General features: G+C 46.3%; 64 protein-coding genes (2 of these 64 only partly in view). 22 read left to right on the top strand and 42 right to left on the bottom strand.

Annotation, left to right across the window (positions count from 1 at the left end):
* A protein-coding gene (locus tag QXR92_00920; GenBank protein ID MEM0318575.1) for a GNAT family N-acetyltransferase crosses the window boundary here: on the top strand, positions 1–165 show its final stretch. It extends 183 nt beyond the left edge of the window; the window shows 165 of its 348 coding nt (coding positions 184–348); its start codon lies off the left edge, out of view; its stop codon occupies positions 163–165.
* Positions 166–261: 96 nt separating this feature from the next.
* Complete coding sequence (gene arcC / locus QXR92_00915) at positions 262–1,236, top strand: carbamate kinase (protein ID MEM0318574.1); 975 nt, start codon at positions 262–264, stop codon at positions 1,234–1,236.
* Positions 1,237–1,334: 98 nt separating this feature from the next.
* Here the strand turns inward: arcC and QXR92_00910 are convergent, their stop codons facing one another.
* The 5 genes from QXR92_00910 to QXR92_00890 are packed head-to-tail and all read right to left on the bottom strand — an operon-like array spanning position 1,335 to position 6,039.
* Entirely contained in the window at positions 1,335–2,051 is a 717-nt protein-coding gene (locus tag QXR92_00910) for an ABC transporter ATP-binding protein (GenBank protein ID MEM0318573.1), read from the bottom strand.
* Positions 2,052–2,062: 11 nt separating this feature from the next.
* On the bottom strand, positions 2,063–2,794 hold the full coding sequence (locus tag QXR92_00905) for an ABC transporter ATP-binding protein (GenBank protein ID MEM0318572.1): 732 nt from the start codon (positions 2,792–2,794) through the stop codon (positions 2,063–2,065).
* Complete coding sequence (locus QXR92_00900) at positions 2,775–3,767, bottom strand: branched-chain amino acid ABC transporter permease (protein MEM0318571.1); 993 nt, start codon at positions 3,765–3,767, stop codon at positions 2,775–2,777. The genes QXR92_00905 and QXR92_00900 overlap by 20 nt, the downstream gene beginning before the upstream one ends.
* 5 nt (positions 3,768–3,772) lie before the next feature.
* The gene (locus QXR92_00895; GenBank protein MEM0318570.1) at positions 3,773–4,642 is read right to left on the bottom strand and encodes a branched-chain amino acid ABC transporter permease; all 870 of its coding nucleotides are present in this window, start codon (positions 4,640–4,642) and stop codon (positions 3,773–3,775) included.
* A gap of 35 nt (positions 4,643–4,677) precedes the next feature.
* Complete coding sequence (locus QXR92_00890; protein MEM0318569.1) at positions 4,678–6,039, bottom strand: ABC transporter substrate-binding protein; 1,362 nt, start codon at positions 6,037–6,039, stop codon at positions 4,678–4,680.
* A gap of 152 nt (positions 6,040–6,191) precedes the next feature.
* Here QXR92_00890 and QXR92_00885 point away from each other — a divergent pair, with 152 nt between their 5' ends.
* The gene (locus QXR92_00885) at positions 6,192–7,373 is read left to right on the top strand and encodes an FprA family A-type flavoprotein (GenBank protein MEM0318568.1); all 1,182 of its coding nucleotides are present in this window, start codon (positions 6,192–6,194) and stop codon (positions 7,371–7,373) included.
* Between the two features lie 2 nt (positions 7,374–7,375).
* Here the strand turns inward: QXR92_00885 and QXR92_00880 are convergent, their stop codons facing one another.
* The 10 genes from QXR92_00880 to QXR92_00835 all read right to left on the bottom strand — a co-directional run bounded on the left by QXR92_00880 (position 7,376) and on the right by QXR92_00835 (position 18,171).
* Positions 7,376–8,647 (bottom strand): amidohydrolase family protein, encoded by a 1,272-nt coding sequence (locus QXR92_00880; GenBank protein MEM0318567.1) that lies wholly within the window; start codon positions 8,645–8,647, stop codon positions 7,376–7,378.
* A 16-nt stretch (positions 8,648–8,663) separates the two neighbouring features.
* Positions 8,664–9,620: an ABC transporter ATP-binding protein gene (locus QXR92_00875; protein MEM0318566.1), complete on the bottom strand. Its 957-nt coding sequence runs from the start codon at positions 9,618–9,620 to the stop codon at positions 8,664–8,666.
* Positions 9,604–10,593 carry an ABC transporter ATP-binding protein gene (locus QXR92_00870; protein ID MEM0318565.1) on the bottom strand — a complete coding sequence of 330 codons (990 nt, stop codon included), beginning with the start codon at positions 10,591–10,593 and terminating at the stop codon, positions 9,604–9,606. The genes QXR92_00875 and QXR92_00870 overlap by 17 nt, the downstream gene beginning before the upstream one ends.
* On the bottom strand, positions 10,590–11,468 hold the full coding sequence (locus QXR92_00865) for an ABC transporter permease (GenBank protein ID MEM0318564.1): 879 nt from the start codon (positions 11,466–11,468) through the stop codon (positions 10,590–10,592). Before QXR92_00865 ends, QXR92_00870 begins: the two co-directional genes overlap by 4 nt.
* Positions 11,468–12,403, bottom strand: coding sequence for an ABC transporter permease (locus QXR92_00860; protein ID MEM0318563.1), 936 nt, complete (start codon positions 12,401–12,403; stop codon positions 11,468–11,470). The genes QXR92_00865 and QXR92_00860 overlap by 1 nt, the downstream gene beginning before the upstream one ends.
* A 9-nt stretch (positions 12,404–12,412) precedes the next feature.
* Positions 12,413–14,131, bottom strand: a complete 1,719-nt coding sequence (locus QXR92_00855; GenBank protein MEM0318562.1) for an ABC transporter substrate-binding protein — start codon at positions 14,129–14,131, stop codon at positions 12,413–12,415.
* A gap of 99 nt (positions 14,132–14,230) precedes the next feature.
* Positions 14,231–14,353, bottom strand: a complete 123-nt coding sequence (locus QXR92_00850) for a hypothetical protein (protein ID MEM0318561.1) — start codon at positions 14,351–14,353, stop codon at positions 14,231–14,233.
* 118 nt (positions 14,354–14,471) lie between these two features.
* The gene (gene guaA, locus QXR92_00845) at positions 14,472–16,025 is read right to left on the bottom strand and encodes a glutamine-hydrolyzing GMP synthase (protein ID MEM0318560.1); all 1,554 of its coding nucleotides are present in this window, start codon (positions 16,023–16,025) and stop codon (positions 14,472–14,474) included.
* Complete coding sequence (locus tag QXR92_00840; GenBank protein MEM0318559.1) at positions 16,022–17,119, bottom strand: hypothetical protein; 1,098 nt, start codon at positions 17,117–17,119, stop codon at positions 16,022–16,024. The genes guaA and QXR92_00840 overlap by 4 nt, the downstream gene beginning before the upstream one ends.
* A complete protein-coding gene (locus QXR92_00835) occupies positions 17,101–18,171 on the bottom strand; it encodes an IMP dehydrogenase (protein ID MEM0318558.1) in 1,071 nt (356 codons plus the stop codon). The genes QXR92_00840 and QXR92_00835 overlap by 19 nt, the downstream gene beginning before the upstream one ends.
* Before the next feature lie 311 nt (positions 18,172–18,482).
* Between QXR92_00835 and QXR92_00830 the strand changes: the two genes are divergently transcribed.
* The gene (locus QXR92_00830; protein ID MEM0318557.1) at positions 18,483–19,805 is read left to right on the top strand and encodes a hypothetical protein; all 1,323 of its coding nucleotides are present in this window, start codon (positions 18,483–18,485) and stop codon (positions 19,803–19,805) included.
* On the opposite strand, the gene QXR92_00825 is transcribed toward QXR92_00830, so the two are convergent.
* The 4 genes from QXR92_00825 to QXR92_00810 form a co-directional block, all read right to left on the bottom strand.
* Positions 19,802–20,227, bottom strand: a complete 426-nt coding sequence (locus QXR92_00825) for a hypothetical protein (GenBank protein MEM0318556.1) — start codon at positions 20,225–20,227, stop codon at positions 19,802–19,804. The genes QXR92_00830 and QXR92_00825 overlap by 4 nt on opposite strands.
* Positions 20,224–20,601 carry a hypothetical protein gene (locus QXR92_00820; GenBank protein ID MEM0318555.1) on the bottom strand — a complete coding sequence of 126 codons (378 nt, stop codon included), beginning with the start codon at positions 20,599–20,601 and terminating at the stop codon, positions 20,224–20,226. Before QXR92_00820 ends, QXR92_00825 begins: the two co-directional genes overlap by 4 nt.
* Before the next feature lie 14 nt (positions 20,602–20,615).
* The gene (locus QXR92_00815) at positions 20,616–20,891 is read right to left on the bottom strand and encodes a hypothetical protein (GenBank protein ID MEM0318554.1); all 276 of its coding nucleotides are present in this window, start codon (positions 20,889–20,891) and stop codon (positions 20,616–20,618) included.
* A gap of 164 nt (positions 20,892–21,055) precedes the next feature.
* Positions 21,056–22,507 (bottom strand): APC family permease, encoded by a 1,452-nt coding sequence (locus tag QXR92_00810; GenBank protein MEM0318553.1) that lies wholly within the window; start codon positions 22,505–22,507, stop codon positions 21,056–21,058.
* Between the two features lie 166 nt (positions 22,508–22,673).
* Between QXR92_00810 and QXR92_00805 the strand changes: the two genes are divergently transcribed.
* A complete protein-coding gene (locus tag QXR92_00805; GenBank protein ID MEM0318552.1) occupies positions 22,674–23,711 on the top strand; it encodes a dipeptidase in 1,038 nt (345 codons plus the stop codon).
* A gap of 75 nt (positions 23,712–23,786) precedes the next feature.
* Positions 23,787–24,320 carry a dCTP deaminase gene (gene dcd, locus QXR92_00800; GenBank protein ID MEM0318551.1) on the top strand — a complete coding sequence of 178 codons (534 nt, stop codon included), beginning with the start codon at positions 23,787–23,789 and terminating at the stop codon, positions 24,318–24,320.
* 36 nt (positions 24,321–24,356) lie between these two features.
* Here the strand turns inward: dcd and QXR92_00795 are convergent, their stop codons facing one another.
* Complete coding sequence (locus QXR92_00795) at positions 24,357–24,611, bottom strand: hypothetical protein (protein MEM0318550.1); 255 nt, start codon at positions 24,609–24,611, stop codon at positions 24,357–24,359.
* 29 nt (positions 24,612–24,640) lie between these two features.
* Between QXR92_00795 and QXR92_00790 the strand changes: the two genes are divergently transcribed.
* Positions 24,641–25,759, top strand: a complete 1,119-nt coding sequence (locus tag QXR92_00790; GenBank protein MEM0318549.1) for a tryptophan--tRNA ligase — start codon at positions 24,641–24,643, stop codon at positions 25,757–25,759.
* Here the strand turns inward: QXR92_00790 and QXR92_00785 are convergent.
* Positions 25,756–25,899, bottom strand: coding sequence for a hypothetical protein (locus QXR92_00785; protein ID MEM0318548.1), 144 nt, complete (start codon positions 25,897–25,899; stop codon positions 25,756–25,758). The two genes, QXR92_00790 and QXR92_00785, sit on opposite strands and share 4 nt — an antisense overlap.
* Positions 25,900–26,071: 172 nt before the next feature.
* On the opposite strand from QXR92_00785, the gene QXR92_00780 reads away from it, so the two are divergent.
* The 6 genes from QXR92_00780 to tpiA all read left to right on the top strand — a co-directional run bounded on the left by QXR92_00780 (position 26,072) and on the right by tpiA (position 31,233).
* Entirely contained in the window at positions 26,072–26,680 is a 609-nt protein-coding gene (locus QXR92_00780; protein MEM0318547.1) for a hypothetical protein, read from the top strand.
* 145 nt (positions 26,681–26,825) lie between these two features.
* Positions 26,826–27,755, top strand: a complete 930-nt coding sequence (locus QXR92_00775) for an NAD(P)-dependent oxidoreductase (protein MEM0318546.1) — start codon at positions 26,826–26,828, stop codon at positions 27,753–27,755.
* Entirely contained in the window at positions 27,752–28,828 is a 1,077-nt protein-coding gene (locus tag QXR92_00770; GenBank protein MEM0318545.1) for an alanine--glyoxylate aminotransferase family protein, read from the top strand. The genes QXR92_00775 and QXR92_00770 overlap by 4 nt, the downstream gene beginning before the upstream one ends.
* Positions 28,825–29,694: an ARMT1-like domain-containing protein gene (locus QXR92_00765; protein MEM0318544.1), complete on the top strand. Its 870-nt coding sequence runs from the start codon at positions 28,825–28,827 to the stop codon at positions 29,692–29,694. Before QXR92_00770 ends, QXR92_00765 begins: the two co-directional genes overlap by 4 nt.
* Before the next feature lie 67 nt (positions 29,695–29,761).
* Positions 29,762–30,415, top strand: coding sequence for a class I SAM-dependent methyltransferase (locus QXR92_00760; protein ID MEM0318543.1), 654 nt, complete (start codon positions 29,762–29,764; stop codon positions 30,413–30,415).
* A gap of 131 nt (positions 30,416–30,546) precedes the next feature.
* A complete protein-coding gene (gene tpiA / locus QXR92_00755) occupies positions 30,547–31,233 on the top strand; it encodes a triose-phosphate isomerase (protein MEM0318542.1) in 687 nt (228 codons plus the stop codon).
* On the opposite strand, the gene fbp is transcribed toward tpiA, so the two are convergent.
* Positions 31,230–32,330 carry a fructose-1,6-bisphosphate aldolase/phosphatase gene (fbp, locus tag QXR92_00750; protein ID MEM0318541.1) on the bottom strand — a complete coding sequence of 367 codons (1,101 nt, stop codon included), beginning with the start codon at positions 32,328–32,330 and terminating at the stop codon, positions 31,230–31,232. The two genes, tpiA and fbp, sit on opposite strands and share 4 nt — an antisense overlap.
* Before the next feature lie 148 nt (positions 32,331–32,478).
* On the opposite strand from fbp, the gene QXR92_00745 reads away from it, so the two are divergent.
* A complete protein-coding gene (locus QXR92_00745; GenBank protein MEM0318540.1) occupies positions 32,479–32,784 on the top strand; it encodes a hypothetical protein in 306 nt (101 codons plus the stop codon).
* A gap of 82 nt (positions 32,785–32,866) precedes the next feature.
* Positions 32,867–33,049 (top strand): hypothetical protein, encoded by a 183-nt coding sequence (locus QXR92_00740; GenBank protein MEM0318539.1) that lies wholly within the window; start codon positions 32,867–32,869, stop codon positions 33,047–33,049.
* On the opposite strand, the gene QXR92_00735 is transcribed toward QXR92_00740, so the two are convergent.
* From QXR92_00735 to QXR92_00705, 7 genes are all read right to left on the bottom strand, one after another.
* The gene (locus tag QXR92_00735; protein MEM0318538.1) at positions 33,033–34,127 is read right to left on the bottom strand and encodes a SufD family Fe-S cluster assembly protein; all 1,095 of its coding nucleotides are present in this window, start codon (positions 34,125–34,127) and stop codon (positions 33,033–33,035) included. The two genes, QXR92_00740 and QXR92_00735, sit on opposite strands and share 17 nt — an antisense overlap.
* Complete coding sequence (sufB, locus tag QXR92_00730; protein MEM0318537.1) at positions 34,124–35,545, bottom strand: Fe-S cluster assembly protein SufB; 1,422 nt, start codon at positions 35,543–35,545, stop codon at positions 34,124–34,126. The genes QXR92_00735 and sufB overlap by 4 nt, the downstream gene beginning before the upstream one ends.
* Positions 35,535–36,308, bottom strand: a complete 774-nt coding sequence (sufC, locus tag QXR92_00725; GenBank protein ID MEM0318536.1) for a Fe-S cluster assembly ATPase SufC — start codon at positions 36,306–36,308, stop codon at positions 35,535–35,537. Before sufC ends, sufB begins: the two co-directional genes overlap by 11 nt.
* A 202-nt stretch (positions 36,309–36,510) precedes the next feature.
* Entirely contained in the window at positions 36,511–36,702 is a 192-nt protein-coding gene (locus QXR92_00720) for a hypothetical protein (GenBank protein ID MEM0318535.1), read from the bottom strand.
* 23 nt (positions 36,703–36,725) lie between these two features.
* Positions 36,726–37,430 carry a deoxyribose-phosphate aldolase gene (deoC, locus tag QXR92_00715; protein ID MEM0318534.1) on the bottom strand — a complete coding sequence of 235 codons (705 nt, stop codon included), beginning with the start codon at positions 37,428–37,430 and terminating at the stop codon, positions 36,726–36,728.
* A 1-nt stretch (position 37,431) separates the two neighbouring features.
* Positions 37,432–37,629: a hypothetical protein gene (locus QXR92_00710; GenBank protein ID MEM0318533.1), complete on the bottom strand. Its 198-nt coding sequence runs from the start codon at positions 37,627–37,629 to the stop codon at positions 37,432–37,434.
* A gap of 16 nt (positions 37,630–37,645) precedes the next feature.
* The gene (locus tag QXR92_00705; GenBank protein ID MEM0318532.1) at positions 37,646–38,848 is read right to left on the bottom strand and encodes a pyridoxal phosphate-dependent aminotransferase; all 1,203 of its coding nucleotides are present in this window, start codon (positions 38,846–38,848) and stop codon (positions 37,646–37,648) included.
* A 131-nt stretch (positions 38,849–38,979) separates the two neighbouring features.
* On the opposite strand from QXR92_00705, the gene QXR92_00700 reads away from it, so the two are divergent.
* The 5 genes from QXR92_00700 to QXR92_00680 all read left to right on the top strand — a co-directional run bounded on the left by QXR92_00700 (position 38,980) and on the right by QXR92_00680 (position 44,049).
* Positions 38,980–40,197 (top strand): glycosyltransferase, encoded by a 1,218-nt coding sequence (locus QXR92_00700; protein ID MEM0318531.1) that lies wholly within the window; start codon positions 38,980–38,982, stop codon positions 40,195–40,197.
* 96 nt (positions 40,198–40,293) lie between these two features.
* A complete protein-coding gene (locus QXR92_00695; GenBank protein ID MEM0318530.1) occupies positions 40,294–40,872 on the top strand; it encodes a hypothetical protein in 579 nt (192 codons plus the stop codon).
* Between the two features lie 82 nt (positions 40,873–40,954).
* Entirely contained in the window at positions 40,955–42,337 is a 1,383-nt protein-coding gene (locus tag QXR92_00690; protein MEM0318529.1) for a hypothetical protein, read from the top strand.
* A gap of 1 nt (position 42,338) precedes the next feature.
* The gene (locus QXR92_00685; protein ID MEM0318528.1) at positions 42,339–43,463 is read left to right on the top strand and encodes a signal peptidase I; all 1,125 of its coding nucleotides are present in this window, start codon (positions 42,339–42,341) and stop codon (positions 43,461–43,463) included.
* Positions 43,438–44,049, top strand: coding sequence for a hypothetical protein (locus QXR92_00680; GenBank protein MEM0318527.1), 612 nt, complete (start codon positions 43,438–43,440; stop codon positions 44,047–44,049). The genes QXR92_00685 and QXR92_00680 overlap by 26 nt, the downstream gene beginning before the upstream one ends.
* 30 nt (positions 44,050–44,079) lie before the next feature.
* Here QXR92_00680 and QXR92_00675 read toward each other — a convergent pair whose 3' ends face one another.
* Genes QXR92_00675 through QXR92_00645 form a run of 7 tightly spaced genes read right to left on the bottom strand, consistent with a single transcriptional unit; the run spans position 44,080 to position 48,884 of the window.
* The gene (locus tag QXR92_00675) at positions 44,080–45,099 is read right to left on the bottom strand and encodes an NAD(+)/NADH kinase (protein ID MEM0318526.1); all 1,020 of its coding nucleotides are present in this window, start codon (positions 45,097–45,099) and stop codon (positions 44,080–44,082) included.
* On the bottom strand, positions 45,096–45,434 hold the full coding sequence (locus tag QXR92_00670; protein MEM0318525.1) for a Lin0512 family protein: 339 nt from the start codon (positions 45,432–45,434) through the stop codon (positions 45,096–45,098). Before QXR92_00670 ends, QXR92_00675 begins: the two co-directional genes overlap by 4 nt.
* Before the next feature lie 16 nt (positions 45,435–45,450).
* Positions 45,451–46,275 (bottom strand): dihydrolipoamide acetyltransferase family protein, encoded by an 825-nt coding sequence (locus QXR92_00665; protein ID MEM0318524.1) that lies wholly within the window; start codon positions 46,273–46,275, stop codon positions 45,451–45,453.
* A gap of 6 nt (positions 46,276–46,281) precedes the next feature.
* Positions 46,282–46,524: a biotin/lipoyl-containing protein gene (locus QXR92_00660; protein MEM0318523.1), complete on the bottom strand. Its 243-nt coding sequence runs from the start codon at positions 46,522–46,524 to the stop codon at positions 46,282–46,284.
* A gap of 39 nt (positions 46,525–46,563) precedes the next feature.
* Positions 46,564–46,875 (bottom strand): DUF6506 family protein, encoded by a 312-nt coding sequence (locus tag QXR92_00655; GenBank protein MEM0318522.1) that lies wholly within the window; start codon positions 46,873–46,875, stop codon positions 46,564–46,566.
* Position 46,876: 1 nt separating this feature from the next.
* Complete coding sequence (locus tag QXR92_00650; protein ID MEM0318521.1) at positions 46,877–47,863, bottom strand: alpha-ketoacid dehydrogenase subunit beta; 987 nt, start codon at positions 47,861–47,863, stop codon at positions 46,877–46,879.
* Positions 47,856–48,884 carry a thiamine pyrophosphate-dependent dehydrogenase E1 component subunit alpha gene (locus tag QXR92_00645; GenBank protein MEM0318520.1) on the bottom strand — a complete coding sequence of 343 codons (1,029 nt, stop codon included), beginning with the start codon at positions 48,882–48,884 and terminating at the stop codon, positions 47,856–47,858. The genes QXR92_00650 and QXR92_00645 overlap by 8 nt, the downstream gene beginning before the upstream one ends.
* A 483-nt stretch (positions 48,885–49,367) precedes the next feature.
* On the opposite strand from QXR92_00645, the gene QXR92_00640 reads away from it, so the two are divergent.
* Positions 49,368–49,871, top strand: a complete 504-nt coding sequence (locus tag QXR92_00640; GenBank protein ID MEM0318519.1) for an NUDIX hydrolase — start codon at positions 49,368–49,370, stop codon at positions 49,869–49,871.
* Here QXR92_00640 and QXR92_00635 read toward each other — a convergent pair.
* Genes QXR92_00635 through QXR92_00625 form a run of 3 tightly spaced genes read right to left on the bottom strand, consistent with a single transcriptional unit; the run spans position 49,868 to position 53,004 of the window.
* Positions 49,868–50,251 (bottom strand): NifB/NifX family molybdenum-iron cluster-binding protein, encoded by a 384-nt coding sequence (locus QXR92_00635; GenBank protein MEM0318518.1) that lies wholly within the window; start codon positions 50,249–50,251, stop codon positions 49,868–49,870. The genes QXR92_00640 and QXR92_00635 overlap by 4 nt on opposite strands.
* 4 nt (positions 50,252–50,255) lie before the next feature.
* Positions 50,256–51,584: a TldD/PmbA family protein gene (locus tag QXR92_00630; protein MEM0318517.1), complete on the bottom strand. Its 1,329-nt coding sequence runs from the start codon at positions 51,582–51,584 to the stop codon at positions 50,256–50,258.
* Between the two features lies 1 nt (position 51,585).
* Positions 51,586–53,004 (bottom strand): TldD/PmbA family protein, encoded by a 1,419-nt coding sequence (locus QXR92_00625; protein MEM0318516.1) that lies wholly within the window; start codon positions 53,002–53,004, stop codon positions 51,586–51,588.
* Between the two features lie 95 nt (positions 53,005–53,099).
* Here QXR92_00625 and QXR92_00620 point away from each other — a divergent pair, with 95 nt between their 5' ends.
* The gene (locus QXR92_00620; protein MEM0318515.1) at positions 53,100–53,708 is read left to right on the top strand and encodes a thymidine kinase; all 609 of its coding nucleotides are present in this window, start codon (positions 53,100–53,102) and stop codon (positions 53,706–53,708) included.
* On the opposite strand, the gene QXR92_00615 is transcribed toward QXR92_00620, so the two are convergent.
* The 3 genes in view from QXR92_00615 to QXR92_00605 are tightly spaced (at most 45 nt apart) and all read right to left on the bottom strand, a layout consistent with a single transcriptional unit that may run on beyond the window.
* Positions 53,705–55,024, bottom strand: a complete 1,320-nt coding sequence (locus tag QXR92_00615) for an MFS transporter (protein MEM0318514.1) — start codon at positions 55,022–55,024, stop codon at positions 53,705–53,707. The two genes, QXR92_00620 and QXR92_00615, sit on opposite strands and share 4 nt — an antisense overlap.
* 45 nt (positions 55,025–55,069) lie before the next feature.
* On the bottom strand, positions 55,070–56,083 hold the full coding sequence (pdxA, locus tag QXR92_00610) for a 4-hydroxythreonine-4-phosphate dehydrogenase PdxA (GenBank protein ID MEM0318513.1): 1,014 nt from the start codon (positions 56,081–56,083) through the stop codon (positions 55,070–55,072).
* 15 nt (positions 56,084–56,098) lie between these two features.
* Positions 56,099–56,673, bottom strand: the 3' portion of a protein-coding gene (locus QXR92_00605; protein ID MEM0318512.1) for a four-carbon acid sugar kinase family protein. Its footprint extends 685 nt past the window's final position; 575 of the gene's 1,260 nt are visible here — the last part of the coding sequence; its start codon lies beyond the right edge, outside the window — the gene reads right to left on this strand; the stop codon is at positions 56,099–56,101.

The following is a 56,673-nucleotide window of genomic DNA, read 5'->3' as shown; positions in this document are numbered from 1 at the left end:
GCAAGAAGGAGAGGGCTAAAAATTGAGCCTGTATGCAGCTTTTCAATATACTACTTCGCCAAGCATCCCGAGGACAGAGAAATTCTGGTTGATTGGATGAAGGGAAAGAGCGAGGAAGAGCTGGAAAGCCTCTATGAATATTATTATTCTTTGGAAAGAAGATAAAAGATATAGATTTATTAGAAGAAAAATTAAAAAATGTCTCCATATCTCTTTTAATAGAGTTCGCACTTGAATCAGAAGCATGAAAGGTGAGATGGTTTGGATGATAGTAGGAAAAAGCTGGTTGTTATAGCCCTAGGAGGAAACGCTTTCCTTCAGAAGAACGAGAAGGGAACTGTTGAGGAGCAATGGAAGAACGTGTATGCTGCTGCAAGGCAAATAGTTGATCTGGTCAAGAGCGGCTACAAGGTAGTAGTGACCCATGGAAATGGTCCACAGGTTGGAAATGTCTTGGAATGGATGGAAGCACTCAAGGACAAGATCCCTCCGCTCTCCATGGACATAGCTGGAGCAATGACGCAGGGATGGATAGGGTACATGCTACAGCAGGCTATACAAAATGTTCTGATAGAAGAGAACTTGGATCATAGGTATAGAGTGGTTACAATCATCAATCAGGTTGAGGTCAAGAAGGACGATCCTGCTTGGAACAACCCAACCAAGTACATAGGACCGTACTATTATGACGCGGCCGTGGTTGAGAAATTGAGGGAAGAGAGGGGATGGGCTATGAAGGCGGATCCCAGAGGCGGTTACAGGAGGGTTGTTCCATCTCCAGATGTAGTTGATAATATCGAGAAGGATGCCATAAAGCTCCTCTACGAAAACGACTTCATAGTCATTGCAAGCGGAGGTGGGGGCATTCCTGTTGTCAAGGATGAGAAGGGCAGAGTTTATGGAAGGGAAGCTGTCATAGATAAGGACCTTGGTGCACAGCTCCTGGCATCGGTTGTCGGTGGAGACATATTCGTCATTCTCACTGATGTTGAGGGGGCTTACCTGAACTTTGGGAAGCCCGATCAGAAGCTTCTTAGAGAGCTAACAGTGAGTGAGGCAAAGAAGCTACTTGAGCAAGGTGTGTTTGGCTCAGGAAGCATGGGGCCAAAGGTAAAGGCCGCTGTGAGGTTTGCGGAGAGAACAGGAAAGGCTGCCTATATAGGGCATCTGTACAAACTGAAGGAGATACTTGAGGAAAAGAGCGGAACCAAGATAGTTCCAGATAAAAAACAGTGAACTGTGATTTTCTTCTTTCCAATATAAAAGCATAGAGCTCAGTTTGTTATTAATTTTTTAAAAATCGCTCCAAGAAGTTTAGAGCGTTGTTTTTGCTATTAATAAACAAGGTAGGCCTTTCTAAGAGAGGGATCCTCTAAGATCTCGCTTCCCTTCCCTCTCATTACAATGGAGCCTTGCTCCATTACATATGCCATTTCAGCAAGTTCAAGAGATTCTTTAACGTGCTGCTCTACAAGGAATATGGTTAGCTTGAACTCCTCGTTAAGTCTTGCTATTGTCCGGAAAAGCTCCATGACTATGAGGGGGGCAAGCCCCTGGCTAGGTTCATCGAGCAGGAGGACTCTTGGCATGCTCATTAGCCCTCTGGCTATAGCCAGCATCTGCGCCTCTCCTCCAGACAGGGTTCCAGCCCTCTGATCCAGCCTCTCTTTGAGCTTTGGAAATATAGAAAAGACCATCTCCATTGTGTCCTGGATTTTCTCTCTAGCTCTCCTTGTGTAAGCACCTATTAGGAGGTTCTCCTTAACGGTCAAAGAGGAGAAGAGCCCTCTTCCTTCGGGAACCAGAGTTATGCCAAGCTCAACCCTCCTATGTGTTGGCAACCTAGTTATGTCGTTTCCATCGAAAGTTATGCTTCCTTCTCTGAGTCGGGAGATGCCCATTATTGTCTTGAGAGTTGTTGTCTTTCCTGCCCCATTTGGACCGACCAAGACGGTTATCTTTCCAGTAGGAACTTCCATGGATACTGAATGTAGTATGATGAAATCTCCATATCCTGCTGAAACATTTGATAGCGCTAATCCCTCATTCATTCTCTCACTCTCTATACAGGCTTTGTTCCAAGATAGGCCTGAATAACTTGGGGATCGTTGGAGATCTCCTCTGGCTTTCCATCTGCTATGATTCTTCCCTCATGCATTACAACGATTCTCTTGCTAATGCTCATGACAAGCCTCATTATGTGCTCCACAACGACAAGGGTTATGTTTTTCTCTCTGTTAATTCTCTGAATTGTTTCAATCATAGAGCTCAGCTCTCCAGGCCTGAGCCCAGAGCCAACTTCGTCTATAAGTAGAAGCTTAGGTTCTGTTGCTAGGGCCCTCGCCATGTCCACCAGCTTGTGCTGCATTAGAGTTATTTCATCCCCCCTTCTCTCAAGTATGCTCTCCGGCAGTCCAAGGAATAGCGCGCTTTCCTTCGCTTTCTCCCTGGCTACTTCTATGTCATTATGCCTCAGCAGCGCTCCAACTGTTATCGCATCTAGAACAGTCATCTTTCTGAATGGTCTGACAATTTGCCAGGTCCTTGCTATTCCCAGCTTAGCTATTTTATGGGAGAGGAGCCCTGCTATGTTCCTTCCCTCAAAGAGTATGCTCCCTCCATCTGGACGGAGCGTCCCGGTGATGCAGTTGAATAGTGTTGTCTTTCCTGCTCCGTTCGGGCCTATAAGCCCAACTATTTCTCCTCTTTTCACCAAGAAGTTCACCTTGTTGACAGCTGTGATCCCTCCGAATCTCTTCACTAGATTTCTAGTTTCAAGGATGATCTCGCTCATTTGTCATCACACCCAATTTCCTCTTAATTAGATTGAACATACTTACCAGACCCTCCGGTTGGAATATTCCCATGAGTATGAGAACCGTTCCATAGAGAAGGAGATCCAGTCCTGGAAAGGTTGAGCCGAAGCTACTTCTGAAGTATTCTCCTAGGGATCTGAGGATCATGGATGACGCTATTGCTCCCTCCACGCTTCCCAGTCCCCCAATGATCCCCATAATCGCTATGCTAAGAGAAGCGCTGCTGTCGAAAATTCTATAGGAAAAGCTGGCAGCCAAGACTATGTATATATAGCCCATTGTTCCAAGGAGGAACGAATATATCATGAGTGCATAGAGCTTGTATCTTCTTGTGTCTATTCCAATCATCTCGGCGGCCAGCTCATCTTCCCTTATTGCCCTGAGATAGTAGCCCACCTTTGACCTCTCTATTAGAAAGTTTATGAGGAAGGCGGCTAGCAGGAAAGCCGAGGATATTGCATACATGAGCTCATAGTTGTTGAATTTCAGGTAGAGCAGCCCGCTGTCAGACGGAAGATAGTAGTCAAAGGGACCCATGAGAAGCCTGGCAATATTGTTGAATATTACCACCAGAGCTGCTGTCAAGAGAGCATACCATACCTCCTTTATTCCAAACCTGAACGTTGGTATTCCTATCAATACGGCGAGAAGGGATGAGGCAGCACCACCTACGAAGATTCCAATTATTGGTGGTAAGCCGGTTTTTATCCATAGCTCAGCAGTGATTATCCCTCCGAATCCCATGTATGCATATGCTCCCAGATCCAGCTGCCCAGCATAGCCTCCTATTACGTTCCATGCTACCACCATGGAGGAAAATAGAACTACTGTTGCGGCGAGTAGAGTGTAGTAGGCATTACCAATGAGAAGAGCTGATATAGCTGCTAGGAATAGAGCTAGGAGGGCTGTCTCCAATAAAATGCTTTTTGGAAGGGGGAGCCTAAGATGCATGCTTCCTACCTCCTTCCAAACAGGCCTCTTGGCTTGAACCAGAGGACGAGGAAGAAGACAACATAGACAACTGCCATCCTGGCTGAGGGAGTGAGCAAAAGCCCTCCTAAAGATTCGGCTAGTCCTACTATAATTCCTGAGTACAGCACTCCTACGACCCCTCCTAGACCTCCCAGAGCAACTATTACCCAGGAAATCAAGCTGAAAGACGTTCCCAGGTATGGTTGCACCTGGCCAAAGGTCATCCAGAGAGAGGCCGAGAGGGCTATGAGAGATGTTCCCAGTCCAAACGTGAGGGCATAGAGTTTCTTCACGTTTATTCCCATCAGCTGTGCTATCTCTCTGTTATCTGCTATGGATCTCATGGCAAGTCCAAGATGTGTCCTATTCAAAAAAAGGTGAAGAGCCAAGAGAGTTGCGAGGCTCACTGCAGCTATGAAGAGCTTTGATGCATAGAGCGTTAGAGGCCCAATTGAATAGCTGAAGTTAAATATTGAGTAAGGCACCGCCTTTGGTTCTGCCTTGAATGTTGCCAATGCAATGTTCTGCAATATGAGCCCAAAGCCAACTGTTACAGCTATCTGTATGAGGGGTTCCTTGCCAATTACCGGCTGTATCAAGCCGTAGTAAAGCCCAATGCCAAGGATGAAGAATGTGGGAACTAGGAGTAAAGCTGTTATCGATGGATCGGTTGAGAGGTCGACAGAGCCCAGCCAGGCAAAATATGCGGCTAGCATGAGGAGGTCTCCATGAGCGAAGTTTATTATGTCCATTACCCCGAAAATGAGCGCCAACCCAATTGCAACGAGGGAGTAGAAGAGGCCTAGGAATATTCCGTCTACCGTGTTCTGCAGCACTAGAGTTGGGGAGATCATTGTGATGAGCCTCCTTTTTTATTTTTTTAAAAAAATCATTTGGATGGAGCCCAGCCAGGCCTTGGAAAGATTGCTGAGAATCCTGGCTGAGCCTCTGGCCACACAACAACTGGAGTTAGATTGCCGCTGACCAGCTGAACCTGCAGAATTGCCGTCTGCGGATACAGGTTATCTCCATCAGGAGAGAACTTTATGTGCCCAGATGGATAAAGCTGGGCTGCTATGCTGTTTGTGTCATTGAGGTCAAGGCTCATGAATGCAGCTCTCAAATTGTCTGGATTAAGGGGGTCGTTGGGAAACATCTTTCCTGCCTTCTCGAGAGCTTCATATACTGTCAGGAGAGAGTAGAAGATTATTCCTGCCCCCTCTGTTGGAAGCTTTCCATATCTCTGCTCGAACATTGATACAACTTTCTGGTTCCATTGAGTGGGGCGAGCGGGGTTGTAGCTGTATGTGTTAGTGTAGTAGAGCACAGCGTTTCCTGCTGCCTTTATCGAATCGGGATCTGTGTATCCACATGCTCCGGCGCCCGCTATGAAGGCGAACTTGAGGCCTGCTGCCTGAATGGCCTTGGCAAGAAGGACCCCATCGTTGAAATATGGAACAGATATGAGAATGTCTGCATTGAGCTGCTTGATTTGGTTGATGATTGGAGTTACATCGGAAATGTCATATGGATATGTTATGTGAGAAACCACCTCTATTCCGTTTGACACGAGCTCCAGGACTGCTCCATTAGCTACAGTTGTTCCGAAAATAGAGTCCTCGTTGAGAACTACCGCTGTCTTAATTGTTGTATTTGTTTTCTTTGCCATATCTAGAACAAAGTCCACTGCTGCCTTACCATGGGCGCTGGCCTTTGGAGCTACTCTGAATATGTACTGCCATCCCTGCTGGGTTAGTGAGTCCACAAGAGCATCGGTCACTAGTATGACTTTGTTCTGCTCGGTCACGGCTGCCATGGCAGAAGTGAATCTGGAAACATATGCGCCCAGCATTATGGGAACATGGTACGTTGATATGAGCTTCTGGGCTGCTAGCCTCGCACTCTCAGGCGTCCCTCCAGCATCCTCAGTCACAAGTACGAGCTTTGCTCCTCCCATGGATTTTATCCCGCCCAGCTCGTTGTTTATTATGTCAACTATCAGCTGGGCAGCCTGCTGCGCCTCTTGACCAAAGACAGCATAGCTTCCTGTTAGGGGCTCAACGAGACCTATGTATATTTGCTTTGGAGGCGCTGTCGTGTTTGTTAGAGGAGTTGTTGTTGGAGAAACCGTAGTGGTTGTAGGCGCTCCTCCCCTTGTGGCCAAGTATATTCCGATTACTGCAAGGATCACGATTATTATTGCTATTGTTGCTACTGCTGCAGAAGATAGGGTTCTTTTTCCACCTCCCATTAGAAAATCCACCTACTTTTGTGGGTTAGAATATTCAATAGTTCTGTAAACTAAACCATATATTTAATCTTTTTCAATCAAAAATAACGATTGTCGCTGATAAAGACAATGAATAAATGGGGGAATTCCCCATGTAATATTGGTGTCCTGATTTGTTATTGAGAGCTGTTGAAATAGATAGGAATGTCTTCTGGATTGGAGCCAGGGACTACTCGAGAACCCTCTTTGATTCCCTCATTCGCCTCCCAAGGGGGACATCTTATAATTCCTACTTAGTTGTCGGAGAAGAGGGAGCTGCTGTAATTGATACGGTTAATCCTGGCTTCGAGGATGTTCTGGAGAGCAGAATAAAATCGGTCATCGAACCAGAGAGAATAAAGTATCTGGTAATGAATCATGCTGAGCCTGACCATGCTGGAGCAGTTGCAAGAGTGCTGAGCATGAGCAAGGAGATAAAGCTGGTTACTACTCAACTTGGAGCAAAGTATGTAAGGCTATTCTACGACATTCCGCAAGAGAGAATTGCTATTGTGAGGGATGGAGACAGGATAAATCTGGGAAAATACACATTGAAGTTCATCGAGGCTCCAATGCTCCACTGGCCCGAGACCATGTTCACTTTTCTGGAAGAACGCGGAATTTTGTTCCCATGTGACTTCTTTGGAGCGCATTTGGCTAATGGGCTCTGGAGCGATGAGGTTGATGACGTCCTTTATCACGCAAAGAGGTACTGGGGTGAGATAATGATGCCCTTCAGGACGAATGCTTTGAAGGCTCTGCAGAAGATCTCCGGATTGAATATAAAAATGATAGCTCCTTCGCATGGTCCAATATACAGGAGGACAGGCGAGATAATGCAGCTGTACAAAGACTGGAGCGAGGGAAAAACAAAAGAGAAGGTTACTGTTTTGTTTGTATCTATGTGGGGGCATGCCTTGAGTGCTGCTGAGCTAATAGCATCGGAACTGAGGGCTAGGGGAGTTGAGGTGGCAATGCATGATGCTTCCCTTGCTGATCCCGGGGATGTAGCAGCGGATTTTGTTGATTCGAGAGGCATAGTGCTGGCTTCATCGACGCTGGAGGCCCATGTTCATCCAATGGCAGCACTGTATCTGAATGTTGCTAAGCTCCTCAGGCCTCCGCTGAAATATGCTGCATCTGTTGTAACATATCTGTGGGGGACAGGGGCGGACAAGGAAATTGAAGAAGCTCTCAGGAGCTTGGGACTGGAGTATATTGGAGGAGTGAAGATAAATGTGAAGCCCACAACAAGTGATCTGGAGGAGCTCAAAAAAATAGCAGGTTTGATGGCTGAAAAAGTTAAGCGATCTTGATGCTATTCAGGAAGGGAGTTTTTTACTATTTCTCCCCCCTTCATAACTAGCTCTATGTTCTCCGCTTTCAGTAGGGAGTCTATGCTGAGCAGAGGATTCTCTCTGACAAGCACTAAATCGGCCAGTTTTCCCTTCTCTATTTTTCCAAGGATCTCCTTCATTCCAGCCACTTCAGAAGCGACTTCCGTTGAAGCTCTTATTGCCTCTGCTGGGGACATGCCGAGCTTCTCAACAAACAGCTTCAGCTCGAGGGCGTTTTCCCCGTGTGGGAAGAATCCTCCAAGGAAGTCGGTCCCTGTTGCCAGCTTCACACCCAGCTTTCTTGCCTTTCTAGCATTCTCCACGTGCTCCTTGAAGACTTCTTCTGATTTCCTGAGCCCCCACTCAGGTATACCGGCCTTTGCTCCAACTTCAAGTATTTTGTGTACTATGGCAAGCGTTGGAACTACTACAGCATCTTTCTCCTTTGCAAGCTCCGCAGCTTCCTCATCCATGTATATGGCATGGGCAATCACCTTGACTCCAGCATTGAGTGCATTAATTATTCCCTCCTTTCCCTGAGCATGAGCGTGAACGAATCTTTTCGCCGCTCTGGCTTCATCAACTATTACCTTGAGCTCCTCTAGTGTGAATTGTCTGTACTCTGGTCTGTCTCTCTGAGATAGCACACCACCTGTAGCCATTACCTTTATGAAATCTGCTCCCTCTCTCAGCGCATACCTGGCTGCCTTCCTGCATTCCGCTTCTCCATCACATATTAGCCCCTTAAGTGGCTTCATGAACTTGCTGGTCCTTGCATCAACATATTCAACAGGCATGTAGTGCACGTCTCCATGACCAAAGGTTGGGGAGAGGGAGAAGCCAGCAGCAAATATTCTAGGTCCAACAATTGTTCCCTCGCTGACGGCCTCTCTCAGGTGAAGGGCAACTATGCCACCCGCATCCACTATGGTTGTGAATCCTGCGTTTATCAGCCTCTCCAGATCCTTCACGCCCCTGGCAAAGAACACTCCCATTGGAGTAAGGAGGGGTTCCTTCACGCTATCCCCTGTCCTCATTCCAGTTATGTGGAGATGGGCATCGATTAGGCCAGGAAGGGCTACCCTTCCTCTTCCATCTATGAGATGGGCATCTTGGGGTAGCTCCACGCTTCCCTTGCTTCCAGCTTCCACTATCTTTCCATTTTCCACAACTACTGTTCCATTCTCTATTAGATTCATCCTCTCAGATGAGAATATTCTCACATTATCTATGACAATTTTGTTTGTTTTCATTTTTTACACGCCTCTCTCAGTTCTTTGTGTATATATGACAAAAAACGACATGGCCCTTTTCCTCCATTACAGGAGGAGGATCCTCCCTCCTGCATCTCTCAGTAGCAAGCGGGCATATTGTCTGAAGCTTGCAGCCTGAGATAGGGGGAGGGGAATGAGTTTCCTTCAGTCGGAGCTTCTTACCATCTAGGTCTGTTCCCCTCAGATAGATTGAGGGGAGAGATGTGAGGAGGTGCCTCGTATAGGGGTGCATGGGATTTTCAATTAGCTCCTCAGCATCGAGGATCTCCACGATCTTTCCAAGATACATGACTGCGACTCTGTTGCTAATGGCCCTCGTTATGGGAAGATCGTGGCTTATGAAAAGGAGGGTGAAGCCAAGGACTTCTTGAAGCTCCCGTATTAATGAGAGGATTTGAACCTTCACTGTGGCATCCAAACCAGAGACAATTTCGTCTCCTACTATGAAGCTTGGCTTTACAGCAAGGGCTCTTGCTATTGCAACTCTCTGCTTCTGCCCTCCAGATATGTGCGATGGGTAGTAATTGGAAATCTTTGGATCCAGTCCTACCATATCGAGCAGCTCCCTGATCTCCTGCTCACTGCCGCTCCTTCCTCCCGCCTCAAGTGCCTCCCTCAAAATTTCTCCGATTCTCATTCTTGGGTTCAGCGAAGTATCTGGATTCTGGAATATCATCTGGACATTTCTCCTGTTTTTCTTCAGATATTCCTCGATGTTCTCTCCGAATAGCTCGGCCTTCCCGGATGATGGTCTTTCTATGCCAACGAGAATCTTCCCCAATGTTGTTTTTCCGGAGCCGCTCTCTCCGAGAAGTCCCAGAACTTCTCCTTTCTCTATGCTCAGGTCTATTCCATCTATGGCCCTTATCTCCACCGACCTCCTGAAGCCTTTTCCGAGCCTGTAGATTTTCTTCAGATTGGCTACTGAAGCCGCGCTAGAGCCCCCATGCATTGAGTATCACCTCTGATTCTGCTTTCCAGCAGTAGACGCTCCTTCCGTCTATTTCCTTCAGCGGAGGGGCTGAGAGAGAGCACCTTTCGCTTGGGAGGGGACATCTTGGACTGAAGGGGCATCCCTCCATCGAAAATCCATTCGAGGATTGGGAAAAAGCCCTTCTCTCCCTCTTCCAAATTCTTTTTACATTTTTGCCAATTGGGACGGAGGAAAGAAGATAGCTCGTGTATGGATGAAGCGGTGATTCCACTATTTTTTCCGTTCTTCCTATCTCCATGATCCTACCCCCATACATAACAACCATTCTATCGGAGGCATCATAGGCTACTCCAATGTCGTGGGTTATGAGGAGGAGGGAGGTTCCATATTCCCGCGAAAGTGTGTTGAGGAGGTCAATTATCTGTGTCTGTGTGGATACGTCCAAAGCGCTTGTAGGTTCATCAGCAACCAGCAGCTTCGGCCTCAGCGCTATGGCTATAGCTATTGCTACCCTCTGTTTCTGACCTCCGGAGAGCTGGTGGGGATAGGAAAAGTAGGATCTCTCTGGGTTTGGTATTCCAACGCTTCGCAGCAGCTCAACTGCCTCGCTTTTGGCCTCGCTTTTTCCATAGCCATGCTCTCTGAACACCTCTGCTATCTGCTCCCCTACAGGATAGAGGGGATCCAGGGAGCTTGATGGGTTCTGAAATACAACTGAGATTTCCTTACCTCTTATCTCCCTTAGCTCGCTCTCGCTTGCCTTGAGCAGATCTCTTCCTTCGAACAAGACTTCCCCACTTGCTATCTCCAGATTCTCCGCTTCCATCCTAGTTATGATGGATGCAAGTGTAGTTTTTCCGGAGCCGCTCTCTCCAACAACTGCTATTCTTTCCCTCCTCTCAATGCTCAGCTCAATATCGCTCAGTACCTTCTCCCTCTTTCTTCCTAGAAAGTAGTATGCTGTTAGATCTCTGATCCTCAGGAGGCTCATTTCATCCTCACCCTCGATGACGGGTCTATTATATCTCTAAGAGTGTTGCCCAAGAGGTTGAATCCAAGCGACAGGAGGAGGAGTACTAGGCCCGGAAAGAGTATCAAGTAAGGTGCTACTCCTATGTAGTTCTTCGCTGTTCCGATTATTGTTCCAAGCTCAGGCTGGGGAGGCTGCACTCCGAGACCAAGAAAGCCCAGCCCAGCAGCCATTAGTATGGCTCCTCCCAGATCTAGGGTGAATTGAGAGACTGTGAGATAGGATATGTTGGGGAGTATGTGCCTGAACATTATCCTGGTGCTGCTGAGACCAAGTAGTTTAGCAGCTATGACATATTCCAAGTTCTTCACTTGGACAACGATCCCCCTTGTTAGCCTCATGTAGGCAGGAACTAAACCAAATGCGATCGCTATGATTATGTTGGTTGTTCCTGGACCTAGGATGGCAACTAGAGCTATTGCTATGAGTATTGATGGTATTGAGAGGAGAGCATCGGAGAGCCTCATGAGGGAGTAGTCCACAATTCCCCCCAAGTACCCTGCCATTAGTCCGAGCAGTGTTCCCAGAGCCGCACCTATTCCGGCACCCAGGAAAGATATGAGTATCGATGTTCTGACTCCGTAAAAGGTTCTCGTGAATAGATCTCTTCCCAGCTCGTCTGTTCCGAATATATGAGAGAGGGATGGCGGTTTCAGCGCATCTGCCAGATTCCCCTTTATCGGGCTGTAGGGGCTTATCATGCCTATTATGAGGGAAATAAAGAGAATAGAGGAAATCATTGAAAGTCCAAGCATCCCCGTCCTGCTCCTCGTAATGAGGATTATGGTGGAATCCACCGATCCAAGTCTCTTTAGGGAATCCAGCTTTACATCCACTAGGCAGCACCTCCAAGCCTTATTCTTGGATCAACTACTGCGTAGAGAGAGTCAACTGCCAGGTTTATGAGCGCGTACATGAGAGCCAGTATGAATATTGCCCCCTGAACCATTGGATAGTCTCTAGCAAAAATTGAGTCCACTACAAGCCTCCCTATTCCAGGCCATGCGAAGACCGTCTCGGTTATCACTGCCCCCCTCATTAGGTTGCCCAACTGCAGCCCGATGACTGTTAGGACTGGTATCATGGCATTTCTCATGATGTGTTTGAATATCACCTTGTTCTTGCTGAGCCCCTTTGCCCTTGCGAGCTTGACAAAGTCCTCTCTCATAACCTCGAGAAAGGTGAACCTCGTTGTTTTTACTATTGGGGACATCACGGATATTGAAAGAGTAAGTGCGGGAAGCAGAATGCTGTATGGGGAGTCTGCCCCTCCTGCCGGTAGGAGCTTGAGCTGAACTGCGAAGAGGAAGATCAACATGAGCCCCAGCCAGAATGTTGGCATAGCTGTGCCCAGAGAGGCAAATGCTGTGACTAAGTAGTCAAGGGTTGAGTCCTTCCTTAGGGCTGCATAGGCTCCAAGAGGTATTCCAACAGCTATGGCTATTGCTAGGCTGACGATGGAGAGATATATAGTGTATGGAAGCCTTGCTAATATTTCACTGAGAACAGGATTGTCCGTCCTTATTGAAATTCCCAGGTTGAATGTGAGCAAGTTCCCCAGGTATTTAATGAGCTGAATTGGTAGGGGGTCATTGAGGCCGTACTTCTCTCTTATCTGCTCAACAACCTGTGGGGGGGCATCAAAACCAGCCAGGAGCCTAGCAGGATCTCCTGGAATCGACCTGAGGAGGATGAACATGAATATGCTAACTGAGAAAACTACTATCATGATGCCGAAAAGCCTTCTAGCAAAAAAAGATATGAATGCCATCTTTAGGGATCACCCCATTCTTATGCTTGCGAAGTCAACCATTTCGTATGGGAAGACTATGACATTACTTAGCGTGCTCCTGTATGCCACAACGAATGCTTGATAGTAGAGGAATATCATTGGAGCATCATTCCATAGTATTTTCGTGAGGTTCTGGTATATCTGCGACCTAAGGTCAGGATCTGTAACTGTTGCTCCCTGCTCCAATAGCTGATCCACAGTGGTGTTGTTGTAGAAGAAGTTGTTGAAGCCGTTTGGAGTGAACTGAGAGGAGTGGAACAGCTGATATGTGTAGAAGTACGGGTCCAGCACGCTCGGAGACCAGCCTAGGAGGAACAGTTGAAGCTCTGTTCTATTCAGTGGAGCCAGTACTGTTGAGACGTATGTGGGCCAGTCATAGGTTCTGACTGATACCTGAAGGCCTATGTCTCTCAGATATTGCGCTACTGTTTCTGCTACCTGCGTGTCGAATAGATATCTCCCGTTCGGAGTTATCAGTGTGACTGAGAAGCCATTGGGATAGCCTGCTTCAGCGAGAAGCTGCTTAGCTTTCTGAGGATCATAGGGATAGGGCCCTACTTTTATGTATCCAACAGATGTCTGGGGAAGCACCGAGTCCACTGGGGAGCCTAGACCGAAGAGAACGTATTTTATGAGGGATGTCTTGTCTATGGCATAATTGAGGGCTTGCCTCACTCTTGGATCGGAGAGGGGGCCATATTTTGTATTTATCCCAATGTACATTTCCCTAGTGGATATCACGCTAGCTACCTTGATATCGCTTCTGGAGCTCAGGCTGGCCACATCGCTTGCTGGAGGCTGAATTATTAAGTCAAGATCGCCTGAGAGGAGCATTGCCTCCCTTGTGCTAGCATCTGGAACTATCTTGAATATTATTTGACTGAAGTATGGAGTTCCGTTCCAGTAGTTCGGATTAGCAACTAGGGTTATGTGATCTCCCTTGACCCATTCTTTGAAGATATATGGTCCCGTGCCTATGCCAACAGGCGACGTTGCTATCTTGTCGCCAAGCTGCTTTGTGGCATTTGGAGCAACTATATAAGCAGAGGCAAGAACTCCGAGGAATGGGGCGAATGGTTTCTTCAGATATATTCTCACAGTGTAGTTGTCAACGACCTCGACTCTATCTATGAGGAGATAGTTTCCTCTTGAGGGGACTTTTACGCTTGGATCGAGAATTCTCTCCAGTGTGAACTTAACTGCCTCAGCGTTGAATGGCTCTCCGTCCTGGAATTTTATCCCCTTCTTGAGAGATATTGTGTAGACCGTTCCATTATCCGATATATTGTAGGATTCTGCGAGAACGGGAATTAGGGTGCCGTTGGGAGAAGTTAAGAAGAGCGGCTCGGCTATGAGCCTGATTATGTTGCTTATTGTTGTTGTGGTCTGTCCGGCTGGGTCGAGTGTATCAGCATCCACACCTATGCCGACTTTCAGCGTTTTTCCCGAGCCCAGCTGGGTTGTTGTCTGCTGTGTTGTGGTTGTTGTTGGAGGAAGTGAAGTTGTGGTAGAGAGAGTTGTTGTGGTTGTTGGTGCTGCGGTGGTTGTAGTCTGTGTTTGTAGTGAGGATCCTCTTGAGAGGAAAATTGCTGCTGCCGCCACGATTGCTACAACAACTATTAGAGCCAGAACTGAGGGTGTGCTAAGGGATCTCTTATTGGATGAGGTCTTTTCCCTGTGATTCTCATTATTTTTATTTGAGTGCATTGTTTCGTCCTCCTTTGAGAGTTTTTTGAAAAGAGAAAAAAGGTAATAGAGTGGGGGAATATTGGGTTTTTATTTATAAAGTATGGTGTGTGGGCCCTCCTAGAGGAGGGCCCAATAAATGATGATCAAAATATAGAGAATGGAGGAGAAAATGCTGAGGAAGGCTGCAGCAGAAGGTGAGGTTGAGTGCTTGCATGCACCTTCTGCTGGGCCCTCCTTCATTTTATCACACTCAAGTGGGAATGAGAGTTGAGTTAATTTTTTCTCGAGGATTAAAAAGTGTTTTTTCAATTTTTTCTCAAGATATCGATTCTTAAGAATTATAAATAATTTTGAAATTCTACTCGAACTCTATGGTCGCGGGCGGCTTCGTGGTTGCATCGAAGAGAACTCTATTTACTCCAGGAACTTCGTTAACTATTCTAGATGCTATCCTCTCAATCAGCCCCCACGGAATCTCTGGCACAGATGCTGTCATTCCATCCTCGCTCTCAACAATTCTTATTGCTACTGCTTCTTCATAGCTTCTGCTGTCTCCCTTTATCCCCACAGTTTTAATTGGAAGAAGAACAGCGAAAGCCTGCCAAACATGTTCGTAGAGATTGAATTTTCTCAGCTCCTCCTCAACTATCTTTGTGGCTTTCCTGACCTTCTTCAGATTTTCCTCTGATATTTCTCCAATTATTCTTATGGCTAGTCCTGGTCCTGGAAATGGATGTTTTTTCAATATATAATTGGGAATCCCCAAGCTTCTGGCTATCTCCCTAACTTCATCCTTGTAGAATTCGGAAAGGGGTTCAATAACATCTAGCCCTTCAATTGTCCTCATTGCCACGTTGTGATGACTCTTTATTTTTTCCGCTCCAGCCCCCGCAGCACCGCTCTCTATTCTGTCAGGATATATTGTTCCCTGAACTAGGTATTTCAGTTTTATCCCTCTTGAAGCGAGATTGGAGGCAAATTCCTCGAAAGCTCTGGCAAAGGTCTCGGAGACTGCTCTTCTCTTCTCCTCGGGATCTGTTATCCCTTTCAGCCTCGAGAGAAATTCCTTGGATTTGTCAGCTATGTAAATGTTCATTATTCCTGCTTCGCTCAGAGCCTTCTTTGCTTCCTCGATCTCCCCTTCCCTCAGGAGACCTGTATCTATAAGAAGGGCATGGATCCTCTCTTTTCCTACAGCCCTTGAAACCAGCACTGCTGCTGTTATTGAGTCTACGCCACCGCTCACTGCAGCTAGTACATCGCCCTCCTTCATCCTTTCCTTCAGCTCCTCAATTATTGCTGTTGCCCTGCTGACCGGAAACCATTCTTTCCCGATCCCAGCCACCCTTGAGAGAAAGTTCTCCAGTATTTCCTTTCCCATCTCGGTATGCTTCACTTCCGGATGGAATTGAAGTCCATAGATGGGAAGGAATAAGTGCCTGAATGCTGCTACAACTTCATTTTCCGTCAATGCCAGGACCTCCGTCTCTTGTGGAAGGATGGAGACGGAGTCCGAGTGCGACATCCAAACTTTAAGATTTGAGGGGACATTGTTAAATATTGGATCTTCCTTCAGGATCTTCATGTTTACTGATCCGTACTCTTCTTTCCTCTTCCTTTCAATGCTACCTCCAAGAGCTTTTGCCAGGAGCTGGTGCCCATAGCATATGCCCATTATTGGTATCTTTTCGGACAATGAGATCTCTAGAATTTCATTAGCTAGTTCGATATCCTCCTTGTTGACGCTTCTGGGTCCTCCGGAGAGGATCAGAGCTCCTGCTTCCTCTCTCTTTGGGATTTTTATGCCTTTCTTTCCTGCCACCATCACGGAGAGCCTGTTGAGCTCTCTTATCCTCCTTGCTATCAGATGTGCATACTGACCTCCAAAATCAATGATGATTATCTTTCTCATGAGGAATCACTTCCGTAGAGGCTAAAGGCCTCCTCTATGACCTCCCTTGCTTCTTTCTCAACCTCTTCTCGATCAATTCCATCCAATTTTCCCTCTACAACTGTCTCCCTTCCATTAACAAGAACCATTTTTGGTCTCGCTCTGCCGGAGGCGACATCAATTAGTGATTCATCGTACAGTGAGATGTCGTTTGAGGCAGGAATGCTGAAGAGCTCATAACCTCCTAAAGTTGCCTTCCCAAGAAGCTGCTCGCTGAAGCCAAAAAGTGAGGTGGAGATTGAGAGGACGTCCCTCATAGTTCCTGTGATCAGGGGCCAGTCGCTTCCCAGAGCATCGAATAGATCGGGAGATGTTAAGGTTCTCCCGTATAGGTAGATGTTGCTGAGTGGACAGGATACTATTTTTAGTCCAAGCTCCCTGCATTCCTCGGGCTCCTCTAGGCAGTGAACTGCTATTAGGCCACCAGCGTTTTCTCCGAGCATCTCTTTGAGCTTAAATGCCTCTTTCTTTCCCTCGCTCAGGTGGAGTGCTACTGGAAGGTTGTTTTTTCTGCTCAGCAAGATCGCTTCTTTGACTGCTTCTCTCCTTGTGAATCCCAGAGAGTGGAGAAATATTCCCAGCTTGATTGTTCCTCCATCTAAATTAGCATGGGATCCGAATATCGTTCTCGCTTCCTCCAAACTTATCCAGCCTTCTCTATCCATGACGGTGGGGAATAGGATTGTCCTGGGGCGAAGGCTTTCTTTCCTTATGGCCAAGATGTTCCCATATATGCTTCCTGTTAGTGCTATGAGGGTTACACCATCAAGAGCGGAGAGCTTAAGTGCAATGGAAGCTAACTTAGATGATAATATTGGATCCTTCCTCAGATCCCCCTCTCTTATTCTTAGCTTTCTTCTGCTGATCCACTCATAGCTATCTCTCCATATTCCCTTTTCCCCTACATCAATTACCTGGGGATGCGCGTGAGCATCGCTGAGTCCGGGAGAGATTGCTGATCTGAAGCTTCCAGAGGCCTTTCCAGGAAGGCAGAATGTGGCTTCTGTAATTACTTTTCTTCCTTGAAATAGCTCCTCTATTTCAAAGCATCCCATTCCCCATCCCTCAGCATTCCTCTCGGTCCTCCCTCTCTGAAGGATGAGGGGGTTATTCTCACCAGCTTGGCTTTCTCCTTAAGTTCACTCAGGTTCCTGGCCCCCACGTATCCCATGCCCTGCTTCAGACCGCCGAGGAGAAAATCGATTATGCTTGAGAGGCTCCCTCTGCATTCTATTAATCCTTCCACCCCCTCAGGAACTCTTTTGAATTCGCCGTATCTAGAGGAGCCGGATTGCAGTGCCCCTTGGCTCCCCATCCCTCTATAGCGCTTGTAGCACTTTCCATTCAACTCAACCCTCTCACCAGGGGCCTCAAGGCTAGATGCTATGAGATAGCCAAGCATGATGGCATCTGCTCCCACAGCGATTGCTTTAACGAGATCTGCCGGCTTTTCAAAACCTCCATCGGCTATTACAGCTACCTCCATATCTGAATCTGAGACAGCATCAGCAACTCTAGCTATTGCAGTGAGCTGGGGGCAGCCAATTCCTGCTATTTCCCTAGTAGTGCAAGCATGTCCTGGGCCTATTCCTACTCTCAGTCCTGAAGCTCCAGCCTCGACCAGAGCTAATGCTGCATCAGCAGTTACTATGTTTCCAGAAATTATTGGAACATCCGATCTGGAGAGTTCTGCTGTCATCTCTATGACGCTCTTGCTGTGTCCATGGGCTGAGTCTATAACTATGCAGCTTACTTCCTCGTCGATTAGCTTTCTTGCCAGCTCAGTATCCCTCGGACCAACTGCTGCTGCAATTGGAATTCCCCTCTCTCTTGCTTCCTTAATTATTGAAATAGCAGCATCTGGGAGGATGTTTCTGGGGAGCACTCCCAGCCCTCCCATGGAGCCAAGGATGAGAGCAACTTCTCTCCCTGTAACTGTGTCCATTGGAGAGCTGAGTATTGGGATAGATAGCTTCAGGCTTGGAGGTATCAGTGTCGATGTTTCAATTTCACTGAAGCTTACATCACTGTAGGACGGGAGCAGAAGGACGTCTTCGAAGGAAAGTGCGAGATCTGCTTCTTCCAGCTTCTTGAGAAAGCCAGGCATGTGAGAAGACCTTTTTCTGAAAATTGATTGTTGAGAGCAAAATAAGCGTATCAGCTCAAATTTTTGAGAATATTTTTATAATGTTTGGGGAGAAAAATAGAAGTTTGGTTGGTACTTCAGATCTCCTTTTCTTCCGTTCTTGAGTCTAATTTTGTTCTAGTTGTTTGGAAATTTCAAGCGAAGCTCAGCAAGGGCTCCTGAATGTCCTCTCATTGCCTTTTGGGCTCGGAGACCGCCACACTCATCATTCTTCGCGAAGTCCAAGGATTTTAATAGAGGAAGGAGAATAAAAGTTTTCTGGGAGATGGCTTTTGGGGGAGAGGGGGATCTCTGGACTCATATCTATTCTCTTTCTGATAGTTGCCTCTCTCATAATATTTGTCTCCCTCTACTCCCTGACCCAGGCCGGTGTGCTGTACATAAAGGGCACTATAGAGAGAGAAGGTATTTTGCAGAGAAGCTTGGATCTGATGAGATCTGTTTCTGGAACATATGTATATGATCCGGGGAGCAAGACATTGAGTGTGAACTTAACGAATCGCTATGGAGAGCCCGCAATAATATCGAGAGTGCTTGTTATATTTGGGGATGGAAGCGCCTTCATGAGCAGCTATATTGGTGAAGTGATAAGGCCGGGGGAGAGCAGGATAATAGCTGTCAATGGAGTTTCCTCTGTGCCTGGAAGCGTCATTGCCCTTCTGCATACATTGAGCGGTACCCAGGCTTCTGTGCCGCTGAGCCCATACTTGGTGGCTCAGCCACCCTCTTATGGGATCCCCTCTCTATCTCTCGTTGAGAACAACGTCATTGCCTATGACGATTTTTTGTCTGATCCCATTTCTTTGAAAAAAATAGTTCCAGTTTCCGGCACATGGAGTTGGAAATCGGGAGCTCTCGTTGTTTCTGGAACGAGCACACTTCCTTCAGGGGAAAATGTGGCTTATTTGAATCTCACAGCATATGGCTATACCTCTTCCTTTCCCTCTTCAGTGTATGTTGTAACCAGGATTCTCGCCTCAGATATGCAGGGAAGCACGGCTGACGTTCTATTCTCGGGATCCACCTCTTTCCTGAACAGCTTCTACGACTCTGGTGTTTATTTTCGGAACAGCAATTTCATGCAGGCAGGCATATGGGTATATACTTCCAGGTGGCTTGGATTGAGCCAGGGGCAAACCATTTCTGCTTCCCTTCCAGTTCTTCTGGAAAGCTACCTCGCCAAGAACGGCTCCTCTGCTGCTATAGGATCTCTCGTTTTAGCATCGCAGCAATCATATGCATCTTACAGCGATTCTTCTCCCCTAAATGTCTCATATATAGGAATTGGGAGCTATAGTAGCACCAATACTTCGTTTGATTTCATCTATGTTACAAGGAGCAGGGATCCTCTATATGTTTACTTCACAGGAATACAGCAGGGATATAAAGTAATTGTAGTTGATAGCAGTGGCAATGTTTACAATGCTACATATGATCCCTCCCTTGGAATGTTCAAGGCATTTATCTACAGCGATGCTTCCAGCTTCTCTCCCATCATAGCAAATGCTACAGTGCTCATTTACAGTGGCACAAGTCTTGTTTCAGCCTATTATGGAGATCTAATGGGAGGCTGCGTTTATTCGCCTCCCTCCTAGCTCTCCTTTCCAAGCATTTCCAGAGCAGAGAGAAGAGCGATAAGAATGGATGCACCAGCTATCGCTGCTATGAGGGGGGAAGCATCCACGGTTATTCTTATGCTCTCTCCAGAAATCGCTGTTTGTACTGATGCCTTCCCCCAGCTAACTATGCTACCCATTATGTAAAGAGCTAGAGCAGCAGAGGCTAGGTAAAGGGGAAGAGAGAGGGGAAATCGGAGTGCAGAGGCTGCTATCTCCATTGTTATTATGAGAGCAAGGGCCAGAAGAAGGTATGAGGAGCTGAAGCTGGGTGCTTCCTCTGTTGGAATGTTGTAGTAGCGCAGAAGCATTGGTATGAGGAGAAAGAACACAGCATAGTAGAGAAGCCCTGTTAAAGTCCCAAGCAATATTCCTCTGAAAATTCTCATGGCTGTGCTCATTTTCCCTGCACTTCCATTGTGACTGGATATATTCCTGCTAGAACAAAACTTATCTTTGTGCTGCTTTTTCCCTCTAATGCGGAGAGGGGAATGGTTATATTCCTTTCATAGATCCCCTCTCTCACGTCTCCAAAGCTAATTGTGCTCCCAGCAATCACTATAGTGAGATTGTTGAAAGTTACCGATATTTCATGTTTGTATATTACCTCCACAACAACGCTTTGATTTTCCAGGACCTCCAGGGGTTTAAGCTCGAGACCGATGGCATTTGGATTTTCCCTGACTTCAAGGAATAGAATGGCAAGAGGGATGAGCATATAGGCTAGCAGGGCTGCCGTGACTATTACAATAGCATACTTGGCTGGACCATACATTTTTATGCAGCCCTTTATTGCCTTGGAATTTCCCTCCTAACTCCAAGCAAGAGCTGTATGCCGTATTTCGTCACGAGGGATCCTCCCCACACAAGAATCCCGAGATAGCCAAGCTTCATGGCCAGAACCAGCAGGGAGGAAATAACGGAGGAGAGAACGTCGTTCACGTTGGATCCTATTACTGAAGGAGCATATGTTTTGTAATCGCTGTAGGCCAAATAAGCAGCGAAGAATATGAGGAAGATGCCTGATGCTATGAGGATATAGGCTGCCACTTGCTCATTCTTCATGTTTCTCAGCTCCTGAAGAAGCTAGAGCTCAAGATGTTTTGAGAGAAGGTTGAATTTAAATCTGTTGTTAACTCCCCAGTTAAAAAAGGATTTTATCTTGCTCTTTTCCCGCTAACAGCTGCTATTGAAGCGGTTTGAAATGCCCAGCAGAATAAATTAAAAAATCATTGTTTTTTGGGCTCCTCCTTCTTCGCTCCGAAAATCTGATCGTAATATTCGCCGAGGAGCCCTCTAGCCACGTTCTCCAAACCGATTTCCCTGATCCTCCCTCTAACGTAGCCAAAGTACAGTAGAATTCCTAAAAGCACCCAAACTATTAGCAGAACATATTCGTAGGGCCACACCAAGCTCACATCTGTGCCAGGAATGAGGGGAGTGATAACTACAGTGAGTCCAATTATCAGCGCTATTCCTCCGATAATGAATGGATATGGAACTGCGAAGGGCCTCTTTAGCTGGGGATATCTTCTTCTTGTTATGAGCATGGAAAGCGTTGCTGTTAACCAGCACACACCGAGAGAGACCCCTCCAACATCGAGGAACCAAACAAGCCCCTTCCTTCCCAGAAGCCCAAGTACCACTGAGACCAGCAGAACAAAGATCAGGGCATTTGTTGGGACATTATATTTGGGACTGAGCTTCTCGAATTGCTTTGGAAATAGGCCTCCTCTTGCCAGGGCATAGATCATTCTCGATATGGTTAGCATAGCAGGTATCCATGATGTTACTAAGCCCAAGAAGGAGGCGAGCCAAGCCACATAGCCCAAACCTGGATGTATCATGTTCAGCTCATCTATGAGGCCATGAGGGGCTGCTGTTGAGGATCCTTGCCAAGGCATCAGAGTTGCTCCTACAAACATCATGGTCATGTACCACAATCCAGCTAGAACTGCGCTCAGAGCTACTAGGTATCCAAACTTCTTCACTTCTACTTTCGTCTCCTCAGCTATCATTGGCAGTGTTTCGAAGCCAGAGAGATAGCCTATTCCTATTAGTGCAAACCTGAAGGCGTTCACTCCTGGATTTGATCCAGGCTTGAAAGGCGGCTCGAAATTCTGCAGAGAGCCTCGAAGAGCTGCGACTATTATCATTATAACTCCTGTGAGCACCAACAATATGAACAGTATTGTTTGGACATGGCCGGTGAGCTTAACGCTGAAGTAGTTCATCGCGAATATCGTAAGCGCTCCTGCCAAACCCACTATTATCCATGGAAGATATACAGGAAAGCCAGCAACTTCATAGAGCGGAAATGTGTTGAGCTGAGGGAATATCCAGCTGAGAAGGTAGGGAAGTCCAACAAAGTAGAAGGATAGGGCAGCAGCGAGCATCCCCAGCAGAAACATCCAAGCAATGAAGAACGATCCTGCTGCACCTATTGCTGGAAATACAAATGCTACCTCTCCCCCCTCTCTTGGAATTGTAGTTGACATCTCTGAATATGCTAGAGCTATTAGAGAGGCCATAACAGTGGCTATTAAGTAGCCCAATATAACAGATCCTGGTCCATAGAGATCATAGAAGGTAGTGTTTAGGTAGACCCAGCTCGTTCCTACAATTCCAGCTACTCCTAGGGCTAGCACATGATACCATGTGAGAACTCTTTTCAATGACATCTAAAAAAACACCTCAAACGAGAAATCCCTTTTTGTAATATTTAAAATTTATTATAATCTTAGAAGTTTGAAAATTATTCCTGATTCTTCACGCTGAACTTTAAAAGGAAGTTTTATATCTAACTAGCAATATTTAAAATTATTAAAAATAGGAGTTGTACTGAAAATGTCTTTGGAATCTCCTTTCTTTTATCCATCCATAGATCTACATGAGGATGTCTCGGCATACTTCCTCTATCATGGAGGGGGAGCACCACTTGGAGACTTCTCTGAGGACATTCCAGGAAGAGATGCAGACATTCCAAAGTACAGGAAGGCTGGAGTAAAAATAGTGTTTTCAGCCATTTTCACCGGAATTGAGAGCTTCAGCCCAGAGGAATCAAGAGCTCTAAAGGAGCTCTACGGCAGCTGGATGCCAGCCACAAAGTATAGAGTTCCTCAATCCATACTCTGGGAGCACATATCTATTTACTACAAGATGGCTGAAGCATATGGAATAAAATTTGTGGAAACTTATGAGGATGCGGAAAGATGCTTGAAGGAAGATGTGGTGTGCTTTCTTTTGCATATGGAGGGAGCTGAGCCCATCGATGAGCCCTATGACTTGGTAGTATTGAAAAAGCTCGGTCTGAGAAGCATAGGAATCACCTGGAACTATCAGAACAAATATGGCACTGGCTGCACTTCAAAGAAGGATTTGGGATTAACGAGTGATGGAGAAGAGCTCATAAGAACTGCAAACAGACTGGGAATAATCGTGGATTTGGCCCATGCTAGCAAGAGAACGGTCATGGATGCTCTTTCAGCGAGCAAGAAGCCCATGATAATAAGTCATGCAAATGTGAGAAAAATTGTAGACAGATCCAGGAACGTCGATGATGAGATTCTTGAAATGCTTTATAAAAATAATGGAGTATTGGGAATCTCGGCAATAGGGCCGCTTATATCTAATAAGCAGAGGCCAAGCATGGAGGATCTCATAAATCACTTCGTGCATGTAAAGGAAAATTTTGGAACTGATATTCTTGCTATAGGGACTGACTTTCTAGGCCTTTTAGGTCTTCCTGCACCAGAAGGATTTGAAAGCATTGATAGGCTTCCCAATCTATACAGCAAGCTCTCTGAAAAGGGATTCGATGACAAGGATCTGAAGAAAATAGCATTTGAAAATGTAATGAGAGTTCTCAAAGCAAACCTACCATAACTTCTCAAAAAGCATTATCAAGTGTTAATATCCAATTTTTTAGGATATGTTTTCAAAAGTAGGGGGAATTACAACATGATACTGGGAGATCGAGATCTGAGATACTACATAAAAACAGGAAGAATATACATAGAGCCATATGATGAAGAAATTGTAAGAGAAAATGGAATAGACTTAAGGCTCTCAAACGAAATAGCAAAGCTAAAGCCTAGCTCCATTCCTGTTGATACAAGGGATAGAGATCTAGATCCAGGAAGCTACTATGAAATAATCAGGGGGGACAGCTTCATAATAATGCCCAACGAGAGGGTTCTCTTAAATACAATGGAATTCATAAAGCTTCCAGATGACATAATGGCGTTTGTCAATCTCAGAAGCACATATGCGAGGCTGGGAATACTGGCCCCACCAACAATTGTGGATGCTGGTTTTGAGGGAAACATAACTATTGAAGTAGTTGGGGGATCTTTTCCAATAAAACTACATTCCGGAGACAGATTTGCTCATCTAATATTTGCTAGACTTCTTACTCCAGTTGAAAAGCCCTATATAGGAGATTATCAAGGTCAGAGAGGAGTTAGATTACCAAAAATGTTCAGAATGCCCTAGCCCCCCTCTACTTCTATTGGATCATTAGCCTTTTCTCTATTCCAAAATTAAAATTTGAAGTTTATACAAACTCATAGAGAGAGCTTCTTCTTCACCATCAATGAAAAGTGCTTTCCATATGAAATAGAGGGGTGTGAGGGTTATGGGCAACAAAAGCTCCAGGAGCTCCACATGAAATGGAGGGGTGTTAACTGGGGAGTTAACAAGACATTCGATCCCTCCTCTCTCACCTCCTGCTAACCCCTCTACTTCCTGTGGAACATCTGGAAACAATATAAACGCTTTCAGCAAAACAACATAACACTTCAAGGTGTTCGGTCTTGGAGGAAAGGAAGGAGGAAATAAAGCTAGATCCCTGGGGATATTCGCAGATCGCAGACTATGAGAAGCTGTTCAACCTATTTGGTATTCGCCCTTTTAGGGAGCTACTTCCAAGAATAAAGTCTCCAAGCATTCTAATGAGAAGAGGAGTTATATTTGGTCACAGGGACTTTGACCAGATACTGGATGCTATGGAGAAAAGGGAAAAAGTGGCGCTTCTCACAGGATTCATGCCAAGCGGTAAGCTGCATTTCGGCCACAAGATGCTCTTGGATCAAATAATATATTGGCAGGAGAGAGGAGTGGACATAATTCTGGCAATCGCTGACATGGAAGCATATGCAGTAAGGAAAATGGACAGAAAGGAGCTCATAAGAATTGCCATCGATGAATATGTAGCAAATGCCCTTGCTCTGGGGCTGCAGAAAAGAAACTTGAGAATATATTTTCAGAGCAACATGGATGCTCCTTACTACAGACTAGCCAACATGTTCAGCCAGAAGGTGACAGCAGCAGAGTTCAATGCTATATATGGCGAGGTTACCCCATCAAAAATAACAGCAGTCCTTCTTCAGGCTGCAGACATTCTCCATCCCATGCTTGAGGAATATGGAGGGTATCAACACGTTTTCGTTCCTGTCGGAGCAGATCAGGACCCCCACCTCAGATTCACGAGGGATATAGCAGATAGATTTTCAAGTGAGCTCAAGCTCAGGAGGCCAGCCAGCACATATCACAGGTTCATGACAGGGCTCGATGGAGGAAAGATGAGCAGCAGCAGGCCTGACTCGGCAATATTTCTCTCGGATCCTCCTGATGTAGCAGCATCTAAGCTGATGAAGGCACTTACAGGAGGAAGAGCGACAGTGGAGGAACAGAGGAAGCTAGGAGGAGAGCCGGAGAAGTGCAGCGTATATGAAATGTATCTCTATCATTTATTACCAAAGGACGAAGATCTCCTTGACATATACTCCAGATGCAGAAGAGGACAGCTATTATGTGGAGAAGACAAGAAGATGGCTGTAGAGAAGCTTCTCAAATGGCTGGAAGAGCATCAGAAAAAGCTCGAACTTGCCAAGGATGAAGCTGAGAAGATAGTGGACATTCCATCGTTTTAGCACTTATAATTCTCCAGCTCTACTTCGAGCCTCTCAGCCATTGAGCACAGATCGTTTATTGGAATGAGTGCCTCCTTTCCCCTTTCAGTTCTCAGATATGCTATTTTTCCCCAGATCTCCACCCTTCCTTTCTCCTTCAATTCCTTCTCCTCTCACAGCTTTAAAAAATGCTAGCAGAAAAGCCCAACTGTCATAACACAAACAAGTAAAAGTAAAAAAGCATCCATAAAAAGGGTTTTCCTCGGGAATCAACCACGAACATTTAAAATCCCAGAATGAGAGCTTTTAGAACAATTTGAGAGAAGATGGGGAATGCCTAACTACAAGCAAATAGGAGTTATTGCTGCAGGCTTTCTGCTCATTGCAGTCATGATCCTCTCAGTCATAATTCCAGTGATAACAGGAATTGGAACAAACCCTCTGGTCAACGTGGAGGGCATCTATGAATACAGTGGGGGGCAATGGAAGAAGATAAACAGCAACGGGACTCTTTGGCTTCCAGAAGGAGAAGGAACCTACCTCATCTACTTTAGAAACTTGAACTGTCCTGCCTGCCAGCAATTCGATACTGTCTGGAGCGAGTACTTCAAGAGCTACCTTCCAAAATCTCCCTACAACATAACACCTGTTGAGATAGTGTGCACATTCTTCTCTTCAAGCTGCTCGGATCCCTCTGCAAAGGCAACATACAGTGCTATTGAAAATGCGCTGGGCCAGTACTTTGGAACTCCATACCTTATGCTGATAAGCAACGGAACATTCCTTTATATGGACTTTCCCCCAGTCACCTCGAGCGGAACATTTTCCGCGCAGCTCCTGAATCAAACAATATCAAATGCCATATATCAGCATCTGCGCTCAATCGCGGGGGAAACAAATACCACAACACAGCAGCCGAGCAACATAACAGCTTCTTCCTAAAGTACAGCATGCATCATAGCTGAAAAGCTCTAAGCGGAAATTTTGAAAAACACAAAAATTTTTAAATTTATACCCAAAAATAAAGAGAACACCGTGAGGTGTTTGCCTCTTTGTCGTCGTTCCCGATTCACAGAACTCCCCACATATTAAAAAGGAAAGGATTCTCATAGCAGACAGAGTAGACAGAACTCTCGCAGAGGAACTGGAGAGAAGGGGGTTTGAAGTTCTCTATTCTCCAGGAATCTCAAGGGAAAAACTTCTAGAGGAAATCGAGAAGTTCGATGCAGTTGTTGTGAGAAGCAGAACGAAAATAGATGCAGAAGTCATCAAGAAAGGAAAGAATCTCAAGCTTATTGCTAGGGCTGGCGTAGGCGTTGACAACATAGATGTTGAGGAGGCTGCGGCGAGGAAAATAGAAATAATTACATCACCAGCAGCCCCTGCCGTTTCTGTTGCGGAGCTCACAGTTGCCCTCATGCTGGTTCTCGCAAGAAAAATAAACACGGCCATGCAGCTCACGAGGGAGGGCAGATGGGAAAAGGTCGAGGGGATCGAGCTGAGAGGAAAAGTAGCAGGAATCATTGGAATCGGAAGAATAGGTAGGGAAGTAGCCAGGCTCTGCAGATGTCTGGGAATGGAAGTAATAGCATATGATGTGAGAAAGGAAGCACTGAACGAGCTACATGGAATAAAGCTTGCCGACAGCCTGGAGGACCTCCTGCGCTCATCAGACATTGTGACATTGCACGTTCCTCTGACAAAGGAGACGCACAGGCTGATTGGGAAGAGGGAAATTTTCCTAATGAAGAATGGAGCCCTTCTCATAAACACATCAAGAGGCTCAATAGTAGATCAGGAGGCACTTCTGGAGGCGCTGAAGGTGGGAAAGCTGGGAGGGGCAGCCCTCGACGTCCTGGAGCGAGAGCCGCCTGGAGAGCTGGAGATGGAGCTCATCAAGCATCCAAATGTTGTGGTAACTCCTCACATTGGGAGCCAAACAGTTGAGGCTCAGAGGAGGATAGCCTTGGAGATCGCAGAAGCAATTGAGAGAAAGCTCAGGAGGGTGGAAGAGTGATACTGGTTCCCGGACCAGTGGAGCTTCACGAGAGAGTTCTGAAAGCTATAGCTATGCAGGTAGTTTCCCATCGATCCGAGAAGTTTTCCAATCTGCTAACATCAATCCTGGAAGATCTGAAGTGGAGCGTTGGGGGGAACGGGGAAGAGAAAGCACTGCTGCTTACCGGCTCAGGAACGCTTGGAGTTGAGGCAATGATATACTCCCTAGTGAATCCAGGAGATAGAGTCCTTGTGCTGGAATTTGGAGAGTTTGGGAGGAGAATGAGAGAGAGCCTGGAAAGCAGGGGAGCAAGGCTGGAAACGCTGAAGAGCCCCCCAGGCAGCGCACCATCATTTGCTGAAGTTGCAGAGGCAGCCGAGCGCTTCAAGCCAAAATACATAGCTACAGTGCATGTCGAGACGAGCACAGGAGCAATTATAAGCTATTTGGAGAGGCTATCAAGGCTCTCAGAGGAGATGGGAGCACAGCTTCTCCTAGATGCAGTATCATCCCTTGGAGGAGAGGAGCTGAGAATGAGCAGCTGGAACATATTCGCGGTTGCCAGCTGCTCTCAGAAAGGCCTTGGAGGACCTCCTGGATTATCTATTGTTGCTCTCTCAAGCGAGGCATCAAGGATAGCATGCAGAACAAGCTCAAAGCCGTCATACCTGGATCTCTGTAAGTATTTGAAATTTCTGGAAAAAAGGGAAACGCCCTTCACACCAGCTATCAACCTCATGTATGGTCTAGCAGAGGCGCTGAGAATCCTCAGAGAGGAGGGAAAGGAGGAAAGATGGAGTAGAATACAGAGGGCAAGCTCTCTGCTGTATAATGAGGCTGGGAGGTTGGGCTATTCACCGCTACCCTCCGAGGAGGTCAGGGCACATACAGTTGCTGCACTTGTTCCTCCCAGGGGAAGGAGCTCAATTGAAATAGCAGAAAATCTCAAGAAAAGGGGAATCTATGTTGCTACTGGTATGGGAGATCTGAAGGAGAAAATCCTGAGAGTTGGGGTAATGGGGTACATCACAGAGGAGCACGTGAGGAAGCTCATTGGAGAAATGGAAAGAATAGAGGAAGAACAAGCATGAATAGACCGAGAGATTGCATTTCATGCCTAGTAGGGAGCAGAATCAACGATCTTAAGGAAGCAGGGATCATGGAAGAAGGATATTCCGCTCTTTTAAATGCCATCTCTGCACTTTTGAGGAAGCCAAGAAGCGAGGCCTTCTCGCTGAGCTTCAGAATAGTTTCAGAGCTCTCCGGAAACCGCGATCCCTACTATGAGCACAAAGCAAAGCTGAATGAGCTGGCCAAGGAACTCCTTGAAAGAATTAAGGATATTGTGGATTGGAATGAAGCTGAGCTCCTCAAGCTAGCTGCAGCAGCAAACATATTCGATACAAGCGTTCTCGGATATAGCTACGATCTAAAAGCAACAAAAGAGCAGGATCTGTTTGAACCACCAGCAATAGACGACTCGAGAACAATAAACTGGAAAGGCATCAAGAAAATAGCATACGTGCCTGATAATTCCGGAGAGATAATCTTCGATCTATTTGTAGCAAGCAAGCTCTCCTCCCTCGGATATGAGATCCTCCTCGTGCTTAGGGAGGATCCCTACGAGATAGATGCTACATATTCAGAGGTGCTCAGGCATCTCAATGGAAGCATTGGTGCAATCCGATCCAAATGGAACTTACCGCCCCTATATAAAGCGCATCCAAGCAATGATGCATGGAGGGCAATGCTCGATTCGGACATCGTAATTTCAAAGGGCATAGCAAACCTTGAAGGCTACATAGATTCAGGAAGGTGGCTGGAGAATAAAGCCATATTTCTGCTTAGAGCGAAGTGCCCAGTAATAGCAAGAGCTCTGGGCGTTCCTAGAAAATCTCCAGTAATTCTATCTGAAAGGAGGGCCTGGGAAGCATCGAATCAAATACTCGAGAAATAAGTAGAAAGAGAAATAACAATGGGACATAAAAGTAAATATGCAGTAAAAATAGAGCGGTGCTGCTGCTTTGGAATCTCCAAGAGAGGAGAGAACATTCAGAGTCTTTGATGAGAGGATAGAGGAATACGATGAATGGTTTGAGAGGCAGAGGATAATATATGAAAGCGAGCTGAAGCTCACAGAGAGCTTTCCCTGCAGCAAGCCCTGCATCGAAATTGGCGTTGGAACTGGAAGATTCGCTGCCCCCTTGGGCGTTGAAACAGGCATAGATCCCTCCACTTCTGCACTTTCACTCTCAGCAGCCAGAGGAATTGAGGTGGTGAGGGGAGTAGCAGAGCACCTGCCCTTCAGAAACGAGTCCTTTCGAACAGCATATCTAATAGTAACTCTGTGCTTCGTAAACAATCCCAGAAAAACTCTAAGCGAAGCTGCTAGGGTGCTCAAGCACGGAGGAAGGCTCATAACCTGCATTGTTCCGCTCGACTCGGAATGGGGGCAGTTCTATGAGAAAAGGAAGAGGGCCGGAGAGAGCATCTTCTATGCAAATGCTGTTTTCTATACAAGGGAGCAGGTGAAATCAATGCTCAAAGAGGAAAAACTCAACGTTGTTAGGGCAGCCAGCGTTCTCCGCTACAGCCCAGGAAAGAAGCCAGCTCAGGAGGATCCCCTGGAAGGAGAAGAAGGATCTTTTGTGTGCTACGAATCAACAAAGATCTCATGAGATCTCCAACAGTACCCCTCTCTCCATAAATCTTTGCAAGTTTCTTTGATTCCCAAGCATCTATTTCATTGAACAAAAGACAGTAAGCAAAATAAGCAGAGAAAACAAAGAGCTTTTGGAGCTGATGCTCCTTGGCAGAGGAGAGGATCCTCGTAATAAACTACAAATCATTCCCCACCAGCTATGGAGAAAAGGGACTGGCTATTGCTAAGCAGGCTGAAAAAGCTTCGAAAAGCACAGGCGTCAGAACGATTCTTGCTGTGCCATTCACAGAGATTAGGTCAATAGCAGAAAGAGTTGAGCTGGAAGTAGTAGCGCAGCACATTGATCCTATAGCAGAAAGCGCGGCCACTGGACGCATTACAGCTAAGATGATATCATCTGCAGGAGGGAAGGGATCCCTGATAAATCACAGCGAAAGAAGGATGCTCCTCTCGGAGATAGAAGATGCAGTGGATATGCTGAGGAATGCTGGCTTAATTTCAATAGCATGCGCTTCTACACCAAGAACAGCAGCAGCCATTTCCGTTCTATCTCCAGATATGGTTGCTGTGGAGCCTCCTGAGCTCATTGGAACTGGCATAAGTGTTTCGAGGGCAAAGCCCGAGGTTATAACGGCATCAGTTGAGCTGATTAGGAAAGCGGGATCCAGCAGAATACCAATACTGGTTGGTGCAGGAGTCAGCTTCAAGGATGATGCAAGAAGAGCCGTAGAGCTTGGAGCAGCAGGAGTACTTGTAGCCAGCGCAGTCATGAATGCACCGGATCCTGGGAAAAAAATACTGGAGCTCTCCGAGGGACTCCTGGAAAAAACCTAGGCCTTCCTCTCCTCAAGCTTCTTTAGGACCTGAGGAAGGTTTGTGTACTCCATCTCCTCCGGTCCCAGCCTATGGGGCATGAAGGGACCATGTCTCCTCATATAATCAGCAATCTTCTGGGCAAGCCTCCTAGCCTCATCGAATGCTGGATCATCGAAGAGATCGCTCGGCCCTATGAGCTTTCCATCCTTGATATTGAATCCCAGTGCTACAATTCTAGGAGGACCGTCGAACCTGGTACATCTAGCATCCCTCTGAGATACGGGCATTAGGGGACCGTTGTGGCTCCCTCTCATCCACCCTGCTACGAGGTGTGGAAAGGAAAAGGGCTCAAGGATCTCGCCCAGAGCAGGAAAGCCGCTCTGCGCCCTTGCTATTGCAACAGGATCATCCTTTCCCACATACTTTCCGGCAATTAGGTTCAGTCTCTCGCTGCTCACAGCAGCGGCAATCTCTCCATCGGATCTCCTAAAAATTCTCTTTATTGTATATCTACCCGTTGTTCCTATGAGTGCCAATATGTCGTAGATGTCCTCTGGAGCATTTAAGAAGTACACCTTGTGCTCAATGAGATCCCAGATCTCGAACTTGAAGCCAGAATGAAGCTTTGGATCTATGACTAGCCCAGAGGTATTGAAGGGATCAGCGAAGATCTTATAGAATGGCAGATTGAAAGCTCCAGGCTCAGTCTTATCAGCCATGAAGATCACGATGGGCTCGCTTGGTCTCTCAACGAAATCCATCTCAGCAACTCCAGGCCCCATCCCTCTAACATTCCCTGAGAAGGAATCTGAAAGGAGATCTTGTCCCGCTCCATAGAGCCCCAGCCTCTGGGCAACCTTTGTTGCCTCCTTAAAGGCCTCCCAAGCAAGTCCGTGAACATCTGGATTATCAACACCTCCATAGTGAGTCATTATTAGCTCAAGATCGTCTCCGACATTTGTGACATAGAAATCCTCTATTACTCCTCTCGCCTTTCCCTCACCAAGAACCCTGGTTGCAGTAGCTAGCAGATCCGGATGAACAACATGGTGGCCAGCGAGACCACCAACATCTGCCTTTATAACACTCACAGTCACCTTCCTATCTCCTGGCAGAATGCATCACCAATATAAAACTATGTCAGAGTTCCAGTTTAAATAAGTGCACTTATTCGTTCTCTTTTCACTAAAATCTCAATCAATTCTTTTCGAAATGTTTTTATATTCCCACAAATGTTATGCAATTGAATAAAGGGTGTTATGCATGAGTCTAATCAGGCAAGCTCTCAACCTGAGAGAGCCTGCGGAGTACATTGCAGAGGCTATGAGAATTGATCCTCCGCAGAACGTGAAGGATCCATTCAGAGTAACACTCTTGCTCATCAATGGAGAAGAAATTTTACTTGAAGCTTACAGCATAAATTTCCGCAGTGCAATGATAAATGCGAACATTAGCAGAAAGGATCTCTGCGTGAAGCTCGAAGGGGAAGGGTGCATAAGTAAGCTAAAGCTGTCATTCCCAAGAGGAGCTTTGGTAATAGCAGACAATGGAAACATCACCATCGAGTAATTCGACAAAAATCTAAAAAAGTTCTCGCTTATTCGCACAAAACCTTTTTAGCACCCCCTCCAAATTATTATCGGCGATCGTCTTGAACAGAAGATTCTCTAGAAAGGACTGCATGGAGGCATGCTTTGCATATTACACAGAGCTTTTCCTCGCCAATGAGAAAGAAGCAGAGCTAATATGCATCGAGACATGCTCTCCGGAGCCAGAAGAACACAACATCCTCAAGAGGAGCCCGATTTCAGCTCCAGCTATAGCAGTCCAGTAATTATTCCTTCAGCATTCAGCTCCTCGAGAACGCCCAGAGCTGAGCTCCTCACAAGAAGCTCTATTGCCTCCTTCTCGCTCAGCCCCCTTGACCGCAAATAGAAGAGAACACCCTCAGGAATTGGGGAGACTGATGTCTCATGCGAGGCACTTAGAACCTCGCTGTTCTCAACTTCCAGAGAGGGGATCGAATAGCTTCTCGCTCCATCGCTTATTTTATACACTATGCTGCTCAGCACATTCTCGCTCATCACAGCTTCCTCAGCAACCTTCAACCTTCCTCTATGAACAACGCTTCCTCCAAAATTGAATCCCCTTACCTTAACCTCAGCCTTCCCTTCAGGAGAGTCATTTATTACATTTGTTATATAATCGACCTTCTCACCGTTCCTGGCAAGGAGGAAAGAGCGAATGCTAGCGCTCTCTCCACTTCCTTGCAGTATAACCTCATCCGATGAGAGGTTGGATTTTCCCCCAATGGCAACACTTCTCAAATCTATCTTGCTCCTGCCAGAAGCATGCACCCTTATCCAGGATACTGGAAGACCCCCATCATCATACCTGCTTAGCTTCCAAAGACGGAGCTCGGAATCTCTCATCAGAACTTCAAAGCTCAGCATTGGAGCTCCATTTGAGGACCTGGCAGAAGAGGCAATAACAACCTCACCCTTCGAGCCAGGCTCCATTTCAAGCCTTACATGGTGGTGTGAGCTTCCAGCTTGAGGAGCAATATCCAATATCATCAATCTTTTCTCCTCCTTTTCGGCAATCTTCAAAAGCAGCGCTCCATTCAATAGAAGAAAGTGTGCCGCCATAATTCTGCCCTCGTTCTCATTGAAGAGGAGAGGAGAAGGACGAATCTCTTCCCCCTCTCCAGTGAAGCCTCCATCTGGAAGGAGCTCAATTGAGCTTGATCCAGGAATAACATTTCTAATTAAAGGCTCAGCCTTTCCTCTGGGCTCATCCAGGCTTTCCTCAAGAAGCTTCCAGCTAGTATAGTACTTCATTGTTGGGCTGTCATGCATGCTCTGATATGGTATGCTCTTTATATTTGCTAGAACTGCCTCCCTTCTCATCATCCCGTCCCCCCAAGTTTAGAGAACTCCAGCTGTATAACTGTATTCAGCACGGATGCCATCTCGAACGGAACATCAACAAGAACATCCTCCAAAAATCCTAGCACCATCAGGCTCTTTGCCTCTCCCTCACTCAATCCTCTAGAGCGCATGTAGAAGAGCTGCTCCTCGCTTATCCTGCCTGTCCTCGCCTCATGGCTAACAGAGGCGGTGTCCTCCTCTATTTGGTTGTGCGGATATGTATATGCCCTGCTTTTTCTATCTAGAATGAGGCTGTCACAGCTGCTTGTCACTACGGTGTTTTCCGATCCTCTGTTTATCCTCACCAATCCCCTGTACACATTTGTTCCGCCATTGGCACTTATGCTTTTGCTTACGATTTTGGCACCTGCATTCTTGCCCAGAGCTATTACCTTCGCTCCAGTATCCTTCAACTTCTTTCCATTGGATATTGTTACAGTGTAGATGGAAGTCTTCGCCCCATCTCCCTTCAATATTGTGCTGGGGTAAACATATGTTACCTTGCTCCCAACGCTCCCCTCAAGCCACTCAACCGAGGAATTGCTCTCAGCTATAGCCCTCTTATTGTTGAAGTTTATCACATTGCCGCTCCAATTTTGGAGCGTCACGAACTTTACCCTGCTGTTTCTATGAGCATAAATTTCAACCATGCCATCATGGAAGCTATAGCTCTTGTACATTGGGGCAGAGCAGCCCTCTATAAATTGAATTTCACTCCCCTCATCCGCTATGAGGAGCGTGTGCTCGAACTGTCCCTCCAGCGCGCTTGCCATGAAGAAGAAGGCCTCTATTGGCTGAGGAATCCTTATGCCTCTTGGAACATAAACAAAAACTCCGCCGCTCCATAGAGCTGCGTGGAGAGCTGCGAATTTATGCTCAGCAAAGGGAAAAACCCTACTGAAGTACTCTTTGACCATGTCGGGATATCTATTGAGGGCCTCCTCCATTGGAACCATAACTACTTTCCTTTCCTCCAGCAGCTTCTTTATTCCCAAATAAACGGTCTCACTCTCAAATTGAAAGCTTATTCCAGCCAAGGCCCTCTTTTCAGCCTCAGGGAGGTTCAGACCCTCATAGACCCTCCTTATCTCCTGAGGTATATCCTCCCAGCTCCTAGCAAGACCTGCTTCAGGCTTTATATAGTGAGCTAGCTCATCTATATCGAGCTCCTCAACTCCTCTAATCCAATTTGGAAATGGCAGCTTCTCATATGCTTCCAGCGCCTTTAATCTGAGCCTGAGCATCCATTCGGGCTCCTTCTTCGCTCTGCTTATTTCCTCAATCAGAGATCTCTCCAACCTTCCCTTAACTACATAGGAGCTCCTGAAGCCCTCTGGGAGCTGGACCTCTCCTCCTAGAGAGAGCTTTCCCAGAACACTTTCTCTGTTCTCAGCTTTCAATTCCCCTGACCCCCAACTCCTTTGCCAGGCCCGAATAGCCCTTGGCATCAATTTTCTCAGCCAACTCCATCTTCCCCTCAGCTATAATTCTGCCTCCAACCATAACAGCTATCCTATCAGGCCTAACCATTGAGAATAGCCTGGTGTAGTGAGTGATCAGAAGAACGCCCTTCCCCTCTTTTCTCATCCTCTCGATGAACTCTCCCACAACTCTCAGACCATCCACATCTAGTCCGCTGTCTGGCTCATCCATCACAATGTACTTGGCATTGAGCACCATAGCCTGAAGGAGCTCCGCCCTCTTCCTCTCTCCCCCACTGAATCCAACATTTATCTCCCTATAGAGAACCTCCTCCTTTAAACCAACTCTAGCTGCAGCTTCTCTCATCCTTGAAAAGAAGGAAGCGTCAGATACCTTCAGGAGATCCTTCGACGTTCCCCTTGACTTGTTGTACGATGCTAGGAGAAGGGTGCTCAGCTTAACTCCAGGGATTTCAGGTGGATTTTGAAAGAGGAGAAGAAGACCTCTGAGCATTCTATCCTCGGGAGGATATGCTGTTATTTCCTCGTTGTCCAGCACTATTCTTCCCTTCCTCAAGACAACCGAAGGGCTTCCTGCAATAGCACTGGCAAAGGTTGTTTTTCCTGATCCGTTTGGTCCCATTAGAGCTAGGATCTCTCCTTCCCGAAGCTCAATACTTACCCCCCTCAGTACAAGCTTCCCCCCAGCTTCTGCCTCCACATCCTCAGCAAGCAGCACCATTGGCATCGGCACCCCATCTTTTGCTTTGGACACATGGAAAATAACAGTCTCGTATATATACCTCAGGTCTCCAGCAGCTTAAGTCTGCTCTGCAGGACCCTCCTCTCCTCCGAGCTCCTCCTCCGTATGAGCTCTATTGCCCTATCTTTTCCAAGAGCATTGAAGCAATCCAAACAGATAGCTCTAGCTTTATCCACTCTAATCAAACAGTCAGGACAAATAAGTCTGCCGCAGATCTGGCATCTCTCCACGGAGTGCTTCCTTCCGCATCTCTCACACATGGTCTGAAGGCATACCAAGCACATGCCTCTCTCGATGCTAAAGCAGTGCTCGCATACCCTCCTTTTACATAGAGGACAAACAAAAAGAGCCCTCCTTTTTCCACAAATTTCACACAGCTCTGCAGATGGCATCGCACTAACCTTGGATCTGGGATAGAGCCTGCGGATACTCCCTCACAATCTTCACACTGCTGCTTGCTCCAATTATATCAGCTCCATAAGCTATGAGCAGTGCTGCCTGCATCCCAGTTCTTATGCCTCCTGAGGCCTTTATTCCCTGCTTATCTCCAACCGACCTCCTTATGATAATTATATCCTCAATGCTTGCTCCTCTAGGACCGAATCCCGTTGAAGTTTTCACGTAGTCTCCTCCAGCTTCAGAAACATAGCTGGAAATTGTTGAAATTAGATCTGGGGTCAGCAGTCCAGTTTCAAGTATGAACTTTATGCCCAAACCCAAAGCATGGGAAAAGGATGTGAGCTCCTGGATCTCCCCTCTAACAAGCTCCAACCTTCCTGACAGAGCTGCCATTATGTTTATTACAACATCAACCTCCAGAGCCCCATCATTCGCTGCTCTCTCGATCTGTGCTTTCTTTATTTCAGCAGGATCGTGCCCAAGCGGAAAGCTGATTACCGTAGCTATCTTTGCTCTGCTGATCTCATGTACTTCTCTGACTGCCCAGGGAGGTATCACTAGGGCTCTAAAGCCAAGCTTCTCAGTCTCATCTGCAGCCCTCATTATTGCCTGCATCCCTTCTTCAGGTCTCAGCACAGTGTGATCTATTCTCCTCGCGAGCTCTTCCTGTGTCCTTGGAAGCCTATCTAGGCTGAAGATCAATTTACTCACCTCTTTCGCTTTCCTTTCTTCTCTGAATCTCATGTCTAGATATGTGAGATATAAGATCTTCTTCAGTGAAGAATATTGGGGATTCCTCACCATAGCCGCAAAGGGGACACCAAAATGCTTTGTCCTTAGTCCTTCTGGTCTTGAATAGAGATCCGAACCTATCGATTACTATCTCGCTGTCCTCACCCATGCATGAAAACACCCACCTATCTGTTCATCTTTTCAATATTAACACGTTTCTCCCTTTCCTTTGAGAGTGCTCCTACGAGCTCATCCATTGCTCCAGAGAAGCTCTTGGGCTCTTGTCCCAGGCCAATTCTCAAATATCCTGGGCTCTCAAAGCACTCTCCAGGATTAACCAGGATTTTCCAGTTCTCAAAGAGATCCAGGGCAAGAGAGAGGGTGTTCTCTTCCCATGGAACAGATGCCCAGATAAATGCTCCTGCCTGCGGTTGAAGAGGAGAGAGAAGATCCCCAGAAGCTCTCGAGAGAAACTCCCGGAGATTCTTCCGAACAATCTCCTTTGCCCTGCTTCTTAGCCTCTCAATGCTCTCTCCTCCTAAAATATGCGATGCTATTTTATCGCTGAGAATGGAGGGAGCTATACTTACATAGTCCTTGGCTGACCACGCCCTCTCAACAATTTCTTTTTTCCCAGAGAGCCATCCTATCCTCAGACCGGGAAGACCATAGACCTTTGAGAGCCCAGAAACGGAAACAGCAGAATCCTTGCCAAGTATTTCAAGAGCGCTTGGCCTCTCTCCGCTCAGCTCGGAACCCCAATAAACTTCATCAAATATCAATATGGTTCCTGCTCTTCTTGCAGCATCGCCCAGCTCCGCGATGTCCTTTTCTGGAATAACAGTTGCAGTTGGGTTGTTTGGATTACAAATGAACGCAGCCTTTGGCCTCCTCTCCTCTATAATGTTTATTGCTCTCTCAATGGGAAAAGCCCAGGAAGGAGGAGAGCGTCTGAGCTCCAGTTTTTTCCCTCCCAGAAACTCTATTAGACCAGGGATCTGCATGTAATTCGGCAAATCAACCACAGCTGTTTCTCCCAATTTAACCGTGCTCATTGCTGCAACTAGATTTGCCTCTGCGGAACCTGCTGTAACTAGAACTTCCTCTCTGCTCACCTCGCCCTTGTATAGCTCTGCTATTCTCTCTCTTAGCTCAGGGGATCCCCTTGTCCAGCCATAACCAATTTCCATATTCATGAGCTCTTCAAGATTCAATCCAAAACTCTCGAGCTCATTTAGCCTGAGAGGAAAAACCCCGCTCTCACTCATGTTTGTCCTAGCAAAATTCTCGTGGAGGCTCTGCCACCTCTCTAGGCAGAAAGCCCTCAAATTTTCCCTCATCATTCCAAACAGAAGATCCTCTATTTTCCCCCTGCTTGTATTTCTCAATGAACCCCACACCTGATTCCTCTGAGTAATTGTTTAGAAAAATAAACCTGTTGTCCCGCCTCAATCCCGAATGATTACCGGGATTGTTCATATGAGATACCTGGGCATAAAGATCCCTCTCGGGGAGGAGGATGGAGAAGGAGGCTCTAGTAGCTCATCACTTCTGGAATGAGCCAGGCGGTGCCGAACTGACTATGGCTTCCGCAGCACAAGCCCTCTATGAGCTCGGCATCCGCACCTCCATCCTCTCCCCAAACAATGTGGACAAGAGGAAGTACAAAGAGTTCTTTGGCATAGATCTCAGCAGCATACCAGTGCTCGGTCCTAAGCTGGAGCTCAAGGGATTTGCCTTATACTCAAGGCTCTTGCTTTTCCCCCTCCTGCTCATGCATGAAAAGGGAGATGAGATAGTTCTCACAGACTCTCCATTTTATAAGAAAAATGGAAGCAAGATTATTGAGTACATACACTTCCCACTGGAAATATACTTCAGCAACACACAGAGAGCTTCAGAGCTTCAGGAGGAAATGGATCCATATATTGGAGAAAAATATTCAAAGAGCTTCTACTACTTATACTGGAAACTCTTCACAAAGATATCTCCCATATTTGCCAGAAGGAACCCATTCGAATCAGCATCTTTGGTTCTCGTCAATTCGAGGTGGACTGGAAACATTGTGAGGGAGGTGTATGGGGAGAAGCCCACTGTATTGAACCCCCCAATCCCGCCATCGATGGAGATAGTTGAGAGGCCAAGGGACTTTGAGGAGAGGGAGAAGAGCGTGGTCATGATTGGGAGGTACAGCGAGGAGAAGAGGTATCACTGGGTCATAGAGGAGGTATTGCCGAGGCTCCTCAGGGAGGATCCTGAGATAAGGCTATACATAATTGGGTCCTCCTCCACCCCCCATTCCAGAGCATATGTGAGTAGGCTGATGAAGCTAGCTGGGAGCATGGGGATCAAGATCTCTGAAAAGGAAGAATGCAGTGAGAGCATATGCCTCTTGCTCAATGCTCCAAGCGAGCTCAAGCTTAAAATCATGGACAGATCCAGGGTATTCATGCATGCAACAGTAAACGAGCACTGGGGAATTGCTGTTGCAGAGGCAATGGCCAGGGGAATTCCAGCAGTGATTCACAGATCTGGAGGTGCATGGAGCGATCTGGCTGAGGATGGGAGAAATGCCCTTGGATATATGGATGGGGATGAGGCAGCAGATGCTGTTCTCAGGCTCATGAACAATGAGGGGGAGTGGAGAAGGCTTTCAAGGGCATCTGTGGAGAGGGTAAAGGAGCTAAGCTACGGGAAATTCAGAGAGAGGCTGAAGGAAGTGACAATGGCATTATGAGAAAAATGGAATATAAAAAAACAATTGTAATCAATCACCTCAGTCTTTTTAAACCCTAAAAATTGTTTAGATTTAAAAAGGAGATGATTTGATAATATGAAGAACGTAACACCCCTAGTATTTTTAGTGGTAGCATCGTTGGCAGCGACAGCGATATTTGCCAGCGTCTTCGTCTACTATCCTGTAACAGCAGCAGCAACACCAACAAAACCACCGATCTACTTCTCTTTGGGGAGCAATGCTAATCAGAACGATCTGTTCTATGGAAGTGGCAACAAGATAGCAGTAACCATATCGGATGCCAACACTTCACTTTCAATAAATGTGCATCCTACCTACCAGACCAACTACTATAAGAACATCGCCAACATCAACAATCAGGATACCCAGGCATATTACTTCGCTGTAAGAGTGAACAGTGCTGCTACCGATACAAACTTGCAGAGCGCCTCTCTAATAATCAGGAGCGGCTCAACAACCGTCGCTACAATCAATCTAATGCAAACTGGAACCAGTAGTTGGTACTCTATTAGTGGTAGTAGCTCTCTCTCACTGGATCTTCAAGTGACTTACTCTGCAGGCACAGGCTCATCCTACAGCACTAGCCCTGGAAGCGGATTCACTGCCAGCCTTCAGCTGATCTACAGCACAACGAACAGCGAAACAGCGCCTTGAGGTGAAATGAGCCATTGCAAAAAGCAAACTATTTATTCTTTTTTCGATCTCTCTTCTTCTCTTCTCAGTAGCTCTTGCTTCTGTGTTCGTTTTCTATAAGCTCTCAGCATCATCCTCGCCTTCCAGACCCCCAGTCATATTCACCCAGCCCCCCCAAACATATGCAAGCATTCAGCTAACATCTAGGGGAGCAATAACATATACAGACTTTGAAACATATCCTCTTTCAGGATGGAATAGTGATGGGGGCACATGGACTCTAGTTAGTAATGTGGCGGGAGCTAAGGGAAACGTCCTGCAGGGAACTGACAACAACAGAGGTCTTGGAAGTGAATCTCAGTACTACTACAACACACAAGTATCAGGCAATAGCTACTGGATAGCATTGAAGACAAGATGGGTTTCGGGAACTGGATGGTACGGCATCCCCATGATGAACTCAAGAATAAATAGAATGTACACGGTAGAGATATACACTACAGGATCCACAGCCGGGTACCTCCAGATATGGAGCTACAACGTGGTGGTAAACAATGGATGGAGCAATCACGCTAGTGTTGCTATACCTGGCTATAGTCAAGCCGCCTGGTACACTATTGTGGTAAACTACTCGGTCTCCGGGAGTACCATCAGCATAACGGCATACCTCTACGATGCCAGCGGAAACTATGTTACCTCAGCTTCAGCAACCATAACCAGCACCAACGTGTTCACCCCAGCCTACATAGGAGTGTCCGTAGATGATGTTTCTGCATATTTCGACGAATTCATCATTTCAACAGTAGATCCAAGGACTATTACCATACAAAATCTTTCCTCTGGAATGTACGTGGAAATAAGAGATAGCCTTGGAAACCTGGTATCCTCTGGAACAGCGAGCAGCAGTCAGCTTTCTCTAAGTGTAGTCTCAGATTTTGTGGTCGGTACTGGAAGCGGCGGCAGCATCTCAATATACAGCTCTCAGGGAGGACTGCTGCTTGCTCAGTACACAGCTCCCACCACCAGCGCCATCCTCGGAGGAGACTCATATTCAGTTGTTGGAGCAACTCTAATAGTAAATATAGCACAGGCAAACACATCTGCCTCAATATATATCTACACTTTTTACATAAATAGCCTCTCATCGAAATCCATATTGAACATAACCGTGTTGGACACAGTGCAGTACTATGCATCGCTTTCCCTATCCTCATACTCTCTCTCATCAAATCACTCCGGCTCAATCTATCTCCTTTCTCAAGGTGGAGCGAGCTCGACATCGATAACGTTCTCTTCGGGAATTCCAGGTTCCTATTCTACGTCTGAGATTTCCCTGCTTCCTGGCTCAGGAAATGCCATAATAGCAAGCATAAGCTCCTCCGGCTCCGGCACATCCTCTCTGAATTTGAACTTAATATATTGCACGATTTCTGGTGGGCAGGGGGCTTGTGTCTACTATCCAATAACAGTTCAGGTGATCTCCTGAATTGAAATCTAGCAGTTTTCTGTACACAGCAGCAGCCATCCTCATTTTCCTCCTTGCTATAGGCTCCAGGCTCTTTTCTTTTCCAGCATCAATAAACATCGTTTGGGGATTCTCGATGTACCCCACTTTGAAACCAGGGGACCTCGCGCTCTCAATCTCAACCTCCATCAGCAGCTACTCTCCTGGAGACATAGTAATATATTGTAGCGATCCGTTTCACTGCACAATACACAGAGTCCTGAATGTGAGCGATGGTATTGTAACAACAAAGGGGGACTTCAACCCAATACCAGATCCTCCAGTAAAAAGAGAGAGCGTGAGGTACAAGCTTCTTTTATCTGTTCCAGCCTGGCTATGGATATCCTCCCTCTTCATCCTCTCCATATTCTCCTACATAGACATTCGAAAATTCGAAGAATCTCTTCTCTCGCCATTCTCTCTAGAGGCATTTGTCTTCACGCTTGTTCTCCTGGTTCTAGTGCTCTCATTTCTATTCACAGTTATTCAAGCTCCAGGAAAGGCAGCCGAAATTCAGCTTCCAAGCATAACTCTGAGCTCTATTGGTTTATCTGAGAACAAGACCCTTGTTGTTTTGAATTACAATCTCAGAGATCTATCAATTGAAAGCGTGGATTCCTGCTCTTTTGTTTTACAATCCACATCCTTCCCATGCAGCGCATCAATCCTTAACGGGACCACTCTCATTGCACCCATGCCTGCCGATCTTCTGCAGGCTCTATATGAAAATCAATCAACATACTATCAGCTGAACTTGTCCCTTAATCTTGATAAGGGAAAGCTAACAGGCTCTTATCCCCTGGTCATATCATGGCAGGAGCCAGAACTTGAAATTGAGAATGCAAGTCTACTGATCCAGAATCCAAATCCTGTCCCCCTCAGCATAATAAATTCCACCATATACTATGTTAATGCAACCTCATATTATGGTTCCCCAAGGATAGAGAAAAGCATGAGCCTTCTCAACCAGACACTTGTTCCTCCTGCTGGAAGCCTTAAGATAGAATTTCCAAGTCAATATGACTATGCATACGTAGAAGTATTCTATGAATTTATGAACAGAACAAACAGGTGGGTTGGAATTGCAGAGTTCACTAAGAATTCCTAGGCTGCTTAGGCTGCTGGCAGGATCATCTCAACTGATCTACGGCACCCTAACAGCACTTTCTCTTGTTCTCCCTATTTACCAATTTGAGGGCTCAATTGAGGGGAGAATTGCCCTTGCAGGCTACAGCCTGTTTATATTTGGAGATCCTCTATCAATTGATGCTCTGGACAGAGCCTCTGAGCTCTCTTATCCCCTTTTGGTCTTCTCTCTCATCTCCATTATCATTGGTATTTACTTACTTGCATCTGTTTTCAGATCCAGCTTGAATCGAAACTTGGCCAGGGCGTCGTTTGCTGTTTCTCTAGCATATCCCTCGCTTTCAGCGCTCGTTTTCCTCTCCAGAGTAGTTCTCGTTGGCGAGGCAATTAGAGAAATACCGCAGAGCCTAGGAGGGGTATCCTCGGCTGGAGCTCTCACAATTCCCCCAGCCATTGTAAATAGTGGACCAGCATATCATCTCTTGACGCCGTTTCTCTCAATATTTCCTGCCATCATCACTATGACCCTAATGGCAGCATTGGTTTACCTGGAGGTCTATTCATCGGGAGCGAGTCCCGGCATTTCCCACATTCAAAATAATTTTTGAGAAACAAGCTGATAAAGCGGCAGAAAAAAACTACTTGTCCTGGAGAGAAGAATGAAAGGAGGAAGAGAGAAGCCCTCCAGCAAAGCCCTCCATTATCGCCTTCCTGTAATCTATGACTCTTGCTCCATTTCTTGTAATCTTAGCCCTGACCCTTTCCTCTCCTCTAACAATGATCTCCCTCTCTCCATCCAGCGCTATGACGCTGGGGGAAGTTCTAATTTCAACGAGCTCCTCATTGCTCAGCCTTTTCCTCTCCTTCACTTTGATCTCTCTGAGAACGCCTGGAGCAATTGGAGAGACAGCTCTATCCCCCTCATCTCCAATGAGCACATATGCTCCCCCCTCATCCATCTGGCCTATCTCATAGAAAGCTCCAGGTATTGAGCTAAGCCCTATGTTGTAAGGAGCACAAACAGAGGCAACGATCTCTCTTACGAAGTCCGGCCTCCAGATAGCCTTGGATCCTATGAACTGATGTGTTGTTGCACTGATCTCTACTAGAGCAATATCCCGAAGCTCTCCATCGATCAGCAGCTCAACTCTCTTTGATCTGAAAGTTACCCTGGCAGGATCAGCAGCTCCAAGTGCAACAGAGCCCACTGCTAGAGCAGCTATAGTTGCTTCAATCATATACGGAAAGACGTTGTTTGTTCCCGTGGATATTGGCATTAGTGGAGCATCCAGTCCAGCTTTTGCAATGATCCTATTGGTTCCATCACCACCTATGCTTATGACTGCTCCCACATTCCCCCTCATCATTTCCGATGCTCTAAACGTATCTGTCCAATCCCCATTGACCCTCATATCAAGAAAATTCACCTTCATTTTGGGCTTCTGTGGAAGGAGGCTCAGAGCTCTCTCAGTAATTCCAAATGTTTCAGGCATAACTACCATTTCCTCCACACCTAAAAAATCAAGCACAGCAATTATTCTCCGAACAATGTTTGCCTTCTCAACGTTATCTATCACGCTGGCATGCGCAACCAATCTCCTTATATCTCTACCAGAAGCTGGATTCGCGATCAGGCCCACAGGCTTTGCCAAGCTCATTCCCTCACCAGCACTGTGATTGAGGCAACAGCGATTATCATCTCACTGCTCCTATCTCCAAGCTCTTTCATTTCAACACATGCTGTGCTCAGCCCACCTTCAACAACCTTCAGTGATCTTAACTTTCCTATTTGTATGGCATCCTCCAGATCCTTCAATCTCACTTCCTTGCTTCGGGGAACCCCCACTTCAACTTCTACAGCAAAATCCCTAAGCTTTCCCTCGCTCACCAGATATGGTATGCATACCCTGGACATTGCATCCTTTATTGCCTTAACTGCAGCTTTGGTAGGATCCTGACCGTGCTGATCTACACCCATCCCTACCTCTACCAAGAGCCTCCTATACCCTCTACTCTCCGCTCCACCTCACCTCATCGGGATTTTCAATATAGTGCTTTATCCTATCAAGAAACCTCGCAGCAGGAGCCCCATCATTTATCCTGTGATCGAATGTGAGGGATAGGAAGCTGCTCTTCCTCCACTCAATCTCATTCTTCTCTCCCCTCACAGGCTTCTCGAATACAGTGTTCACTCCAAGTATTGCCACCTGTGGAGGATTTATTATTGGATTGAATGTGAACACACCAAACATTCCCAGATTGGTTATTGTAAACGTCCCACCCACGAAATCCTTCTCCTTCAGCATCCCCCTTCTGGCCCTCTCTGCTGCGTCCTCGAACTCCCTGCTCAACTCATCAATGCTCCTTCTCTCAACTCCTCTAATGACTGGAGTGAACAGACCAAAGGGAGAATCAACTGCAAAGGCAATGTTCACATCATCATATATGGCAATCTCCTTTCCATCAAATGTGGCATTGAAGGTTGGAAATTCCTTTAGTGCAGCTGAAGCAGCCTTTCCTATCATAACTGTAAGCGAGGGAGGTTTCTCCAGGCTCCTTGCCAGCTCCTCCCTCCTTGCCAGAAGCCTCTCCATGCTAACTTCCATGTTCAGCGTCACATGAACAGCCTGGCTGTAGCTTCTGTAGAGATTATCAGCAATTGTCTTCCTAATTCCTATTATCTTCCTTTTCTCCCTGATCTTTGGTAGGAACACTTCTTCAATGTATCTCTCTACACTTTCTCTATCAAACTTTCCAAATCTTTTCCTAACATCTTCCTCCTTAATATCATACTGCTCCATCATAAATTTCAGAGCTTCCTCGTCTTGATTCATTGCTCTTCACTCCTTCTCAATTACTGCTACTATCTCTCCCACAGGAACTTCCTCCCCGCTCTTCCTCAAGATCTTCTTCAGCACTCCATCATCTGGGGATCTTATCTCTCCACTAATCTTTCCAGTCTCAATTGTTGCCAGCGCCTCATCCTTCCTGACCATATCCCCCTCCTTCTTCAGCCACTCCACTATTGTTCCGCTCCTCATGGTTAAACCAAGCTTGGGCATGACCACATTAATTTCAACCATTAAATCTCACTCCCCACTCAGAATATTTATTGAAAAAAATTATTTGAACAGTTCATCCCCACTGCGTCCACCCAGAGCTGGATGAACATCGAATCTGACTGCTCCAACCTTAGCCTTCCCTGCCACAGCCTCTGATACAATAGCTACTCCTCTGTTTCCAAACCCGCCACAAAGCTCGATTACAGAAACTCCATCTTCAACTAGCTTTTTAGCCAGAGCTGCAGCCTCCTCGTAGCTGCTAACTCCGTGGACCTCAAGATCAACAGCGGGGGTCCTCACAAAGGCGCTATCCCTATCGCTCTTGGCGCCTGGGGCAATGAAAATGAAAGCAGCCTTTATTCTTTCTCCCATCTCATTTATCCTCCATGGTACTCCTAATAGCCTTCTCTATATCCGCTTCGCTTGGTATCCACTTTTCCTCGAGGGCTGGGCTAAAGGGAACAGGCGTGTCAGGGGGCGTTACCAGCTTTACAGGAGCCCTGAGGCTCTTGAAGGCCATGCTGGCAGCCATAGCAGCTATATCTGTAGCGAAGCTGCACCTTGGATAGCCCTCATCAACCACAACAAGCCTTCCAGTCTTTCTAATTGAGCTGAGTATCATATCAGCATCGATAGGCTTCAATGTCCTCGGATCTATGACTTCAACATCTATCCCCTCTCTCGAGAGCCTTTCAGCCACTGCAAGGGACTTGTGGACCATAGCTGCTGTGGCAACAACTGTTACATCCTTCCCCCTTCTCTTAACATCTGCCACTCCCAGGGGGACCTCATACTCATCCTTTGGTACAGGCCCCTTAGTTCCATAGAGACCCTTGTGCTCAATGAAGATGACTGGATCGTCGTCCTTTATACTCGCAATTAGGAGTCCCTTTGCATCATAGGGAGTGGACGGCATGACCACCTTCAGTCCTGGGACGTGGATGAAAATAGAATGCAGCGACTGACTGTGCTGTGCAGCAGCGCTGAACCCCGCTCCTGCCACGGTTCTGAGGACCATCGGTATCTTGGCCCTTCCTCCAAACATGTATCTAATCTTCGCTGCCTGGTTGTAAATCTGATCGAAGGCAACTCCAAGGAAATCTATGAACATGAGTTCAACCACCGGCCTGTAGCCCATAGCAGCAGCTCCAACGCCAGCGCCTATGAACCCGCTCTCTGCTATTGGTGTGTCTCTAACTCTTTCTGGTCCGTACTTCTCTATGAGTCCCTTAGTTACCCCAAAAACCCCTCCATATACTCCAACATCCTCTCCCATCACAATGACCTTTTCATCCTTCGCCATCATTATGTCCAGAGCTTCATTAAGCGCTTCAGCAAACGTTATGATTCTTTCACCCATGCGACCTCACCTCAGACCCCCACTTCCAAACAAGAACCCCTCTCGTTGGAGTGGAGAAGACATCCTCATAAAGCTCCTCAGGATTCGGATACGGGCTCTCCTCAGCGAACCTAACAGCATCCTGTACTTCTCTTTCAACTCTGCTATCTATATCTCTCAGCTCCTCCTCCTTAGCTATGCCCATGTCCAGAAGCCTTCTCTTAAATAGCTCTATTGGGTCCTTGTTCTTTTTCCACCATTCAACCTCTTCCCTCTTCCTGTAGACCTGAGGATCTCCCTCAAAGTGACCCAAGTACCTATATGTTTTTGCCTCAATCAGGGTAGGCCCCTCTCCCCTTCTTGCTCTATCTACAGCCTCTCTTACTACTTCGTATACAGCAAGGACATCCTGCCCATCCACTTCCACTCCTGGAACGCCGTAGGCACTCCCCCTCTCAGCAACACTCCTTATTGCTTGCTGCTTTGAATAGTGAAGAGAAATCTGATATTGATTATTTTCACAAATGAATATAACGGGGAGCTTCCATATCGATGCCAGATTGAGCCCTTCGTGGAAGTTCTGCTGATTGGAAGCACCGTCCCCAAAGAATGCAACTGCTACTCTATCCGACTTAGATAGCTTGAAGGCCAGACCTGCTCCAACAGCATGGGGAATTCCCCCTCCCACTATTCCATTTGCCCCCAGCTCTCCTTTCCTCAGATCTGCTATATGCATTGATCCTCCTTTCCCCTTGCATACGCCTGTTCTCTTTCCGTAGAGCTCTGCCCACATTTCCTTCAGGGACCCTCCCTTTGCAATGAAGTGTCCGTGGCCTCTGTGCGTGCTCGTTATGACATCATCATCCCTCAAATTGGCCATGGCACCTACAGCCACGGCCTCTTCGCCCGCATAGAGATGCACGAATCCTGGGATCTTTCCCTGGGCGAAATGCCTGGAAGCCTCTTCCTCGCTCTTCCTTATCCTCACCATCGTCTCATACATCCACAGAAGTTTCTCTCTCGGGATCTCCTCTCTTGACAATTTCCCACCACATTCTAATTATAGAAACTTTAAAGCGATAAACTTTTCTTTTTTATTTTCTTTAAAAATTAAATAAATTATTTATATATATTAAAATTTTTTTGATCAAATTTGAAAATGGATTCATAAATCTTGAAGGAAGAAGTAAGACAAGCACAAGCAGTCTCCGAGCTCTACATACCTCTTCCAACAAATAGGTAGCCCTTTACGGTGCTGTTCCTTCCATGAGCTGGCCTTATTTCGGAAACTATCAAGCTCCTCCAAAAAGGATTGCAGAAGCATTTACAGCAGAGCTCTCCGAACAATCATCTTGTTAAAATAAAATAGAAATTTCGCTTCGTTTCCAAAAACAGCTTCGCATAAAGAAGATCGATTATTATTAGAAACTAAATCATTTTGAAAGGGCAAAAACCAATAAAGGAGCTGTTCTCCAGGGAGCTAATTTTTAATTTGTGATTTAGGAACGCAATATTGGTGAAATAATTGGAGCTTAAATTTTCTGGAAGGAGAATAAAGGTGCTGGCTGGTGATGCAGAATCCCCCGACGGCTCCACCTCATATAGAGAAATAGTGATTCATCCCGGAGCTGTAGTCCTTCTTCCAATTTCGGGAGAGAAGATACTGCTAATAAAGCAGTATAGACATGCAGTGAAAGAATGGATAATTGAGCTCCCAGCAGGAACGCTTGAGGAAGGAGAAACACCAGAAGAGGCTGCTGAGAGAGAGCTGCTGGAGGAAACGGGATACAGAGCAAAGAAGCTCAGAAGGCTCATAAGCTTCTATTCTTCCCCTGGTATATCGAATGAGATACTTCACGTGTTTCTGGCTGAAGATCTGGAGGAGGATTCACCAAGAAGGGAAAAAGGGGAGATAATAGAGAACTTCTGGGCAACAATGAATGAGGCTCTCTCCCTCATAGAAAAAAACAAGATAAAAGATGCAAAGACCATAGCATCAATTCTATATTACTATCAATTCCTCAGCTAGTGCTCCTCATCGAGCTCTCTCGGCTCCTCAGCCTCCTTCAGCTCCCCCCTTATCAGGGAATCAACGGCCTTTTCCAGAGGAGGCATCGCTCCGGAGCTGCTAGGATAGAAATATATCTTGATGCCGGAACTCCTCAGCATTTCGAACGCCCCTTCCCCCATTCCAAGAGCCAATACGCAGTCAGGGTGCCTCTCCATTATTACATTGAGTAATCCTCTGGCCTTTCCTCTTTCATGGCTTCTATACATATTCTCCACAACTTCTACTGAGGAGATCTTATCGTTCACAACTTCAACAAATGCAAAGTATGGAGCTCTTCCAAAATGAGGATGAAGTAGAAGAGCATTGCCCGATCTTGCCACTGGTGCTGCTATTCTCACTGCACTACACCTCCGGTCTAGTTAAGTTCACACCTCTTATTAAAGCAAATGGAGATCTCGTCGGAATCTCAACTTCCCACCATAAAATGTTGCTTCTCTCCCTGCTAAGTTGCTCTATGCTTGAAAGCATCCTAGGTAAAGAAGTTGAGAGCCTAACTCTTCCGAGGTTTCCAACAATCTCGCCGTCTTTCACGAGAAGCGCTCCATCTCTCGATACCGTTGAGAATTGACCTTCAACATAGTTCTGCAGCCTCGTGTACCAGTTATTCATTATAATTATACCATTTCTGAGGATCTCTGCCATTTCTTCCTCCTTCACATCTCCGGGCAGCACATCTAAGTTCCAGGCCCTTGGCATGACCCATCCTGCATTTCCTGTGCTCTTTCCACCGTTCCTTGATGCAGTAGCAGTGTTGTGAAGCAGCGTCAGGAGCTTCCCTCCCTCAAATATAGCCTTATCTACTGTTTCAACCCCCTCATCATCGAACAGAGCTCCGCCTGGAAGCTCCTGGTCTCTTGGCCTATCGTACAGAGAGAAGCTCTGAGATCCCACAGCATCTCCTACCTTGTACTTTGAAAGGAAGGAGTATCCCATCATTGTTGCGAGCGCAGAGGACATTAGTGCCAGAATGTTCATCAAGTTCCCCATCACCATGGGAGAGAGAACAACATCGAACTTTCCGGGAGAGAAATCAGCCGGCTTCCGAGACATAATAGCAATCTCACCAGCCCTCCTTCCAACCTCCCTAATTCCATCTCTATCCAATCTCGTTGATCCAAGGCTCCAGTGCCCGCTCCCCTCCCCAGCAAACGCTCTCAGATGAAAGGCAAGAAGCGTTCTCTCCTCTTCTCCCTCGAAGCCAGCAGTGGTAGCAAGCCCTCTCCTGTAGAGCTCCAAGCTAAGTGTTCCAGAGGCTCTCTCCCCTCCTTCCCTAGCCACTTCATCCAGAGCCTCTTCAACGAGGGGTGAGGGATCTTCCATGAACTCCTTCACACCCTGATCCCCAGCCTTCCCCACCATCCTCTGGACTGTGGGCTGAGGAAGGGGAGAGTATATCTCTGATGGCTCCAGCCTCCTAGCTATTCTCCATATGCTTCCAGCCTCATCAGCTATCTTTCCCGGATCTGAGGTTGAGAGCTCCAGCACAACCAATCTTCCATCCAATCCCAACCTCAGATACGAGTCAACAGTTTTCCATTTCTGCACTACAGCAGCCTCCCCATTCCATATCTTCACAAGCGTTCTTTCTCTTTCAATGACCATGGAAGCAGCATCCTGCCAGCTCGTTCTAACTGCCTCAAGCAATTTTGACGCTATTTCAAGCGCACTCATCTCAATCACCCAGGGCTCTTACGCTCACGTTTCTTAGCCTCACGTTAGGTCCACCAAACCAAACAGGGATCCCCTGATGAGGTTCACCCTTTCCACACGTTCCAGGGAAAAACTTCAGGTTTTTGTCCTTTCCAACAAGCTTTCCATAGAAGTCCCCAGTTGTTATCTCTATAACTGGGTTCCTCACAGGCTCGTTTATCTCCCCATTTCTAATAATGTACGACTCGAGTCCTACATATCTCTGATTCCATCTTATATCATCGATGTTCCACTCCATGTAGCTCTTCACATACAGGCCAAAGTATATGTCCTCAATCAGCTCCTCAAAGCTCATGGTGCCAGGCTCCAAATACGTATTACTCATTCTCACGAGAGGCTCAGATGCATAGTTCATTGCCCTTGCCGACCCGTTGCTCTTTCTACCAACCATGAAGGCCATTTCCCTGTTCATAAGAGGCTCCCAAATGACCCCCTCCCTATAGAGGTGTTTTGCCCTTGCAGGAATGCCTTCATCATCATAGAGATAGAACCCCATGCTTCCAGGAATTGTAGGATCATCTATCACAGTTGCTAAAGCGCTTCCAATTTTTTCTCCAATTCTCTCTGGCTTTACAAAGGACTCTCCGGCCTGTGCTGCCTCTCTTCCCAGAATTCTATCGGCTTCCATAGGATGACCCGAGGACTCATGCATTGCCAGCCCAACAATCTCCTGTCCCAATACTAAATCCAGCTTTTCGTTTGGAGGGGAGATCCCCCTCAACATAACCACTTCAAGGTTTGAAGCTTCTTCCCGCATCTCCTCTTCAATCTTCCACTCATCAAGCAGCTCAGCACCTCCACTTCCGCCGAACTCCCTCCATCTCTGAAGGGTCCTTCCGGAATCTTCCAGAACAAAATTAATCGACGCGTAGAGCCTCGGAATTCTGGATTGTATCTTTGCTCCGTCGCTTGTTAGCAGGAGCTTTTCCTGCACGTGGGAAGATAGGGAGAAGGCAAAAACAGACAGTCTCGCCTCTTTCAAAGCATCTCTCGCATTTTTTTCAGCATCTCTGGCTCTCTCAACCAGGAGATCTACGCTCAAATCATCGATCCTCCTCTTCTGAAGAGCTTCATATGATGCTTTTCCTACTCTCTCATCGCTCATCCCAGTCTTTCTTCTCTTTAGCCTTCCTGCTACCCTGGCAGCAGAAAGGGCCCTTTCTAATGCTTCACGCAAGGATGATTTGTTCAGGCTGTTGGTGGAGGAAAACCCAATTCCTCCATCAAGGAGGATCCTTATTCCAACACCCTCTCCTCCAAATGAGGATAGGCTGAGAACCCTCCCATTCCTCATCATTATAGCTTTTCCACTGTCTGCCTGATATCTCACTTCAACATAGGCTGCCCCTCTTCTACTCCCCTCATCTATTAGACCAAGCAACAGATCCTCATCAACGACCAGGGAGCACCACCAGGGTTTTATGAGGAAGACTAAATATTACACTTTTCGCAATAACTTTCAGTGGCGCATGAGAAATGAGCAGAGATTCAGCCGAATTCGGACTGACGATAATAGTTGGACCCATGTTCTCTGGGAAGACAACGGAGCTGCTCAGAATGCTAACCAGATACAGAATGGCCGGATACAGCACCATTCTGGTTAAGCCTTCCATAGACAGGAGATATTCAGACAGAGAGGTAGTCAGCCATGATGGACTCAAGATGGAGGCGCTTGTAATAGAGCCAAACTTCAATGGCTTGCTTTCAGTAGCAGAAGAGCTGAAGAGTGCAGATGTTATTGGAATAGACGAGCTCCAATTTTTCGAGTACAACAGCAAAATCGTTGATTTTCTTCTGAGGATTAGCCTAGAGAAAAGGATCTTTGCTGCCGCCCTAAATTTAGACTTCAGAGGAGAGCCCTGGGAGATAGTGAAGGAGCTGCTGCCAAGGGCAGACGAAATAATCTCCCTTCAGGCTGTTTGCACTTACATTGATCCAAGAACAGGGAAACGCTGCGGTTCTCCAGCAACGAGAACTCAAAGGTTAATAGATGGAAAAGCGGCACCAAGGGATGCTCCTCGAATATTAATAGGAGGGAGGGAGAGCTATGAGCCCAGATGCCGCAGACATCACGAGGTCCTCTAGCGCCTCCTTGCCAGAAAAGAAAGGAGAGTTCCAAGAACGCTCAGTGCAATGTAGATCTCCAAGCTAATGTACAGGCTCGACTTCAGATAAGGGACTATTGCCTCAACTGACGTAATTATCGATGTGCTTATCGACTGTCCAAAATATCTCATTGTGGCCAGAAAAGCTAGAGAAGAGGCATAAGCCTCTCTTGGGGTGAGGTAAACAATAGCAGTTGTGTTGGGAGAGGCAAAGAGAGCAAACCCTATGCCGAGAAGAATTAGTGACAGGTACAGCACAGAGATTCCGCTCGTTGATATGATTGGAAGAAGCGATGCAATAGCTATTGCGATGATCCCCATTCCAAATGTTGCAATTAGAGATGGATCCACCTTTTCTGCCAGCAAACCAGCAACTGGAGACAGAATAGCCTGGATCACTGGCTGAACTGTCAGAATTGCTCCAGCCTCCATCGGGCTCATCCCCCTAATCTCCTCCAGATATAGACTCAGCAGAACAGTCAAAGCAAAAGTTGCACTATAGTTCAGCATAGCAGCAGAGTATGACATCATGAGCCTGGAAGTAAAGAGCTTTCTATGCAACAGCTCTCCTCTCCCCCTCTCTGCAAGCATAATTGATATAAAGGCAAGTGCCCCAAGCAGGGCGATTCCCCCTCCAATAGCAGCTCTCTGCATGACAGAAGCTCCAGTAGCTATGAGGGCTGTTGAGCAAGCAAACAGAAACCCCTTCAGAAAAGGAGGACGCTCAAGCACCCCTCTCTCCAAGCTCAGAGCTTTTAGGCCAAATAAAAAGCTAATAGCTGAAATAGCCAGAGAGAAGAGAAATATCGATCTCCAACCAAGAGAAGAAGTTAAAGCTCCTCCTAGTAGAGGTCCTAGACTCAGGCCAACATAGACAGCCATGGTATTTATCCCAATTACCCTGCCCCTCATCGAAGGAGGAAAGGCCTCCGATATTAGGGCCACAGCAACGGAAGTCACAAGCGCTCCACTTATCCCCTGCACAGCTCTATCAGGGAATAGCCAATATATGCTATTTATGGGTACCATGGCAAGAGCTGATGATGCTGCAAACAAAGCGAGTCCAAGAAGATAAATTTTTCCCCTTCCCACCCAATCTCCTATTCTTCCTGCAATGAGCACCAATGCGGAAAGAGGAATAAGGAAGAAGTTATTGATCCAATTTGCTGTTGAATATGAGATGTTCAACTCTCTAGCAATGAATGGAAGCGCTATGCTTGTGCTGCTTGTCAGGAATGGGACGAGGGAGCTAGCTAAGGTGGTGGAGAGAAGCAAAAGCCAGGGATTTTTCCCCAATTTCATCACTTCTTCATGATGCAGAATTGTAAATCCATCATAACTTCAACAATTATTCTCAAGGTTCTCAGAGATTTGGATAGCTAACTTTATAGCTTCCAATGTAGCTTTTTCATCCGCTAGCCCAGTTCCAGCCTTCCCCAAAGCAGTTCCTTGATCTGGGGAAGTTCTAACAAAAGGTAAACCAAGCGTTAGGTTTACCCCCTCAAGGAAACCTACCATTTTTACAGGTATATGTCCTTGATCATGGTACATAGCTATAACAGCATCGAACTCTTTTTCTCTATAAGCCCTATAAAATATAGTATCTGGAGGAAAAGGACCAAGAGCATTAATTCTCCGCTCTCTAGCAGCTTCAATTGCGGGACTTATTTCTCTTAGTTCTTCATCACCAAAAAGCCCATTCTCACTGGCATGTGGATTCAATCCGGATACAGCAATTTTTGGTTCTGATATGCAGAAAAACTTAACAAGAGCTTCATAAGTCATTTCAATAGTTTTTAAGATTCTCTCCTTTTTTATTAATTCTTCAATGGCCTTTCTCAATGATACATGTGTAGTTACATGGGATACCCTGAAATTCCCAGCTACTAACATCATTCTAACTTCCTTCACTCCAGCAAGATCTGCCAAGAGTTCGGTATGCCCAGGGTAATTAATTCCAGCCATATGCAGACTTTCCTTGCTTATTGGTGCAGTAACAAGGGCAGTTCCTTTTCTCTTCAATATCAATTCAACAGCCTTAGAAATGTATTCGAAAGATGCTCTTCCTCCCAATTCTGAAGGAGATCCATACACAATTTTTCTAGGATCTACGTTGTCCAAATCAACTACTCCAATATTCATTGGTTCGAACTGTTCTACTTCACCTGGGTCTTCTATTTTGGTTAGTTTCAAGCTATTTGCTTTGACTATCTCTCTTGCTTTTTCTAAAACCTTTAAGCTTCCTATTACAGCAATTTTACTTCTTTCATATATTTTTTTATGTGAGAGAGCTTTTAGCACAATTTCTGGACCAGAACCAGCAGGGTCTCCAATAGTTATAAGTATAATACCCATAGGTAATTCCTCCGTTTATAACCTGTAAAGAACTCTTATCAAAGTAAAATCATCTCCAAATCCACCTGCTTTAGTAGCAAATCTGACTCGAGCAGCAATATGTTGCATTAGAGGAATTCCAGGCTCTATCTCACCAATAACGAAAGTAGTTGTGCTTCCTAGTTGCTTCATAACAGAAGCAGAGATATCTCCACCACTCATAAATACCCCTCCAAAAACCTCTTTTTTTATTATATCTGAACATACTTTGCCAAGAAACTTCGCTATCAAATAACCTAAATCGGACATGTTTAGCTTGAGTTCACCCGCAAGAGCTCTACCTGTATCTATTTGATCCTCTGTTAAACTTGAGGTTATCAGCACACATCTTTTTTTACTTTTTCTGACCGTATCTATTACTCTTTGTTCTTCTTCTGTAGCATTCTTGATAGCTTTTTCTAGATCTATTTTAATCGCATCAACATCTTCCGTTTCTATTAAAATACGCATTTGCTTTCTTGTCACTTCATTAATAGAGCCAATACAGAAAAGGAGTTTAGGGGATCCAGTATAAATGAGTGTATTTCGAAGTAGTGCTTCAGCCATCCCAG

Source organism: Fervidicoccaceae archaeon, assembly GCA_038734945.1.
GTDB lineage: Archaea > Thermoproteota > Thermoprotei_A > Sulfolobales > Fervidicoccaceae > ARK-14.
Note: the sequence above shows the minus strand (reverse complement) of the source record. Positions and strands in the feature narration are given on the sequence as shown.

What these genes read in the sequence shown, in the direction of transcription:
- QXR92_00910 (MEM0318573.1), bottom strand. Translation starts at nt 2,051, where the DNA reads ATGAATGAGGGATTAGCGCTATCAAATGTTTCAGCAGGATATGGAGAT.
- QXR92_00905 (MEM0318572.1), bottom strand. Translation starts at nt 2,794, where the DNA reads ATGAGCGAGATCATCCTTGAAACTAGAAATCTAGTGAAGAGATTCGGA.
- QXR92_00900 (MEM0318571.1), bottom strand. Translation starts at nt 3,767, where the DNA reads ATGCATCTTAGGCTCCCCCTTCCAAAAAGCATTTTATTGGAGACAGCC.
- QXR92_00895 (MEM0318570.1), bottom strand. Translation starts at nt 4,642, where the DNA reads ATGATCTCCCCAACTCTAGTGCTGCAGAACACGGTAGACGGAATATTC.
- QXR92_00890 (MEM0318569.1), bottom strand. Translation starts at nt 6,039, where the DNA reads ATGGGAGGTGGAAAAAGAACCCTATCTTCTGCAGCAGTAGCAACAATA.
- QXR92_00880 (MEM0318567.1), bottom strand. Translation starts at nt 8,647, where the DNA reads ATGAAAACAAACAAAATTGTCATAGATAATGTGAGAATATTCTCATCT.
- QXR92_00875 (MEM0318566.1), bottom strand. Translation starts at nt 9,620, where the DNA reads ATGCATGGGGGCTCTAGCGCGGCTTCAGTAGCCAATCTGAAGAAAATC.
- QXR92_00870 (MEM0318565.1), bottom strand. Translation starts at nt 10,593, where the DNA reads ATGAGCCTCCTGAGGATCAGAGATCTAACAGCATACTACTTTCTAGGA.
- QXR92_00860 (MEM0318563.1), bottom strand. Translation starts at nt 12,403, where the DNA reads ATGGCATTCATATCTTTTTTTGCTAGAAGGCTTTTCGGCATCATGATA.
- QXR92_00855 (MEM0318562.1), bottom strand. Translation starts at nt 14,131, where the DNA reads ATGCACTCAAATAAAAATAATGAGAATCACAGGGAAAAGACCTCATCC.
- QXR92_00850 (MEM0318561.1), bottom strand. Translation starts at nt 14,353, where the DNA reads ATGAAGGAGGGCCCAGCAGAAGGTGCATGCAAGCACTCAACCTCACCT.
- guaA (MEM0318560.1), bottom strand. Translation starts at nt 16,025, where the DNA reads ATGAGAAAGATAATCATCATTGATTTTGGAGGTCAGTATGCACATCTG.
- QXR92_00840 (MEM0318559.1), bottom strand. Translation starts at nt 17,119, where the DNA reads ATGGGATGCTTTGAAATAGAGGAGCTATTTCAAGGAAGAAAAGTAATT.
- QXR92_00835 (MEM0318558.1), bottom strand. Translation starts at nt 18,171, where the DNA reads ATGCCTGGCTTTCTCAAGAAGCTGGAAGAAGCAGATCTCGCACTTTCC.
- QXR92_00825 (MEM0318556.1), bottom strand. Translation starts at nt 20,227, where the DNA reads ATGAGCACAGCCATGAGAATTTTCAGAGGAATATTGCTTGGGACTTTA.
- QXR92_00820 (MEM0318555.1), bottom strand. Translation starts at nt 20,601, where the DNA reads ATGTATGGTCCAGCCAAGTATGCTATTGTAATAGTCACGGCAGCCCTG.
- QXR92_00815 (MEM0318554.1), bottom strand. Translation starts at nt 20,891, where the DNA reads ATGAAGAATGAGCAAGTGGCAGCCTATATCCTCATAGCATCAGGCATC.
- QXR92_00810 (MEM0318553.1), bottom strand. Translation starts at nt 22,507, where the DNA reads ATGTCATTGAAAAGAGTTCTCACATGGTATCATGTGCTAGCCCTAGGA.
- QXR92_00805 (MEM0318552.1), top strand. Translation starts at nt 22,674, where the DNA reads ATGTCTTTGGAATCTCCTTTCTTTTATCCATCCATAGATCTACATGAG.
- dcd (MEM0318551.1), top strand. Translation starts at nt 23,787, where the DNA reads ATGATACTGGGAGATCGAGATCTGAGATACTACATAAAAACAGGAAGA.
- QXR92_00780 (MEM0318547.1), top strand. Translation starts at nt 26,072, where the DNA reads ATGCCTAACTACAAGCAAATAGGAGTTATTGCTGCAGGCTTTCTGCTC.
- QXR92_00765 (MEM0318544.1), top strand. Translation starts at nt 28,825, where the DNA reads ATGAATAGACCGAGAGATTGCATTTCATGCCTAGTAGGGAGCAGAATC.
- QXR92_00745 (MEM0318540.1), top strand. Translation starts at nt 32,479, where the DNA reads ATGAGTCTAATCAGGCAAGCTCTCAACCTGAGAGAGCCTGCGGAGTAC.
- QXR92_00735 (MEM0318538.1), bottom strand. Translation starts at nt 34,127, where the DNA reads ATGATGAGAAGGGAGGCAGTTCTAGCAAATATAAAGAGCATACCATAT.
- sufC (MEM0318536.1), bottom strand. Translation starts at nt 36,308, where the DNA reads ATGGTGCTGCTTGCTGAGGATGTGGAGGCAGAAGCTGGGGGGAAGCTT.
- QXR92_00710 (MEM0318533.1), bottom strand. Translation starts at nt 37,629, where the DNA reads ATGGGTGAGGACAGCGAGATAGTAATCGATAGGTTCGGATCTCTATTC.
- QXR92_00700 (MEM0318531.1), top strand. Translation starts at nt 38,980, where the DNA reads ATGGAGAAGGAGGCTCTAGTAGCTCATCACTTCTGGAATGAGCCAGGC.
- QXR92_00695 (MEM0318530.1), top strand. Translation starts at nt 40,294, where the DNA reads ATGAAGAACGTAACACCCCTAGTATTTTTAGTGGTAGCATCGTTGGCA.
- QXR92_00675 (MEM0318526.1), bottom strand. Translation starts at nt 45,099, where the DNA reads ATGAGCTTGGCAAAGCCTGTGGGCCTGATCGCGAATCCAGCTTCTGGT.
- QXR92_00665 (MEM0318524.1), bottom strand. Translation starts at nt 46,275, where the DNA reads ATGAATCAAGACGAGGAAGCTCTGAAATTTATGATGGAGCAGTATGAT.
- QXR92_00660 (MEM0318523.1), bottom strand. Translation starts at nt 46,524, where the DNA reads ATGGTTGAAATTAATGTGGTCATGCCCAAGCTTGGTTTAACCATGAGG.
- QXR92_00655 (MEM0318522.1), bottom strand. Translation starts at nt 46,875, where the DNA reads ATGGGAGAAAGAATAAAGGCTGCTTTCATTTTCATTGCCCCAGGCGCC.
- QXR92_00650 (MEM0318521.1), bottom strand. Translation starts at nt 47,863, where the DNA reads ATGGGTGAAAGAATCATAACGTTTGCTGAAGCGCTTAATGAAGCTCTG.
- QXR92_00630 (MEM0318517.1), bottom strand. Translation starts at nt 51,584, where the DNA reads ATGAGTGCGCTTGAAATAGCGTCAAAATTGCTTGAGGCAGTTAGAACG.
- QXR92_00620 (MEM0318515.1), top strand. Translation starts at nt 53,100, where the DNA reads ATGAGCAGAGATTCAGCCGAATTCGGACTGACGATAATAGTTGGACCC.
- pdxA (MEM0318513.1), bottom strand. Translation starts at nt 56,083, where the DNA reads ATGGGTATTATACTTATAACTATTGGAGACCCTGCTGGTTCTGGTCCA.